Below are 55357 nucleotides of genomic sequence, written 5' to 3' on the forward strand. Positions count from 1 at the left end.
TCGCCGGCAAGGAAGGCAACCCGAACGCCTCGGCCTACTCCGCTTCGAAGGCCGGCGTCATCGGCCTCACCAAGTCGCTCGGCAAGGAACTTGCTACGAGCGGCGTGCTGGTGAACTGCGTCGCGCCGGCGGTGGTGAAGACGGAGTTGTTCAGCCAGATGACCGAGCAGCACATCAACTACATGCTCTCGAAGATTCCGATGAACCGCTTCGGCGAGGTCGCGGAAGTGGCCGAGATGGTCGCGTGGCTTGCCTCCTCCCATTGCACCTTCGCGACAGGCGCGGCTTTCGATCTCTCTGGTGGCAGAGCAACTTATTAAGGGCGACCTACTGATGTCTCTGCATGAACTCACGCTGACGGAACTCTCCGTCGGCCTCGCTGCAAAGCGTTTCTCCTCCCGCGAAGTGATCGACGCCCTGCTCGCCCGCATCGAAAAGGCCGACGGCAAGCTGCACGCCTTCTCCGAGGTCTATGCCAAGGAAGCGCGCGCCATCGCCGACGGCGCCGACGCCGCGCGCGCCTCGGGCTTCCCGCTGCCGCCGCTGCACGGCCTGCCGGTCGCCTACAAGGATCTCTGCGATATCGCCGGCCGCATCGGCACCGGCGGCTCGAAGATGTGGGAGAAGCGCGTCGCGACCGAGACGTCGAACACGGTGGAGCGCCTGACCGCCGCCGGCATGGTGCCGCTCGGCAAGCTGCACATGGTCGAGTTCGCCTTCGGCGGCTGGGGCACCAATCCGCTGATGGGCACGCCGTGGAATCCCTGGGACCTCAAGACCCATCGCACGCCGGGCGGCTCGTCGAGCGGCACCGGTGTCGCCGTGGCGGCGCGGCTGACGCCCGCGGGTATCGGCAGCGACACCGGCGGTTCGGTGCGCATCCCCTGCGCCTTCAATGGCCTCGTGGGGCTCAAGGTCACGTTCGGCCGCATCAGCCTGCACGGCACGATGCTCCTGTCGTGGACCCTCGATTCGATCGGCCCGATGACGCGCTCCGTCGAGGACTGCGCCCTGATGCTCAACGCATTGGCCGCGCCCGACCCGCGCGATCCGACGACACTCAACCAGCCGCTTGAGGATTTCACCGCCTCAACCCGCGGTGGCTCGATCAAGGGCATGCGCATCGCCCTGCCCGACGCCTCGGCGCTGCCGGAGTGCCACGCCGACGTGCTCGAAGCCTGGCAGGCGTCGGCCAAAAAGCTGGAAGAACTGGGCGCCATCGTCGAGCCGGTGAAGATTCCCGAATGGTATTTCAATCTCGGTGTCGGTGCAGGATCGATCTCGGCCTCGGAACTGTGGTCGCTGCATCGCGGCTGGATCGAGGATATGAACCAGCCGATCGGCGCCGGCGTGCGCGGCCGCGCGATGGCCGCCAAGGGCTTCGCCCCGGCCCTCTATGCCGAGGAGCTGCGCCGCATGGCGGAGCGCCGCGTGGCGTTCAACAAGTGGATGGCGCCCTACGACGCTTTACTGACGCCGACCCTGGCTTCGGGCGCGATCCCGGTCGCCGACGTCGACGAAACCTCGCCCGCCATCTCGCTGATGACGCGCCCCGGTAACTATCTCGGCCTCTGCGGCCTGTCGCTGCCAAACGGCTTCTCAAAGGGCCTGCCAGTCGGCATCCAGCTCCTCGGCAAGCCCTACGCCGAGGGCACTGTGCTCAAGATCGGCAAGGCGCTGCAGGACGCCACCGACTTCCACAAACGTACCCCGGACCTGTTGGCGCTGGGTCTGTAGCTGGGGGCGCGTCACTCCAGTGACGCGTCTTCTGTTGCAACACCGCATGACGCGTCACTGGAGTGACGCGCCCCCAGCTCAATCCCGCTGCGGCATGCCCTGAGGCACGACCGTCTTCACCAGCGACGCGTCGAGCGCCTCGTACTCGTGGTAGCGAATCGTGTCGTAGAGTTCCTGCCGGGTCTGCATGCGGTCGATCACGTTTTGCGTACCGCCGTCGCGCTGGATGGCGGCGAACACGCCCTCCTGCGCCTTGTTGGCGGCGCGTAGCGCCGAGACAGGCCAGATCACCATCCGGTAGCCCATCGCCTCGAACTCCGAGGCTGTGAAGAATGGCGTGCGGCCGAACTCGGTCATGTTGGCCAAAAGCTTCACGCCGGGCATCGCCTTGGCGAAGGCGCGGAACATGTCGGCGTTGGTGAGCGCCTCGGGGAAGATCGCATCGGCGCCGGCCTCGATGTAGAGCTTCGCGCGTGCCACGGCGCCGTCGATGCCCTCGCTCGCCGCCGCGTCGGTGCGCGCAATGATGAACAGATTGCGGCGCGCCTTGGCGGCGGCGGCGACCTTGGCCGCCATGTCGTGCAGCTCGGCGAGTTTCTTGTTGTTCAGGTGGCCGCATTTCTTCGGAAGGAGCTGGTCCTCGAGATGGACGGCGGCGGCGCCCGCCTCCTCGAAGGCTCGCACCATGTGCATGACGTTCAGCGCCTCGCCGTAGCCGGTGTCGCCATCGACCAGGACCGGGAGGCCCGAGGAGCGAGCGACCTGGCGGATGAAGAAGCAGACCTCGTCGACCGTGATGACGCCGAGATCGGGCAGGCCCATCGAGGACGACATGGCCGCGCCCGAGAGATAGAGCGCCTCGAAGCCTGCCTTGGCCGCCTGCAAGGCCGCGATGCCGTTGTGCGTGCCGGGCATGCGCAGGATCTGCGGCCGTTCAAGCAGGGTGCGGAAACGGAGGCCGGCCGGCTCCGTCGGAAGGTCGGCTGCAACGAGATACGGCATGGCTTCTCCCCTTCAGCTTTTTTGCGGCTTGCGTCCCTGCCAGCCGACCATGAGGCCCGCGCCGACGACCACGGCCGTCCCGAGCCAGGTGTAGAAATCAGGCACTTCGGCGAACATCAGGTAGCCCACGATGACCGACCCGATCATCTGCGTATAGTTGAACGGCGCCACGAAGTTGGCCGAGGCATAGGTCAGGGCCTTGGCGACGCAATAGTGGCCCAGCGCGCCCAACGCCCCAAGCGAGCAGAGCAGCGCCAGGTCGACCCAGCCTGTCGGCGTCTTCCAATGGAACGGCAGCCAGGCCGACATGATGATCGCGCCCAAGAGGACGCTGTAGAAGATCGACGTGGCCGGCGCGTCGATGCCCGCGAGACGCCGGATCAGGATCTGGTACATCGCGTAGCAGATCGCGCTGCACAGCAGCAGCAGCGATTGCCACTGGAAGACCGCGCTGCCTGGCCGGATCACGATCAGCACGCCGACGAAGCCCACGATCACGGCGGCCATCCGGAAGACGGTGATGCGCTCGCCCAGCAACGGCCATGCGAGCAGCACGACGGCGAGCGGCGCCACGAAGGTGACGGCGATCGCCTCGGCGACCGGAATGGATTTCACCGCCGAGAAGAAGAACAGCGTCGAGAGCATCATCATCACCGAGCTGACGAACTGCGTGCCGATGCGGCGCGTGCGCAGCAGCCCCAGCCCCATGCGCGGCATGAAGACGGCGGCCACCAGCACGAGATGCAGGATGATCCGGAACCAGACGATCTCCTGCGGGTCGTAGGTCGCGGCCAGCAGCTTCACCAGTCCGTTCATGACCGGGAACAGCGCGCAGGCCGTGCACATGAAAAGCACGCCCAGCAATGGCCTCGAGGTTCGGCTGGGTGGTCTGAGCTCGGCCACTTGTCTCAGCGCAGGAAGCGTTCGAGCGAGCCCAGCAGCAGGGTGCCGCCCGTGGCGATGACGATCAGCGAGGCGGCGATGGCCGTGAAGCGGCCGATCTCCTGCGAGCGCCCCTCGGCGATGATCAGCCGGTGCGCCACCATCGAGGCCATGCCGATGGCCGCCAGGGTGATCGCCATGCCGAGCGCGATAGCGATGACGCCGACGACGCCCGCCCACAGCACATCGAGCGCGATCGCCAGAAGAATGATGATCAGCGCGCCGGCGCAGGGCGCGATGCCGGCCGCCGTCAGCAGCAGCCAGCCGGCGATCGTGCGCTGCGGCGGCTCGTGATCGTGGTGATGATGGTGGTGATCGTGGCCATGGTCGTGATGATGACCGTGGTCGTGCCCATGATCGTGTTCGCCGTGGGGATGCTCATGCAGACGGCCGGTGATGCCGGCCCACAGGCGCCAGAAGCCGACCAGCAGGATCAACGTATAGGAGACGATCTCGACGTTGCGCACCTCGCGCATCGCACCCAGCAGGCCCACCGTCGAGGAGAGCTTCAGCGCGCCGGCCAGCAGCAGTGCGGCCAGCGTATGGGTGAAGGCGATCCAGCCGCCGGCAAGAATGCCCTCGATCCAGGCGCGCGGCCGGCTGCTGTCGAGGAAGTAGGCCACCACGACAGCCTTGCCGTGCCCCGGCCCCAGCGTGTGCACGACGCCATAGCCGAAGCAGACGGTGACCAGCGTCCACAGCGCCAGCGAGCCCGTGCCCGACTGCACGTCGCGCAGCGAAGTCGAGAGGACTTGGTTGATGCGGCGCTGGTACTCCGCCGAATAGCGGGCCAGTTCGGCGACGCCGTCGCTGAACACCAGCGCGCCGCCGAGCGCGACGAGCAGGAGAAGCCCGACCCACAGGAAGGGCGAACGCAGAGCGGAAGTCCTCACGGAAGCTGGCATGTCACCACATCGGCAAAAACGGGATAGCCACGTATGAACTCGGCCTTATGGGTTGGAGACTTGCCCAAGGTGCAGTGGGCCGGGACCGAGGCCTTGTCGACCTCGATGCGGATGAAGTCCTCCGGATCGTAGGTCGCGATCGATACGAGCCTGGAAGGTTCGGGCAGCGCGAAGCGCATGACGTAGACGAGGTTGCGCGGCCCCTGCTTGCGCGGGCCCTGGGCGGGATCGGCGCGCTTGTTGGTCGGCATCGGCATGCCGGCATTGTCGCCGGCGTTGCGGTCCCATTCCGGCGGGATGAAGCTCGCCGGATCGTCGATGCGGGCGGAGAATTGTGGCGCCTTGGGCGGCCGGAAATCCTTCCCGCCGGTGTTGATCCAGCTCAGGTACCCGTACTTGCCCAGCTCGGGCATCATCTCGTCGGACAGCAGCTTGGTCTCGCGGGCGGAGAACTTGCCGTTCTTGTCCTCGTCGATCAGCGGGATCTCGACCTCGCTGGAGAACGGGTCGAAGCGCCATTCGATCTCAACATGGGTGTAGTTGCCGTCCTTGGCGACCATGCGCACGACCTGCTGGACGATGATGTGCGGGTGGGCAAAGGCCGCCGCGGGGACAACCAGCGTCACGGCAGCCAGGATCGCGGCGAGCAGCCGCCTCATGCGAGGTTGTCCTGCGGTACGGCGCGCGGCTTGCCCTCGTCGTCGATCGCCACGAACACGAAGGTACCGTGGGTCACCCGGATGTCGGTTTCCTCGTGACGACGCTGCACCACGGTCTCGAGCCCGATGGTGATCGACGTCCGGCCGACCTTCACGACTTCCCCATAGATCGACACCATGTCTCCCACCTTGATCGGCTGGACGAAGGTCATGGCCGTGATCGCCACCGTGGCCACCCGCCCCTTCGCCACCCGGGCCGCGAGCGAGCCGCCCGCGATATCCATCTGGCTCAGCACCCAACCGCCGAAAATGTCGCCATTTCCGTTCATGTCGGCGGGCTGCGGAACGGTCCTTACGATCGGATCGCGGCGACTTTCGGACATCAATTCCTCACCGGATGTGGTTGCTTTCGCGTGTTTTTGCTACCATACCCATGCCCTACCGGCCACCAAGCGATCCCCTCGCGCGGCCGAGGAAAGACAAGAAGCAGGCATGGCACGAAACGGCGATCTCTTCGATCGGTCTGGCGGCGGCAAGCGTGCCGCGGGGCCGAAGGAAAATTCCTACACGGCCCAGGACATCGAGGTGCTGGAGGGGCTCGAACCCGTCCGCAAGCGCCCCGGCATGTATATCGGCGGCACCGATGAACGGGCCATGCATCATCTCGTGGCCGAGATCCTGGACAACTCCATGGACGAGGCCGTCGCCGGCCATGCCGACACGATCTGGCTGGAGATGCTGCCGGGGAATTACGTCGCGATCCGCGACAATGGCCGCGGCATGCCGGTCGATCCGCACCCGAAGTTCAAGAACAAGTCGGCGCTGGAGGTGATCCTCACCACGCTGCACGCAGGCGGCAAGTTCAACAGCAAGGTCTACGCCACGTCGGGCGGCCTGCACGGCGTCGGCGCCTCGGTCGTGAACGCCCTGTCGGACGATCTCGTCGTGGAGGTCGCGCGCGACCGCCAGGCCTGGACGCAAAGTTTCTCGCGCGGCCTGCCCGTCAACAAACTCAAATCGGCGGGTCCCGCCCCCAACCGGCGCGGCACGACCGTCACCTTCCATCCCGACCCGGAGATATTCGGCAAGCAGCAGTTCGTGCCTGAGCGCCTCTACAAGATGGTGCGCTCCAAGGGTTACCTGTTCCGCGGCGTCGAGATCCGCTGGAAGTGCGACAAGTCCCTGCTCCCGAAGAGCGGCGAGATCCCCGAGGAAGAGACGTTCCACTTCCCCGGCGGCCTCAAGGACTATGTCACCTCCGAGATCGGCCAGCGGCCGACCGTCGTGCCGCAGCCCTTCGCCGGCGAGGCCAAGAGCGACAGCAACGGTAAGGTCGAGTGGGCCGTGTGGTGGCCGAACGACGAGGAAGGCTTCGTCCGCTCCTACTGCAATACCGTGCCGACCGCCGAGGGCGGCACGCACGAATCGGGCTTCCGCAGCGCGCTGGTGCGCGGCCTCAAACGCTACGCCGAGCTGACCGGCAACCGCAAGGGCTCGGTCATCACCGCCGACGACGTGATCGACGGTTCCGCCGCCCTCGTCTCGGTCTTCATCGAGCAGCCGCAGTTCCAGGGCCAGACCAAGGAAAAGCTGGTCAGCGTCGAGGCGACGAAGATCGTCGAAACGATCGTCGGCGACAATTTCGAGCACTGGCTGATCGGCGACAAGGAAGCGGGCAACGTCTTGCTCGAGCATGTCGTGGCCAAGGCCGAGGAGCGTCTGCGCCGCCGCCAGGATCGCGAACAGCAGCGCAAGACGGCGACGCGCAAGCTGCGCCTGCCGGGCAAGCTCGCCGACTGCTCCAGCTCGGCCTCGATCGGCACTGAGATCTTCCTGGTCGAGGGCGATTCGGCCGGCGGTTCGGCCAAGGCCGCACGCAACCGCGAGACCCAGGCCATCCTGCCGCTGCGCGGCAAGATACTGAACGTGGCCAGCGCCACCTCCGAGAAGATGCGCGAGAACCAGGAAATCCAGGACCTGATCCAGGCCCTGGGCTGCGGCGCCGGCAACCACTACAACGACGACCGCCTGCGCTACGAGCGGGTCATCATCATGACCGACGCCGACGTCGACGGCGCGCACATCGCCTCGCTGCTGATGACGTTCTTCTACCGTGAGATGCCGAAGCTCATCCAGAACGGCCATCTGTTCCTGGCCCAGCCGCCGCTGTTCCGCCTGAGCAAGGGCGGCCGCACCGAATATGCCCAGGACGACGCGCAGCGGGATGAGTTGATCCGCACGGTGTTCAACGGCAAGGCCGACATCACGCGCTTCAAGGGCCTGGGCGAGATGCAGTCGGTGCATCTGCGCGAGACGACCATGGACCCGAGCAAGCGCGTTCTGCTGAAGGTCGACGTGCCGCTGATCAGCGAGTCCGAGCCGGACTCCCGGGTCGATGACATGCGCACCCGCACCCTCGTCGAGGACCTGATGGGCCGCAAGCCGGAGAAGCGCTACGCCTTCATCCAGGAGAACGCCAAGTTCGCGCGCGACCTCGACGTCTGACCCGGCTTACGGCAGGTTTACGCGCCACACGCAGAAAAGTGACATCCCCGGAGGTGTGCCGGGCGTATGATAGGCGGATAATCCGCGGAGGAGTTTGCCCAATGCGTTTCAGGTCCAAAATCGCCGCCGCGCTGCTGGCGATAGTCGCCATTCCCGCCGCCGCCTACGCGGCCACCATCGGCGGCACCTACTACGCGGTGCAGTACGACTATCGCGAATTCTTCGCCGCCACCGACGGCAAGAACTTCCAGGTGGTTCTCCAGGGGAATCCCTTCCCCGGAACGGCGGATCCCGCGATCGTGGCGCGCGACCTGCTGCCGATGATGCAGGCCGCCAAGCCGATGCCGCGGCTCACCTTCACCTACGAGAACCCGCCGGAACCGCCGCGGCCCAACTACCGTCTCATGCTGGTCTTCGATCCGGCGAACGATCTCAACAGCGACACGGTCTGCAAGGGCAACCCGGCGCGCTATAAGCCCAACAAGCCCGGCGTTTTCTATGTCTACGCCATCTACTGCCGCAACGACATGACCATGTCCGAGACGACCGCCTGGACGCCCGCGAACGGCCCCGACGACCCCCGGATCGCCCAGCTCTTCCGCGAGCTGTTTATGGTCATCTTCTCCGACTCGCCATCGCTGCGCCCCAACCAGGGCGGCGGCACAGGCCGCATCTAGCGGCCGCGCCCAAGCGCTCCACAGGGAACCTCTGCTAACCAGACGGCACAATGGCCGTCTGGTATTCCCTCCTCGATCTCGCCCTCTCCCGCCTTGACGCGGAAGCCGCGCATGGCCTTGCCATCCGCGCGCTGAAGACCGGCCTCATGCCGGGCGACCGGCGCCCTGACGCTCCCTCGCTGGCGACGAAGATCTGGGGTCGGTCACTGCCCAACCCGATCGGCCTGGCCGCCGGTTTCGACAAGAATGCCGAGGTGGCCGACGCCATGCTGGCCCAGGGCTTCGGCCTGGTGGAGATCGGCAGCGTCACGCCGCGGCCGCAGGAGGGCAATCCGCGCCCTCGTCTGTTCCGGCTGCCCGAGGATCGCGGCGTTATCAACCGGATGGGCTTTCCCGGCCACGGGCTGGAGGCCGCCCGCTCCCGCCTCGCCATCCGCCCGCGCCGCGGTTTCGTCGGCGTCAATATCGGCGCCAACAAGGACAGCACCGACCGCGCCGCCGACTATGTGACGGGGTGCGTCGCGCTGGCGCCCTATGCCGACTATCTCGTCTGCAACGTCTCCTCGCCCAACACGCCGGGCCTCCGCAACCTGCAGGGACGCACCGAACTCGCCGGCCTGCTGAAGCGCGTGCAGGACGCGATCGCGGCCAAGCCCGTGCCGCTGGTCGTCAAGATCGCCCCCGACGCGACCGACGACGATCTCGACGACATTGTCTTCGTTTGCCGCGACCTGAAGCTCGACGGCATCATCATCGGCAACACCACCCTGTCGCGACCTGCCTCACTGCGGTCGGACCGGAAGGGCGAGACCGGCGGTCTTTCAGGCGCGCCCCTCACGGCGCTGTCGACCCAGGTGCTGCGCAAGACCGCCCAGCGCGTCGAGCGCCAGTTTCCTCTCGTCGGCTGCGGCGGCGTCGCCTCAGGCGCCGACGCCTACGCCAAGATCCGCGCCGGTGCGACCCTGGTGCAACTCTATTCGGCGATGGTCTACGAGGGCCCGCCGCTGATCCGGCGCATCAAGGATGAGCTGGCGGCGCTGCTGGCGCGGGATGGCTTCAAGTCGGTGGCCGATGCCGTCGGCGTCGATCTGCGCGGTTGAGACGCCGCGCAAGGATCCCTCGCTGCGCTCGGGATGACACCTTTTCCTTGTTTGCGGCGCACTCCGCTGATCCAAGCAACAGTGTCATCCCGAGCGCAGCGAGGGATCCTTCTCTTTACACCGCTTGCATCGCGGAAATCTAAACCGCAGACGCGGAGCCATTGAGCCCATACACTCCCGCCTGAGGGAGAGAAGAACCGTGCCGCTCTGGATACCGATCACCGTCGCCGCTGCGCTGTGCCAGAACATCCGCACGACGATGCAGCAGAAGATTCGCGGCATCCTGAGCGTCGATGGCGCCAACTTCGTGCGCTACCTCTACGGCGCGCCGCTGGCGCTGGGCATGCTGGCCTTCCTGGTCTTCGTCACCGGCCGGCACGTGCCGTCGATCTCGCTGTACTTCCTGCTGCTGGTGACCATCGCGGGCGTGGCGCAGATCGTCGCCACCTCGCTCATGATCCACGCCTTCTCGCTGCGCAACTTCGCGGTCGGCACGGTCTACTCCAAGACCGAGACGGTGTTCGTCGCCCTGTTCGCGACCTTCATTGCCGGCGAGCCTTTAGGACTCGGCGCCTGGGCCGGCATTCTCGTCTGCCTGGGCGGCGTCGCCATCCTGAGCGTCCGCGGCAGGTTCTCCGACGTGCGCGGGGTGCTGGCCGATCTCACGCACAAGGGTGCGCGCTACGGCATCCTCTCGGGCGCGATCTTCGCCATCGCCGCCGGGACGATCCGCGAGGCCTCGAAGCTGCTCGAAGGCGACTTCATGGTGCGCGGCATCACCGTGCTCGCCTGCATGAACACCATCCAGGTCATCCTGATGGCGCTCTATTTGTCGCGGCGCGACCGGCCGCAGCTCTCCAAGGTCTGGTTCAACTGGCGCTCCTCGATCTGGGTCGGCATCTTCAGCGTGCTGGGCTCGGCCGGCTGGGCGCTCGCCATGACGCTCGAGAATGCCGCGCTCGTGCGCGCCGTCGGCCAGATCGAGCTGGTCTTCACCTTCATCTCCTCCCGCCTCGTCCTCAAGGAGCGGCCATCCCTCGGCGAGTGGATCGGCAGCCTTCTGGTGGTCGGTGGCGTCATCCTCATCCTCGCAACCCGGTGACCCCATGACGGACATGACAAGGCCGCTCGACGGCCTGCGCATCCTCGACTTCTCCACCACCATCGCCGGCCCGCATTGCAGCCGGCTGCTCGCCGACATGGGCGCCGACGTGATCAAGGTCGAATCGACCGAAGGCGATCTGATGCGGTCGCGCCCGGTGCAACGTGACGGGTTCAGCACGATGTTCGGCCAGCTCAACGCCGGCAAGAAGTCGATCGTGCTCGACCTCAAGAAGCCCGAAGCGGTCGCGGCGATCAAGAAGCTGGTCGCCACGGTCGACATCCTGGTCGAGAACTACCGGCCGGGCGTCATGAAGCGACTGGGCCTCGACTATGCCGAGCTGGAGAAGGTCAATCCGCGGCTGATCTACTGCGCCATCTCGGGCTACGGCCAGACCGGTCCCGGCGCCGGCCGTCCCGCCTACGCGCCGGTCATCCATGCCTCGACCGGCTACGACATGGCTCATCTCTTCTATCAGCAGGGACGCCAGCGGCCCGACAATTGCGGCATCTTCGTCGCCGACTATGCCAGCGGCGCCTACGCGATGGGCGCCATCCTCGCGGCCGTCCACCAGCGCCACGCCACCGGCAAGGGCCAGATGGTCGACGTGTCGATGTTCGAGACGCTGGTCGGCATGCTGCTGGGCGAGGTCAACCGCGCCCAGTTCGACTTCGAGATGCCGTCGCGCCCGATGTACGGGCCGATCGAGGCCAGCGACGGCTACGTGATGCTGGCAACCGCCAGCGAGAAGACCTTCCAGGACATGGCGACCGCCGCCGGCCGGCGCGACTGGCTGACCGACCCGCGCTTCGAGAAGTATCACGACCGCCGCATGAACTGGGGCCTGCTGGTTGACGAGCTCGAAGAGTGGTCCAAGAAGATGAGCGTCAAGGAAGTGGTCTCCGCGCTGGAGAAGCAGGGCGTGCCCTGCTCGCCCTATGTCACGGTCACCGAGGCGCTGCAGGACCCGCAGGTCGAGCATCGCGGCTCGCTCTGCACGATCGAGGATGGCGGCGGCACCTACAAGTCGCCGGCCCCGCCCTTCCGCTTCTCCGGCTCGCCCCTGCAAAGCGGCCCCAAGGTCGCCGCGCTGGGCGAAGACACCAAGCAAGTGCTGGCCCAGGCCGGCCTGACCCCATCCGAAATCGAGGCCCTGGTAAAATGATCGATCCGCGGACCCCCATCCTGGTCGGCGCCGGCCAGATCACCGACACGGTCGGCACGCCGTCGAGCGAGCGCTCGCGCGTCGCCTTCTGCGCGGAAGCGGCCAACGCCGCGCTCGAGGACACGAAGGCGGCGATCGGCGGGCATGCACTCGGCCACATGGTCGATGCCATCGCCGTCATGGAGTTCTTCAGCGACATCAGCCCGCGCTTCGCCTCGCCCTACGGCCGGTCGACCAACCCGCCGCAGAGTGTTGCCAACCGGCTGCATGCCGATCCCAAGCAGCTGCTCTACGCGCACTCGGGCGGCAACATGCCCCAGTACCTGGTGAACAAGTTCGCCGAGCAGATCGCCAGCGGCGAGACCGAGCTGGCGCTGATCTGCGGTTCCGAGCTGCTGCGCAGCACGCAGAACGCCCGCCGTGCCGGCATGAAGATCGACTGGAACGAGGATCCGGGCGGCGGCGAGCCGGTACGCATCGGCGATCCCCGTTTCGGCTTCAGCGAGGAGGAAGCGCGCCACGACCTGCGCGCCGCCATCCATTTCTATCCGCTGCTGGAAAACGCCATCCGCGGCGGCCTGAAGCGCGACGTCGACAGTCACATGAAGGCGATGGGCCGCTTGTTCGAGCGCCTCGCCGCCGTGGCCAAGGACAATCCGCTGGCGACGCGCCGCGAGGGCTACAGTGCCGAGGCCCTGTCGACGATCTCGCCCGACAATCGCTGGATCTGCTTCCCTTATCCTCGCCTGATGAACGCCAACGCGATCATCGACCAGGCGGCGGCCGTGCTCGTTACCTCGGTCGAGAAGGCCCGCGAATGGGGCATCCCGCAGGACCGCTGGGTGTTCCTGCACGGCTGCGCCGACGGCACGGACACCTGGGTCGTGTCGGAGCGCGAGAAGCTCGATTCGTCCCCCGCGATCCGCGGCTGTGCCCGTATCGCCCTCGACATGGCCGGCAAGAAGGTCTCCGACATCGACGCCTTCGACCTCTACAGCTGCTTCCCTTCGGCGGTGGAAGTCGCAATGACCGAGATCGGCATTCCCACGGACGATCCGCGCCCGATCAGCGTGACCGGCGGGCTGCCGTTCTTCGGTGGCCCGGGCAACAACTACGTCACCCACTCGATCGCCGAGATGATGAACGTGGTGCGCGCCAAGCCCGGCTCCTTCGGCATGGTGACGGCCAACGGAAACTACCTCACCAAGCACTCGGCCGGCCTCTATTCCACCGAACCGACCAAGGGTGCGTGGAAGCGCGAGGACCCGAAGAAGTTCCAGGCCGAACTCGATGCGCGCCCCAGGCGCAAGGTCGAGACCAAGCCCACGGGCACCGGCACGATCGAGACCTACTGCGTCACCTACGGCAAGGACGCGCCGGAGCGCGGCTACATCCTGGGCCGCCTCGACAGCACCGGCGACCGCTTCGTCGCCATGACCCCGGACGATCCTGCCCTGGTCGCCGACATGCTGACGCGCGAGCAGCTCGGGCGTAAGGTCTCGGTCTCCGAATCGGGCGGGCGCAACGTCTTCCGCCCTGCCTAGGGTGAGGAAACCATGCCCAACATTCTGAGCGCGGCACAGACCGCGGAGTTCATCGAGAAGGGCTTCACCTATGCGCGCGGCCTGTTCGCGCCTGACGAGGTGAAGCTGCTGACTCGCGCCATGGAGGAAGATCCCGCCGTGCGCGACAGCATCCTGGACCGTCGCGACGGTGAGGGCCGCTCAACGCGCATCGCGCTCTGGAACCGCGCCGGCGACAGCGTCTACGGCCTCGCCGCCCGCGTGCGGCGCATGGTCGACACATCGGCGTCGCTTCTGGGCGGGCCGGTCTATCACTACCAGTCGAAGCTCACGGCCAAGGAGCCCGAGGTCGGCGGCGCCTGGGAATGGCACCAGGATTACGGCTACTGGTACTATAATGGCTGCCTGCGCCCCGACATGTTGTCGGTCATGATCGGGCTCGACCGCACCAACCGCGAGAACGGTTGCCTGCAGATCGCCACCGGCTCGCACAGGCTCGGCCGCATCGATCACACGCCGCTGTCGCCGACCCAGAACGAGGTCGATCCCCAGCGCATGCCGCACATCCTGGAGAAGTGCCCGATCGAGTATTGCGAGTTGGAGGCCGGCGACGCGCTGATCTTCCACTGCAACGCCATCCATCGCTCCGACGCCAACCGCTCGCCCAACCGGCGCTGGACCCTGCTGATCTGCTACAACCGGGTCGACAACGACACCTTCACCAAGGTCGACGACCGCTACTACGTGCCGCTCGATCCGGTCGATGACGATGCGATCCGCCGTGCCGGCCTGCGGTTTGCGCGCGGTGATGGGCAGGAGCATTTCGCCAGCAAGCCCTACGTGCCGGACCTGCGAAAGGCGTCGTAGCCGTCATGACCGACTTCGGGCTGAACGAAATCCTCGCGAAACAGCGCGACGCGCAGCTCAAGGATGGCGCGCCATCGGTGGAGGTGCGCATCGACCGGCTCAATCGCTGCATCGGCCTCCTGGTCGACCGGCGACGCGACATCGAAGCGGCATTGACGGCCGACTTCGGCGCCCGATCTCCGACAGTGACGGCCTTTGCCGATGTCGCCAGCTCGATCGGCCCGCTGAAGCATGCGCGCGACCATGTCCGGAGCTGGATGAGGACCGAACGGCGGCGCACGACGCCGCGCATCCTGGGGTTCCTCGGCGCCAAGGCGGAAATCCGCCACCAGCCCAAGGGCGTGGTCGGTGTGATCAGCCCGTGGAACTTCCCGGTCAACCTCACCTTTGCGCCGCTGGCGGGCGTCCTCGCCGCCGGTAACCGGGCGATGGATCAAGCCGTCCGAGACGACGCCGGCGACGTCCGAGCTTCTCAAGGCTATGTTCGCCAGCGCCTTCGACGAGAGCGAGATCGCCGTGGTGACGGGTGGCCCCGAGATCGGCCAGGCCTTCTCTGCCCTGCCCTTCGACCATCTGGTCTTCACCGGCGCGACTTCGATCGGCCGCCACGTGATGCGTGCCGCGGCCGAGAACCTCGTGCCGGTGACGCTCGAACTGGGCGGCAAGAGTCCTGTCGTCGTCGGCCGGTCTGCCGACATGGCTGTTGCTGCGGCGCGGATCATGAACGGCAAGACGCTCAACGCCGGCCAAATCTGTCTCGCACCGGATTACGTGCTGGCGCCCGTCGACCGCCTCTCGGACTTCGTGAACGAGGCCAAGGCATCCGTCGCGAAGATGTTCCCGACGATCCGTGAGAGCCCCGACTACACCGCGATCGTCTCGGACCGGCACTATGCGCGGCTCATGGACTATCTCGACGACGCCCGAAGCAAGGGCGCCGAGATCGTCGAGATCAATCCGGGCGCCGAGGATCTGCGCCAGCAGCCGCACCGCCGCATCGCGCCGACCCTGATCCTCAATCCGACCGACGACATGAAGGTCATGCAGGAAGAGATCTTCGGGCCGCTGCTGCCAGTGAAGTCCTATGGCGACGTGGCCGAGGCCATCGCCTACATCAACGCCCACGACCGCCCGCTCGGCCTCTACTATTTCGGCAGCGACGCTGCGGAACGCGACCGGGTGCTGAATGGCACGACTTCGGGTGGCGTCACGGTCAACGACGTCGTGATGCATGTCGCGCAGGAGGAGCTGCCTTTCGGCGGCATCGGCCCGGCCGGCATGGGCGCCTATCACGGCCAAGACGGCTTCCGCGAGTTCAGCCATCGCAAGTCGATCTACCACCAGATCAAATGGGACTTGGCGCCGCTGCGCATGCTTCGGCCGCCTTATGGCGCCGGGCTGGCGAAGTACCTCTCGATGCAGATCAGGCGTTAGCCGCCGAGCCCTCAGGCGGCCTTGATATTCGAGCGTTGGATGCGATCGAGATTGGCGCCCTCGATGCGTACCAGCTTGGTCAAGCCGTCCCGCTTCGGCGAGTGGACGACGCCCACGTCGTAGAAGTGACTGTCGCCCGGCTTCAATGTGTAGGTATTGGAGGGCTCGACAAGAGTGGGCTCCCCGCCTTCACCCTTCCTGACGATCCGCCAGTCCGTCATCTCCGTGTCGCCGGTCGCCAGGCCGTAGATCGCCCAGCTGGTTCCGTGATCATGCGGCCCGCCGTGCGCGGCAGTCTCGTACACATGCCCGCAGATGCAGAAACCCAGCTCCGGATCCTCGTACAGGACCTTCCGCGGCTTGCACTGCTCGGCGGTCAGATGCCTGGCGACGAATTCGTCGTCGAGCAGCACCTTCGATACCAGCTTGCAGACTTCCTGCTTACCCGCGATCCCGGAATCGGCCTTGAGGGCCTTGCCGATGTCCGCGCTCAGCTGCTCGAGCGTGTAGGTCATGCGTCGCCTCCACCTGGATACCCATAATCGTACGACGGCGTGCCGGAAATCACCACTAAGCGCCCAGCCGCTCCAGCGCCGCGCTCAGGCGCGCACCGGTCTGCTCGGCCTGACTGCGACGCTCGCGCTGTTCTTCGACCACCTCTTCCGGCGCGCGGGCAACGAAAGCGGCGTTGGCGAGCTTGGCGTCGATCTTGCCGACCTCGTCGGCGAGCTTCTTGATTTCCTTCTGCAGGCGCGCGCTCTCGGCCTTGAGGTCGATCACGTCGCCGACCGGCAGGGCGTAAGTCGCCTCACCCACGACGATCTGCAGCGACGCCTTGGGCGCCGACGCCGCGGCCTCCACACCCTCGATGCGGGCCAGCCGCTCGATGGCCGGGCGGTGGGTCTCGAGCCGCGCCGTGGTCGTGTCGTTGCCGCCGATCACCAGCAGCCTGAGCTTGGCGCTGGCCGGCACGTTCAGCTCGGCGCGCGCCGAGCGGATGTCCTGGATCAGCTTCACCAGCCAGCCCATTTCGGCATCGGCCGCGGCATCGACGGCGGTCGGCGCGGGCCAGGGCTGGGCGATCAGCGGGCCGTGCTCGGCGCGGTGGCCGAGCTTGTCCCACAGTTCCTCGGTGATGAACGGCATCACCGGATGCATCAGCTTCACCGTCTCGCGCAGCACGAAGGCCGTGACGGCGCGCGTTTCATCCTTCTCCGGACCGTCTGCGCCCTGCACGATCGGCTTGGTCAGCTCGACATACCAGTCGCAGACCACGCCCCAGACGAATTCGTAGAGCGTGCTGGCGGCCTCGTTCAGGCGGTAGTCGGTCAGCGCCTTGTCGATCGCCTGGTTGGCGCGCGCCAGTTCGCCCAGCATCCACTTGTTGACCGTGAGCCTGGCCGACGCCGGATCGAAGCCCTTCGGCAGCGCTGCACCGTTCATCTCGGCAAAGCGCGTCGCGTTCCACAGCTTGGTCGCGAAGTTGCGCGCGCCCTCGACACGGGCCGGCGAAAGGCGCAGGCGTCCCGCCTGCGAGGCGGCCAGCGACGTCATGGTGAAGCGCAGTGCGTCGGCGCCGTACTTGTCGATCAGTTCCAGGGGATCGATCACGTTCCCCTTGGACTTCGACATCTTCTGCCCCTTCTCGTCGGTGACGAGGCCGTGCAGGTAGACGGTGCGGAACGGCACTTCCTTCATGAAGTGCATGCCCATCATCATCATGCGGGCGACCCAGAAGAACAGGATGTCCCAGCCGGTGACCAGAGTGCTGGTCGGATAGTACTTGGCCAGCTCAGCCGTCTGGTCGGGCCAGCCCAGGGTCGAGAACGGCCACAGGGCCGAGCTGAACCAGGTGTCGAGCACGTCGGGATCGCGCTCCAGGGCGACATCCTTGCCGTAATGCGCCCGCGCCTCTTCCCTGGCCTCGTCCTCGGACAGCGCCACGAACACCTTCTTGTCGGGTCCGTACCAGGCGGGAATCTGATGGCCCCACCAGAGCTGGCGCGACACGCACCAGGGCTCAATGTTCTCCATCCAGCGGAAGAAATCCTCGCGGCCCCTCTCGGGCACGAACTTCACCCTGCCGTCGCGCGCTGCCGCCAGAGGCGCCTCGGCGAGCTTCTTGGCGTCGGCGTACCATTGCTCGGTGAGATAGGGCTCGACCGGCACGCCGCCACGGTCGCCGTAGGGCACCGCATGGGTGTGCGGCTCGATCTTCTCGACCAGGCCCAGCTCTTCCATCTCGGCCACGATCTTCTTGCGGGCATCGAACCGGTCGAGGCCGCGATACTTCTCCGGCGCCTTGTCGTTCACCCGCGCGAACTTGTCGAAGATGTTGATGGCTTCGAGATTGTGCCGGCGGCCGACCTCGAAATCGTTGAAGTCGTGCGCCGGCGTGATCTTCACCGCACCCGAGCCCTTCTCCGGGTCGGAATATTCGTCGCCCACGATCGCGATCCTGCGGCCGATCAGCGGCAGCACGGCGTGCTTGCCGATCAGGTGCTTCCACTTGGGATCGTCGGGATGCACGGCGATGCCGGTATCGCCCAGCATGGTCTCGGGTCGCGTCGTCGCCACCACGATGAACTCGTCCGGGCTGCCGTCGATCGGATACTTGAAGTACCAGAGATGGCCCTTCACCTCGCGCGACTCGACCTCGAGGTCGGAGATCGCGGTCAGCATCTTGGGATCCCAGTTGACCAGCCGCAGGTCCTTGTAGATCAGGCCCTGCTTGTAGAGTTCGACGAACACCTTGAGCACGGCCTTGGAGAGGCCCTCGTCCATGGTGAAGCGCTCGCGGCTCCAGTCGAGCGAGGCACCGAGCCGACGCAGCTGGCTGGTGATCGTGCCGCCGGAATAGGCCTTCCACTCCCAGACCTTGGCGAGGAACTCCTCGCGGCTCAGCAGCTTCTTGTTGGCGTCGTTCCTGGCCGCTCCCTCGACCGCAAGGCCGATCCCCTCCTGCTCGAGGTTGCGGACCACCACCATCTGCGTCGCGATGCCGGCATGGTCGGTGCCCGGCTGCCACAGCACGTCGTCGCCCTTCATGCGGCGCCAGCGGATCAGCACGTCCTGCAGCGTGTTGTCGAGCGCGTGGCCCATATGGAGGCTGCCCGTGACGTTGGGCGGCGGGATGACGATGCAGTAAGGCTGCTTCGGCGACTCCGGATGGGCGCGGAAAGCCCCCGCGCTCTCCCATTCAGGGTAGCGCCGGGCCTCGATTTCCTTGGGGTCGTAGGTCTTGTCGAGCATTTCTTGGCCTTAAACGAAAAACGCCACGGTTGCGACACCGTGGCGATGATTGTGAGGTGTGCCTGGGGGTCAGCGGCGGGTCAGCCGGGAAATCTCGCGTTCGACATAGCGTTCGACCATCGGCGGCAGGTTGGTGTCGAGCCAGTCCTTCAGCATCGGCCGCAGCATCTCCTTCACCAGATCCTCGATGGTCTGGCCGCCGACCGACGGGCCGGGATTGTTTGCCGCCGGTGCCGGCACGCTGTCCTGCACGGCCTGGTTCAGGCGCGCAAAGGCCGAACTCGCGGCACCGGCCACGCCGGCACCCACCAGCGCATCGGCCTTCATGGCACTTACCGGAGCCGGCAGAGGTGCGACCGGAGCATCGGTCGAGGGTTGCGGCATCTCCGCCGGGTTCACGGGCTCGACCGCCCGAAGCGGCGTCGGCTGTTCGTTCGACATGGACTTTGGCTCTTCAACGATCTCGGTAAGCAGGAGGACATCGTCACGCGGCGAAGCGGCGGGCGACGATGGTGGTGCTGGCGGTATCACGGGCGGACGCTCTCCCGAATTTGCATTCCGCAGGCTTCCGACCTGCGCCCGGGCCTCGTCGTCCGAGATGATCTTGCGGATAGACGCGAGAATATCGTCCATCGAGGGGTCTTTGTTCGGCCCGCCCTTGCCGTCGCTCATTTACCGCTGCTTCCCATAGGGGCGCTCCCGGCGACGCCGGCCGGAGAGGTCGACGGCGGGATGATGCCCGTGCCGGATTCGCCGCTGCTGCCCCAGCCGATCCAGCGGGAGCCGACATCCCTGTAGTAGCGCTCCTCGTCGTAATACTCGACGGGCAGCGCCAGGGTGCGGGCGGTCAGTCGGCCGATGCCGGCCAGAACGCCGTAATAGGAGACCTGAACGTCGTGGCGCGCCTGGATGAGGTTGACCTGGGAATTGAGCAGTTCCTGCTCGGCGTTCAAGACGTCGAGGGTGGTGCGCGAACCGACCAGCGCTTCCTGCCGGACGCCGTTCAACGCGACTTCGTTGGCGCGGACCTGCGATTCGAACGACGTCACGCGCGAGCGCGAGGAGTCGAGCTGTCGCCAGGCGCGAATGACGTTCTCCGCCACGGCGCGACGGGCGCTGTCGAGTTCGTTGCGCCGCTGGCCGACCAGCTCGCGCGCCGAACGGATTCGCGACCATTCGCTGCCGTTCTGGAAGATCGGGATCGTGGCCTGAAGGCGGACCGCGTAGTTGTAATATTTGTCGTTCGGGACCTGCAGGTCGAACTGCTGTTGCAGCGCGCCCACGAGGTTGACCTGGGGCAGCAGGTCACCGACGGCGGAGTTGACGCCGTAGTTCGCCGCCGTGATGCGGTGCGCGGCGGTGACGGCGCGCGGACCGCCATCCATCGCCAATCCGATCGCCTCTTCTTCAGACGACGGCAGGCCGCCGATCAGCGGGATCTCGCCCAGCCGGCCCGGCTTCTTGCCGATGGTGCGCTGGAAGCCAGCCTCGGAGATGCGGACGTTGGTCTCGGCCTGGACGAGGTCCGCCCTGGCCAGTTCGAGGCGCGCCTCCGACTGCGACACGTCGGTGATGGTCAGCTCGCCGACCCGGAAGCGCTCGCGGGTGGCATCGAGCTGCTGCACCAGCACACGCACGTTGTTGCGGCGGGCGTCGGCGATGCCGATGTTCTGCACCAGATCCGCGTAGGACGTCACCGCCGACAGCAGCACGTTCTGCTCGGTTTCCGCGAGCTGGGCGCGCTGCGCCTGGATGTTCGACTGCGCCTGCTTGGTTTCGGCGATCGTCTTGCCGCCACGGAAGACCGGCTGGACCACCTGCAAGGTCGTGAACCTGCCGTTCAGCGAATAGAAGGTCGGCGCCGTGCGCACCGAGTAGGAATCCTGCTCGACCTTGTTGTACTCGAGGTTGAGCGTGACCCTTGGGCGCCAGTTTGCGACCGCCTGGGACAGTGTCTCGTCGGTCTGGCGCAGGATCGCCCGGCTCGCCAGCAGGTCGGGGTTGCTGTTGTACGTCGTCGACAGAGCCTCGATCATGCTCTGTGACCACGCGCTGGAAGCTCCCCCGAGCCCGACGGCCAGGATGCACGCGGCCGCGGTGCGGGCATGCCTCAAACTGGGCCGGATACGCATCGTTCTACCCTCATCTTTGGACGGCACCCTAGCATCAGGCGGAACACTATTGGTAGCCCTCAGCATGGGAAACACCTGCACGCGTCAGAAGGTAAAGCGCGCAGGGCGGGCGAATCCCGGCAGCGGCGGTGTACCGGCGTCGAAAAGTGGCCTTCCCGACACGATCCCCCCCTGCTTGACGAAGAGATGCGCGACGCCCAAGGCGCCGCTTGGATCGGCGATGACGGTGGCCAGACGACCGCCTTCGGCAAGCTGGTCGGCGATGGCCTTGGGCACTTCGTGCACCGCGCCTTCGATCAGAATGACGTCATAGGGACCCGAAGCCGCGGCGCCCTGCTCCGCCTGGCCCGCCACCTGTTGCACCCCCGTTACGCCGAGATCGCGAAACGCCTGCTGAGTAGCCTCGGACAGGCCGGCATCGGCTTCGACGGCAACCACCGACTTGGCCAGGCGCGCCAGGATCGCCGCGCCGTAGCCCCGGCCGGCGGCCACGACCATCGCCTTTTCCTCGGCCTGCGGCTGCAGGACCTGGATCAGGCGGGCCAGCACCATCGGTTCCATCATGAAGCGGCCGTTGCCCAGCGGCACATCGTCGTCGGCGTAGGCGACCGAGCGCAGGCCCTCGGGCAGGAAACGCTCCCGTGGCAACTCGCCGAGCGCCGCCAACAGGGCAGCATCGTTGACCCGGTTGGGCCGGAGCTGGCCTTCCACCATGTTGCGTCGCGCGAGCGCGAAATCCGTCATAGGCTGCCCCCTAGATGTAGCGGCTGTTTTATAGGCGGCGGCGGCGGATAGCGTCAAAGGTCTGTGCGTCGCGCCTTGACCGGTTTGATATGCAGTGGGTATAGCACCGCCCGCACATTGTGTGGCCCGGTAGCAAAGCGGCTATGCAGAGGACTGCAAATCCTTCCAGGCCGGTTCGACTCCGGCCCGGGCCTCCACAATTTGCACAAACGACGGGCCTTGCGTCGCAAGACCGGCTCTGTCAAAAGACCGCGCCTTCGAGGCCGACGTTACCGCCGTCGCAACCGAGTTTATTCCGGAGTAGCTCAGCGGTAGAGCAGGCGACTGTTAATCGCCTGGCCGTAGGTTCGATTCCTACCTCCGGAGCCAATTGGGGCCGTTCCTGCAAGGGAGCGGCCCTTTTTCGCTTGTGGAGTGCGAATCATGCCCTCGATCCCCCTGCCCGGTGAAAAGGCCGAACTGGTCGACCGCAGCGTCGCTTTCCAGGGCTACTTCCGAGTCGCTCGCTACCTGTTCCGTCACAGCCTCTACCAGGGCGGCCAGAGCGGTGAATTCAGTCGCGAAGTTTTCGAGCGCGGCCAGGCTGCGGCGGTGCTGCCCTACGATCCGGTCCGCGACGAGGTCGTGCTGATCCGCCAGTTCCGGGCCGGCACCTTTGCCGCCGGCCGCCATCCCTGGTGCTGGGAAATCGTCGCGGGGATGATCGAGGAAGGCGAAACGCCCGAGGAGGTCGCGCGGCGCGAGGCGATCGAGGAAGCCTCGGTGAAGATCCTGGACCTCGTTCCCCTGTACAGTCTCGTCCTGAGCCCCGGCGCCTGCTCGGAAACCTGCAACATCTTCCTGGGTCGCATCGACGCAACCGGTGTCGGCGGCATCCACGGCCTCGCCGCGGAACACGAGGATATCCTCGTGCAGGTCATGCCGTTCGCCGAGGCGCGCGCGCTCCTGGCCAGGGACGAGATCGACAATTCAGCTGCCGTGATCGCGCTGCAGTGGCTGGCGCTCCATCGCGACGATCTGCGCGAGCGCTGGCGCTGACTGTCTATTCGTAGAGATATCCGACCGGCTTGCCCTGGGTGCGCTGGGGACGCGTGTCCGTGCGTGTGATGATCTGGCCGGCCAGGCCGTCGATCTCGTCACGCTGCGTTGGCGTCCAGCGGCAGAGATTGTCCATGCCCTTCAACAGGCCGAGCCTGAGGAGCTGGGTATTCTCGCCGACACCCACGAGCGTCGTCGCCCCCTTGCCGGCCGTGACCGAATCGCCGGTCGCGAGTTCGAAAGTCTTGCCCGTCCCGTCCTTGAATTCGGCCGTGCCGCGAATGACGCGATAGACGACGACTTCTCCCTTATCGAGATCTGCCGCCTCGCCCGCCGACGTGCTCTTCGGCAGGAGGGAATGGTCGCGCGGATCGGTGGCGATGATGTGGCCCGTCACGAGATGGCCGCTCGGACCCTCGATCCCCAGGTCGCGCACGTAGACAGGCATCGCCGACTTGACGGTCCCGGCCGCCAACGGCCGGTAGAGCGCATCCAGCGCCAGCGGATCCTGGATCCAGAATCCGGCATCGCGCGGCCGGTCGTGGAACGGATGGCTCCAGGCCAATTGCGGCGTTTCGGCTTCGTTGATGTCCTCCGAATGCACGACCGTCGGGTTGGGAAAGGTCGTTGGATCGGTGATGAAGGCTTCGATGAACTTGCCGGAATAACCCAGGGAAAGCGGATCCGGCACCACCGTCTGCGATGTTTTCAGGTTCGCTTCGGTCGGCATTCCCGACCAGCTGTAGGAGCTCTGGCGATGGACGATCGCGCTTTGCAGGATCAGCGCACCGGGCCCGACGAAATGCATCAACCCGTCATAATCGAAGGTGAACAGGCCGGACGTTACCAGCACGAGTTGGAACCCTCCGGGCGGAAGGTGAAGATGAAAGTCGGTCGGGCCGGTATCGGGCCGGTAGATCGGCAGGTTGGTCGCCACTTCCTGCACCAGGAAGGCCTCGTTGTTCGCGTGGAAGCCGTTGTTCACGCGATTGTAGAGGGCCTGCGGACGATAGATCGCATCGTAGCTCGCGTCCTGGTCGCGATCAATGGCCACGAAATCCTGGTGATTCAGCCGGATGGGATCGCCGCTCGGGTGAACGAGGCTCGCCGAGTTCGAATGGACAGCAGCACGTGCATTCATGGGAACTTCCAATCTGGGCCATGCGGGGCGCACGAGCCCATCAAACTTCATGCGAATTCTGGGCCAATTCTGCCAAGTTCATCTTTCGGGCATTTTACAGTCGCCAAGCCGCCACCCGGTATCGCCCGGTTGCGGGGCCCCCCGCTCCCTGTCTACCGTCTCGCCGGGAGCGAACGCAGGGTCAAGAGAGCGAGTCCGTCATGAACGTCCGGTCGGGTTTCATCGATAGCATCGGCAATACGCCGTTGATCAAGCTGCGCGCCGCCTCCGAGGCGACGGGGTGCAGCATCTACGGCAAGGCGGAGTTCCTCAACCCGGGCGGCTCGGTGAAGGATCGTGCGGCACTCGCCATCATCCAGGACGCCGAGAAAAGCGGAAAACTCAGGCCCGGGGGCGTCATTGTCGAGGGCACGGCCGGCAACACCGGCATCGGCATCGCGCTGGTCGCCAATGCGCGCGGTTACCGCTCGGTCATCGTGATGCCCGAGACGCAGAGCCAGGAAAAGAAGGACATGTTGCGCCTGTGCGGCGCCGACCTGCGCCTCGTCCCGGCCGCGCCCTACTCCAATCCGAACAACTACGTCCGCTTCTCCGGCGCCCTCGCCGATGAGCTGGCGGCCAAGGAACCGAACGGCGCGATCTGGGCCAACCAGTTCGACAATACCGCCAACCGCGACGGCCATTACCGCACCACCGGATCGGAAATCTGGGACCAGACCGACGGCAAGGTCGATGGCTTCACCTGCTCGGTCGGTAGCGGCGGCACCCTGGGCGGCGTTGCACTCGCGCTGAAGGAGCGCAATCCGAACATCAGGATCGCGCTCAGCGATCCGATGGGCTCGGTCCTCTTCAACTGGTACGCCAAGGGCGAGCTCAAGGCCGAGGGCAATTCGGTCACCGAAGGCATCGGTCAAGGCCGCGTCACGGCCAATCTTGAAGGCGTGCCGATCGACATGGCCTACCAGATCACCGACGAGGAGGCCCTGCCCGTCCTGTTCGACCTGATCGAGCATGAGGGTCTTGTGCTGGGCGGCTCGACCGCCATCAACATCGTCGGTGCGATGCGACTGGCCCGCGAACTGGGACCGGGCAAGACCGTCGTCACCATCCTCTGCGACGGCGGCAGCCGCTACCAATCCAAGCTCTTCAATCCGGCGTTCCTGCGCGAGAAGAACCTGCCGCTGCCGCGCTGGATGAAGTGAGCCCGCGCAGATGAGTCGCGTCGTCGTCTGCGGCAGCATCAACATGGATGTCGTCGTGCAAAGCGCGCGGCGGCCCGCGCCCGGTGAGACGATCCTGGGTGCGGAAGTCTCGTTCCTGCCGGGCGGCAAGGGCCTCAACCAGGCGATCGCCTGCGCCCGCCTCGGCGTGCCCACCGCGATGGTCGGCGCGGTCGGCAACGATGCCTTCGCCAACAGCCTGCGGGGTTTCCTGGCCGACAACGATGTCGACAGTACGAGCGTGACGGAAGTCGACGGGCCGGCGACCGGCGTGGCGCTGATCCAGGTCACGGAAGGCGACAACTTCATCACTGTCGCCTCTGGCGCCAACATGCACTTCGACGCCTCCATGCTGGGCGACGAGCCGCAACACGATGAAGTGTGGGTCGCCCAGTTCGAGACGCCGCTCGCCGCGACACAGGAAATCCTCGCCCGCGCCCACGAGGCCGGGGCACGCACCGTCCTCAACCTGGCGCCGTTCACCGAGCATCCGGCGGAGCTGATGAAGTCGGTCGATGTCGCAGTGCTGAACGAGATCGAGTTGTCGCAGGCGACCGGCGCGCCGCTCGACGCTTCCAGCTCACAGGACAGCGTCGTCGCCGCCTGCAACATCCTGCGCGAGCGCGGCGCCCGCGCCGTGATCGCCACCCTGGGTGGGCGTGGCGCCATCGTCGTCAGCGCGACGGGTGTCGATGCCATCGCGGCCGTCCCGACGAAGGTCGTCGACACGACCGGTGCCGGGGATTGCTTCGTGGGCGCCCTCGCCTCGCAACTCGCGGCGGGCCGGACACCGACGGAGGCCGCGCGCTTCGCCAGTGCGGCGGCCTCCTGCTCGGTCGAGAAACTGGGCGCAGCGCCTGCGATGCCGACCGGTCCGGAAGTTGCGGCACGGCTGGCGAAAGCCTAAATCCCCGTCATGGTCGAAGAACTCTTCAGGCAGGACGCCTACATTCGCGAAGCCGACGCCATCGTGACGGCAGCCGAGGAGCGTGGCGTGCGGCTCGATCGCTCGATCTTCTATCCTACTGGCGGCGGGCAGCCCGGAGATACCGGCACCCTGCACTGGGACGGTGGCGAGGCCAGGATCGTCGACACGGTGAAGGCCGAGGGCAGCGACGTGCTCCACGTGCTGGCGCCCGATGCGCCACGGCCCGCGGTCGGCACGAAGGTCCACACGTCGCTCGACTGGGAGCGCCGCCATCTGCACATGCGCATGCACACTGCGCTGCATGTGATGTCGGCCGTCATCAAGGGCAATGTCACGGGCGGTCAGGTCGGCGCCGACAAGAGCCGCCTCGATTTCAATCTCGAGGGCGAGGTTCCCGCGAAGGAATGGGTGACCGAAGAGGTCAACAGACTGATCGCGCTCGACCGGCCGGTGACGCCGCAATGGATCACCGACGAGGAGCTGACCTCGCGCCCCGAACTCGTGAAGACGATGAGCGTGCGACCGCCGATGGGTGCGGGCCGCGTCCGCCTCCTGTCGATCGAAGGCGTCGACCTGCAGGCCTGCGGCGGCACCCACGTCGCGCAGACCGGCGAGATCGGCCGCATCGAGTGCATCAAGATCGAGAACAAGGGAAAGATGAACCGGCGCTTCATCATCGCGCTGGCCTGAATCGAAAGAGAAGGATCCCTCGCTGTGCTCGGGATGACACCGATGGTGGAATTTGCGCAGTGCGCTAATTGAAAAACCGGTGTCATCCTGAGCGAAGCGAAGGATCCTTGAGCCGACGCCGACACGAGACGAAGAGGAAGACCCGATGGAATACGCAAGGCCCGACGCCCTCGTCAGCACCGACTGGCTCGCCGCCCGCCTCGACGCGCCGGATGTGCGCGTCGTCGACGGCTCCTTCTACCTGCCGGCGCAGAAGCGCGATCCCAAGGCCGAGTTCGCGCAGCAGCACATTCCGGGCGCGGTGTTCTTCGACATCGACGAGATAGCCGACACGACCAGCCCGCTGCCGCACATGCTGCCGCCGCCGGACAAGTTCTCCTCGCGCGTCCGCAAGCTGGGGCTGGGCGACGGCAACAAGATCATCATCTACGACACCACGCCGATGACCGGCGCCTGCCGCGTCTGGTGGATGTTCCGCGCCATGGGTTACAAGGACGTCGCCATCCTGAACGGCGGCCTGCCGAAGTGGATGAGCGAGGGCCGGCCCGTCACCGACGATCCGACGCCGCCGCGCGAGCGTCACTTCACGTCGCGTCTCGACAACTCCCTGGTCCGTTCCATCGACGACGTCTACGGCCTGATCGACAGCAAGCGCGAGCAGATCGTCGATGCCCGCGCGGCAAACCGGTTCCGCGGCGAAGTGCCCGAGGCGCGCCCCGGCCTGCGCGTCGGCCACATGCCGGGTGCGTTCAACCTGCCCTACAACGAGCTGCTCGATCCGGCGACCGGCACGGTGCTGCCGGCCGACAAGCTCGCCGCCCGCATCGTCGCTTCCGGCATCGACCCGTCGAAAAAGGTCACTGCGAGCTGCGGCTCCGGAGTCACTGCCTGTGTCGTGGCGCTCGGCCTCTATCTCACCGGTGCGCCCGAGGCTGCGGTCTATGACGGCTCGTGGACCGAATGGGGCGGCCGCGCCGACACACCCATCGTCACCGGCCCCTGATCTCCACCCAACATCCGAGCCACAGTAGAGTCATGACCTCCAAGAAAACCTATACCCGCCCCGATACCGTTCTGGCCGTCGCCGGCCGCGATCCCGACAACAACTTCGGCATCGTCAATCCGCCCGTCTATCACGCGTCGACGATCCTCTCGCCGACCATGGACAAGTTCGAGAACCGGATCCCGTTCGAGGGATTCGGCTACGGCCGCAACGGCACGCCGACTCAGAAGGCTCTGGAAGACGCCGTCGCCGCCATCGAAGGCGCGCACCGCTCCATCGCCGTGCAGTCGGGACTGGCCGCCGTCACCGGCGCCATCGTGGGCTTCCTGAAGACCGGCGACCACATGCTGCTGACCGACAATGCCTACGGTCCGGCCCGCCGCTTCGCCAACACCACGCTGAAGGGCTTCGGCGTCGAGACCACCTACTTCGATCCGATGATCGGCGGCGAAGGCCTCGCCAAGCTGATGCGGCCCAACACCAAGGTCGTCTATCTCGAGGCGCCGGGCTCGCAGACCTTCGAGGTGCAGGACGTGGACGGCATGGCCGCCGTCGCCAAGAAGGGCGGCGCGACCGTGATCATCGACAATACCTGGGCGACGCCGCTCTACTTCAAGCCCTTCGACCACGGTTGCGACATCTCCGTGCATGCCGGCACCAAGTACATTGTCGGCCATTCCGACGCGATGATGGGCATCATCTCCTGCGCCACCCGCGCGATGTTCGAGACCGCGAAGACCGCCTGCCAGTCCTTCGGCTTCCACGCCGCGCCGGACGATTGCTATCTCGCGCTGCGCGGCCTGCGCACCATGGGCGTGCGCCTGCGCCATCACGAGAAGAGCGGCCTCGAGATCGCGAACTGGCTGAAGACCCGGCCCGAGGTCGACAAGGTGCTGCACCCCGCCCTGCCCGACTGCCCGGGTCATGAGAACTGGAAGAAGCAGTTCCAGGGCGCGTCCGGCCTGTTCTCGTTCACGCTGCGCGACGGCATCAAGCGTCCCGCGGTGGCCGCCATGCTCGACGGCATGGACATCTTCGGCATGGGCGCGAGCTGGGGCGGCTACGAGAGCCTGATGATCCCGGCCCATCCCGACCAGTACCGCACGGCCGTGCCGTGGCCGGAGGGCAAGCAGCTCCTGCGCGTCCATATCGGCCTCGAAGACGTCGAAGACCTGAAGACGGACCTGGCCGAAGGCTTCGAACGCCTCAACCGGGCGCACAACGCCTGACCTTGAGTTGGGCGGTATATTTCCAATACCAAAGGTTGTAGCGCGAAAGCACTCAATCGGCCTCGTTGCTATCTGACGCCCCGCCCATTAGGGTATTCGATGGGTGGGGAAAATCTGACGACAGCGAAGTCGCCCAGACCTCAAAGATAGGTTTTGGCAGGCCGTTCGGGAGGCCGTCATGACGTCTCTGGTTGGTAATCTGGGCGGTACCGCCGGATTCGGCGAGTTCTCGCTCCCTAGAAACGATGATGGCTCGACGGGGTTTATCGACCTTACGTCGATCTTCGGCGCGCAAGGCGTCAACTTCTTCGGCCACTACTACACGGGCCTGTACCTCAACAACAATGGCAGCGTGACCTTCAACGCGGCCTCCAGCAGCTTCACGCCGAGTGCGATCACGGGATCGACCAGCAATCCCATCATCGCCGCCTTCTGGGCCGACATCGACACGCGCGGCGGCGCGGTTGCACCGACGCCTGGCGGCACGTCGACCGGCACCAACCTGCTCTGGTACGATCTCGATCCCGTCACCCACACCTTCACCGCCACGTGGGACGATGTCGGTTACTACAGCGGCAAGACCAACAAGCTGAACGCTTTCCAGATCAGCATCCACCAGATCAACGCGCAGGGCGACTTCGATATCACCTTCCGCTACGAGAACGTCGACTGGACGACCGGCGACTCGTCCGGCGGCAGCAACGGTCTGGGCGGTACACCGGCCAGGGCCGGCTACAGCGCCGGAAACGGCGTCGATTACTACGAGCTCCCGCAATCCGGCAACCAGGCGAATCTGCTCGCGCTGGAGAGCGCCAGCAACGTCGGCGCGCCGGGCACCTTCGTATTCTCAGTGCGCAACGGCGTGCCGACGGTCGGCATCACCGTCGGCGATGCGTCGGTCGCCGAGGGCAATGGCGGCGAGCCCCAGTACCTCAGCATTCCGGTCTTCCTGACCGAGGCTTCCTCCTCGACCGTCACCGTCCATTACACGACTGCGAACGGCACCGCGCTCGCCGGGCAGGACTATGTCGCCCGAAGCGGCGTCCTCACCTTCGCGCCCGGGGTGATGCAGCAAAACATCCTCGTCGCCGTCGCCGGCGATACGATCGTCGAGGGCAACGAGACCTTCACCGTCACCCTGTCCGATCCGTCGGAGGGCGCATCGATCCTCGACGGCAGCGCGACCGGCACCATCGACAACGACGATTTCGCGCCGGCGGTGCTGTCGATCGCCGCCACCAGCGCCAACAAGGCGGAGGGGCAGTCGGGCAGTTCGGCGTTCACCTTCACCGTCACCCGCACCGGCGATCTGAGCGGCGGCGCCAGCGCCCAGTGGATCGTCGCGGGCGCGGCGGTCAATGGCGCCGACTTCACGGGGGGCGTGTTGCCAACCGGCACGGTGAGCTTTGCCGCCGGCGAGAGTTCGAAGATCATCAGCATTGGTGTCGCCGGCGACACCGCCGTCGAGTCGAACGAAGCCTTCACGGTGAAGCTGTTGCATCCCAGCGCCGGCACCACCCTCGGCACCGTCTCGGCAAAAGGCACCATCCGCAACGACGATTCGTCCCTGTCGATCGCCGCCACCAGCGCCGACAAGGCGGAAAGCCAGTCGGGCAGCTCGGCGTTCACCTTCACCGTCACCCGCACCGGCGATCTGAGCGGCGCCGCCAGCGCCCAGTGGACCGTCACGGGCTCGGCGGTCGATGGCGCCGACTTCACGGGTGGCGTGTCGCCGACCGGCACGGTGAGCTTCGCCGCCGGCGAGAGTTCGAAGGTCATCAGCATCGGTGTCGCCGGCGACACCGTGGTCGAGTCGAACGAGGCCTTCTCGGTGACGCTGTCGCATCCCAGCGCCGGCACCACCCTCGGCACCGCCTCGGCAAATGGCATCATTCGCAACGACGATGCGTCGCTGTCGATCGCCGCCACCAGCGCCAGCAAGGCGGAAGGCCAGTCGGGCAGCTCGGCGTTCACCTTCACCGTGACCCGCACCGGCGATCTGAGCGGTGCCGCCAGCGCCCAGTGGATCGTCGCGGGTTCGGCGGTCAATGGCGCCGACTTCACGGGGGGCGTGTTGCCGACCGGCACGGTGAACTTTGCCGCCGGCGAGAGTTCGAAGATCATCAGCATCGGTGTCGCCGGCGACACCGCCATCGAGTCGAACGAGGCCTTCTCGGTGAAGCTGTCGCATCCCAGCGCCGGCACCACCCTCGGCACCCCCTCGGCGAATGGCGTCATCCGCAACGACGATGTGTCGCTGTCGATTGCCGCCGCCAGTGCCGACAAGCCCGAAGGCGATGTGGGCGCCACGGCTTTCACCTTCACCGTCACCCGCGCCGGGGACCTGAGCGGCACCACCAGCGTCGATTGGGCAGCAACCGGGGCTGCGGTCTTCGACTCCGATTTCATTCCATTCGAAGAACTTCTGAGCTCCGCCGCTCTGATTTCCCAGAGCGCCTCCGAGATCGGCGCCTTCTTTCCCCAGATTCCTTCCGACGGCGATACCGACTTTCCGCCCTTCTCGCTCTTCGGCGGCGAGATGCCGTCCGGCACCGTGAGCTTCGCTGCCGGCGAGACCTCCAAGACCGTCACGGTCTGGGTGCTCGGTGAGATTCTGGCGGAGAGAGACGAGAGTTTTCTCGTCACTTTGTCCCATGCCAGCGACGGAGCCATCCTCGAGACGGCGTCGGCCCTCGGTACCATCCGCGACGACGACGGCGGCGGTACGGTCCGGTCCAGCGTAAGCTTCACGCTGCCCCCTGCGTTCACGAGACTTGTCCTGACGGACAGTGCCAACATCGACGGCACGGGTAACGCGCTCGACAATCAGCTGTTCGGCAATGCCGGCAACAACGTGCTGGACGGCCGCGCAGGGGCCGACCGGATGGCGGGGGGCGCCGGGAACGACACCTACCAGGTCGACAATGCGGGTGACGTGGTGGTCGAGGCGAATGGCGAGGGAACGGACAAGGTCCTGAGCTCGGTCAGCTTCAGCCTGGCGGACAATTTCGCCGAGAACCTGACCCTCACCGGCAAGGCCAACATCAACGGCACCGGTAATGCGCTCAAAAATCAGCTGACCGGCAATACCGGCAACAACGGGCTGATCGGCGGCGCGGGCAACGATGTCCTGAACGGCAAGGCCGGCAACGATGTGCTCACCGGCGGCACTGGCAACGATTGTTTCGTGTTCGACACCGCACCCAACGCGTTGAAGAACGTCGACACGATCACCGACTTCAATGTCGCGGACGACACGATCCGGCTCGACAATGCGATCTTCACCGCATTGACGGCAGGAACACTGGCGGCGAGCGCTTTCCATATAGGCACGGGCGCACAGGCAGCCGATGACCGGATCATCTATAACAATGCGACCGGCGACCTGTTCTACGACAGCAACGGCAATGCCGCAGGCGGCAGTATCCAGTTCGCCCATCTTTCGGCGGGCCTGGCCCTCACTTTCCAGGACTTCCTCATCGTCTGACCGGCTCGCTCGCCATCTTTTCGATCTCGCACCACGAACTCCGCAGCGGGATCGAGCCGCTGACGGGATCGGCGCGATCGGTGCCGATCGCGCCGTTCAGGTTCGCAGCCAAGGGATGACGGCGATCGTAGGGCGTGCCTTCGCCGCCATCGACCCACCAGCCGTGCTGGCCGAACACGGCGCCTGATGCGAGGCCCGGCACGATGGCGGCACGGGCGACCACATCGCCGCTGCGCGTCCTGATGCGAACCCAGTCGCCCTGAACGATCGAACGGGCGGCTGCATCGGCCGGCGAGATCTCCACGACCGGGTCGGGCATCAGCCGGCGCAACGAGCCGATGTTGCGATGCTGGCTGTGGCAATAGGCGACGCTCTTGGCACTGCCGAGGCGCAACGGATAACCCGCGTCGGCCGACAGGAGATCGTTGACATCGAGCTCTGGTAGTGGCCGGTAGCCGGAGAGCAGCAGCCGCTCCGAATAGATCTCGATCTTTCCGGTCGGGGTCGGGTAGCCGCGCGGACGGCCGTCCTGCGAGATCGACTGGGCATAGACCTGCGCTACACCATCGACCACGATGCCCGCCGGCGAACCGCGCAGCATCTCGACGGTCAGTCCCGTCCTGGCCAGGACGGCATCGTGGCCGCGGTCGGCATCGAGATCGAACATCCGGTCAGCGAATCCGAGCCCCGCAGCAAGCCCCATCACGATGTCGGTGTCGGAGCGCGACTCGCCGACGGGAGCGACGACCGGGGGGCGTAGCTGGACGTGCCGCAGCCCCTCGAGGCTGCCGTCGAAACCGGTGCGCAGCCCTTCCCGCTCCCACGAAGTCGCGACGGGCAGGATGATGTCCGCGTATCGGGCCGTCGCATTGATGAAGAAATCCGCATGGACGTGGAATTCCAGCGCCGACAGCGCCTTGCGGGCGATCTCCGTATCCGGTTGCGAGACAAGGAGGTTGGTGCCGAACGACATCAACATGCGCACCGGATAGGGCGCCTTCTTCAGCACCGCCTTGTAAACGTCGCGCGCCGTCACCCAGCCTTGAAGGCCGGGACCCAGCGGCCGCTCGGCAAGGCCGAGCGCCTTGCCGCGCTGTGTCGCGGACAAGAGATCCTGGCCGGAAATATCGACGAAGGGCGCGGCTCCGCCGGGCACGTTGCCGCCCTTGCGGCCATAGCTGCCGGTGAGCGCGTAGAGGATCGAGATCGCGCGATCGGTCTGCGTGGCCGTGACGCTCTGCCCGACACCGTTCCAGGCGTAGTAGGCAACCGACGCGGCGCCGGCGATGATGTCGGCAGCCTTTGCGAGGTCGGCAGGCTCGATCCCGCTCACGTCGGCAACGCGCTCCGGCGGAAATTCTGCGGCAGCCCGCGCGAACAACTCCAGCGCAGTGTGACACAGGACGGGTCCGGCCAGCGTTTCGACGGTGCCGTGCCAGCGCAGCGCGGGCGCGGCGCCCGCCTCTGCCCAACTTCCAGATTTCGAATTGAAGGCCACAAGGCCGCCGCCATCGCCCGCGTGGGAAAACAGGATGTCGGTCCGGCCATCGGTCCGAAGGTCGCTCTCTCGCAGAAAATGGCCCGTATCGGAGCGCACCAGTAGGCTCGCGTTCGTCCAGGTCCCGGCAAAAGCGCGATCGAAACGTCCGCTCGAGACGAGCAGGTTCGCCAACCCGAGCGCCACCGCCTGGTCCGTACCGGGGCACACCCGCAGCCACTGGGTCGCGCGCTTCGCCATCGCCGTCGGACGCGGATCGATCACGACCAGGCGCGCGCCGCGCTTCAGGCCCTTCAGTATCTCCACCTGGCGCGCCAGCCAGGTGGCCGCGGGATTGTTGCCCCACAGCACGACACAGCCGGTGTTGGCGAAATCCGGCGTCCCGATATCGTGGCCGTAGGTGAAGCGCGAGACGTAATCCTTGTGCCAGTTGCAGATTTCGGTGCCGTAAATCGTGTTCGGGCTGCCGTAGGCCCGGATGAAGCGCTCGACCCACGATATCGAATCCGACATGTGCGAACCGCTCGGCGTGGTGACGGAGAAGGCCACCTGCTCCGCGCCGTGTGTCTTCCGGATTTCGGACAGGCGGGCGGAGATTTCGGCCAGCGCCTCGTCCCAGCTTATCGGCGTCCAGCCGGGATCGGCGGCGCCCTTCGGTTGCGTGCGGCGAAGCGGGCGCGTCACCCGTTCGGGATGATAGACGAGTTCCGGCGCAGCCCTTCCTTTGGGACAAAGCGCCTGCCCTGTCGGATGCTCCGGCAACGGTTCGATCCCCAGCAACCGCCCGTCTTCCACGACAGCGACACAGCCGCAGCGCGACCGGCATTGCGTGCAAAAGGCCGCAATCTTCTGCGCTCCAACCATCTGCAATCTCCTACCCGACCTCACGATGGCCCCTTTCGCCTCGCCGCTGCAACCTCGATCAGGGCCGTTTGCCTGCCTGCTCCGACCAAGGTCGATCTTCACGCGGCCCGGTCATCCGCCGCACTGTTGCGGCAACAAGAAGTCGAACAGTGGAGGATGCAGATGGGCAGATTCTCATGGCCTTGGTGGCCGCGAACCAAGAATAAGTCATCGGACGAACCGCAACTCTCATCCGACCGGCGTCATCTGCTCGCAGCCTTTTCCGCGATGGCCGGCGGTGGTGCTCTGGTTGCAATGTCACAACCCGCCGTCGCGCAAACGCCAACCGACTTGCCGCCGCCGAAGCGCGCGCTGACCGGCCGCGATGCCGCCGGCAAGTCGGTGTTCAAGTCCTTCGACGTGACGCCCAAGATCGTGGAGATCGATTCCAATCCGGGCCTGACGTTCCACGAGATGTACATCACCGAGGGCGTGCCGCAGCTCACCGGTCAGGAACCGGACCCGATGCTCAAGGGGACGATCGCCTTCCCCGGGCCGGGCGGCACGATGTTCCGGCTGATCTCCTATCCGGGCCGGCGCCCCGAGGGCTACAAGCCACCACCCGGTGTCACCCTCGAGAGCGCACTGAAGGAATTGAACGACAAGGTCCCAGGCATGGGCGACGTCATGGAACGCGGCGCTCCGGGCATGCACACGTCGGATACGATCGACTACGGCATCGTGGTTCGCGGCGAGATGACACTGGAACTGGATGACGGCCAGAAGGTGCATCTGCGCCAGGGCGACTGCATCGTGCAGAACGGCACAAGGCATCGCTGGCGCAATCCGCTGACCGAGCCTTGCCTCATGGCCTTCGTCTCGATCGGCGGCAAGCGCGCCTGAGGCTTGTGCCTAGGCCTGCTGGCAGTCGCCGCAGATGCCGGTCACTTCGAGCGTCATGTCGCGCGCGGTGAAGCCGCGGCGGGTGGCGCTGGCGGTGATCGCGTCGGACAGGCCCTCGCCCTCGATCTCCTCGGCATTGCCGCACTCGCCGCAGATCAGGAAGAAGCCGCGATGGGCCTCGCCCGGGTGGCTGCAGCCGACGAAGGCGTTCATGCGCTCGATGCGGTGGATCAGGCCGTTCTCGATCAGGAAGTCGAGCGCGCGATAGACCGTGGGCGGCGCCGAGCCGAGATCCTCGTTGCGCAGGCTGTCGAGCAGCGCATAGGCACCGACCGGCTTGTGGCTCGACCAGACCAGTTCCAGCACCCGCCGGCGCAGCGGCGTGAAGCGCAGGTCCTTGGCCGCGCACAGTTTCTCGGCCGCGGCGATCGCGTCCTCGACACAGTGCTCATGATCGTGGGCATGCCCGGCGGGCGCCGCTTTGGCCGGTTTCTTCACGGGACTTCCGATTTGCCAACCGAGTAGGCGGCGATTATACGCGCCGTTCCTTCCGGAGGCCAAGGCTCGCCCCATGAGCACATTGATGTCCCCAACGACCTACAAACAGCCCGAAATCGACGCCGCTCTCGCCGTCATCAAGTTCGATGCGCAGGGCCTCGTGCCCGCGATCGCCCAGCAGCACGACACCGGCGAAATCCTGATGATGGCGTGGATGGATCGCGATGCCGTCGCCGAGACGATGCGCACGGGCCGTGCATGCTACTGGTCGCGCTCGCGCAAGGCGCCGTGGCGCAAGGGCGACACTTCGGGCCACATCCAGACCCTGGTCGACCTGCGCATCGATTGCGACGGCGACACCTTGCTGGCGCTGGTCGACCAGACCGGCGTCGCCTGCCACACCGGGCGGCACAATTGCTTCTTCCGCGCCATCCGCGACGGCGCGCTGGCGGAGATCGCTCCCATCGAGATCGACATGGAGAAGGAAAAGGTTTGAGCACGTTCGCATCGACGCGTCGCGGCTTCCTGCTCTCGGCGTCTCTCCTGCCGCTGGCCGCCTGCGCCACCGCGCCCGCGCCCAAGCATACGCTCTCGCCGCGCGGCGACCGGCTGGTCCGGATGATCCAGACCACCGGCCGAGACAACATGACGGCGCCCGAGGCCTTCGCGCTGATGGGCATCACCAACGAAGGCCGCGACATTCCGGTGCGCCAGCTCGCCGACGACGGGCCCGACGGCCGCTACGTCGTCAACCTGGTGAACATCCGCAAGATCCACGAGTTCGTCTTCCAGCGCCGCCAGGGCGATGTGCTCATCCTGCATTCGTCGGATACGGCCTTCAAGCGATTGCAGAGCGTGCGCTATGCGCGCAACGGCAAGCCTACGATCATCACTGACACTGCATTTGCCGAAAGCGATTTCCAGCAGCAGATCGCCTTTTGGTTCGCCCGGATACCCGGTCGATAGTATTGTGACAGCGAGATGACAATCGCTGTCGCCCCGCCCACCACCGCCCGCCGCACCCTCACCGTCTGCGGCGGCGCGCATGCCCTGCACGACGGTTTCACCGACCTTCTGAACGTCCTCTACCCGTTGCTGCAGTCGCAGTTCGGGCTGAGTTACGGCGCCATCGGTGCCCTCAAGACCTGCTATTCCGGCGCCATGGCGACCGGCCAGATCCCGTCCGGCCTGCTGGCCGAACGCTTCGGCGGCGTCCGCGTGCTGGCCCTCGGCACGCTGCTGATCGCCGGCGGCTACACGCTGGCCGGGCTCAGCGGCTCGCTCTACGGCGTGATCGCCGGACTGATCCTCGCGGGTCTCGGCGGCAGCACGCAGCATCCCATCGCCTCGAGCCTCGTGGCTGCCGCCTATCACGGCCAGCGCTCGCGCACCGCGCTCGGCACCTACAATTTCTCGGGCGACGTCGGGAAAGTCCTGCTGCCGGCCTTCTTCGCCCTGATCGCCGCCTCGCTCGGCTGGCAGCAGGCGCTGGTCGTGATGTCGGCCTTCGCGGTCGTCGGCGCCGGCATCATCCTCGCCTCACTGAAACCGATCGTGACGCACGGCAAGGCCGAGCCGTCGAAGGCGGTCGCCGGGCAGGACCGTCCCTGGGCCTACTGGCTGCTCTTCTCGATCCACATCGCCGACGACCTGGTGCGCACCGGCTTCCTGATCTTCCTGCCGTTCCTTCTGCGCAACAAGGGTGCGGACCTGCCGACCATCGGCCTCGGCCTGTCGCTGCTCTTCGCCGGCGGCGCCGCCGGCAAGCTGGTGATGGGCTGGGTCGGACAGAAGCTCGGCGTCGTGCCCTCGGTCCTGTTGACCGAGGTCGCGACGACACTCCTGATCCTCGCGGCCCTGCCGCTGCCGCTCGACTTCGCGCTGTTGCTCCTGCCGGCCGTCGGATTGATGCTGAACGGCACGTCTTCGGTGCTCTATGGCACCATCCCCGAATTCGTGAGCCCGGAGCGGCGCACCAAGGCCTTCGCGGTCTTCTACACCGGCGGCTCCGTCGCCGGCGCGACCGGTCCCTTGCTGTTCGGCCTGCTGGGCGATGTGGTCGGCCTCACGACGGCGCTCGTTGCCGTCTCCTGCGTCGCGCTCACGACCGTGCCGATGGTCTGGGCTTTGCGGCCGGCCTTCGCCGACGACTGAGGTTCACAGAATCTCGGAGACCCGCGACGAGATTTGCGGGAAGGTTTGGAACAGCCAGTTCACTTCGAGCGGCGCCAGCACCAAAAGCTTGACCACCGTTTCGGTGCGCGCCGCCCTGCGGGCGACGGCGTTGGGTCCTCCGAAGGCATCGCCCGGCCCCAGTCTCTTGCGGTTGCGGCCTCGTTCGAGGTCCACGTATCCCTCGGCGATCAGGAACAGGGACGTGACCGCCTCTCCTCGCCGCACGATGTACTCACCCGGGCCATAGGTGCGCGTGCCGACCGACGGCAGCAGATCGATGATCGCGCCGGCATCGATTCCGGCGAAGATCGGCATCCTCGCGAGCACGCTACCGGTCACCACGAAGTTCTGCCGCGCGATGATGCTGGCGAAGGCGGTGGCGACGATACCGGCCGGCAGCGCCAGCATGAGCAACCCGACCACCATGGTGACGGCACCGACGATACGGCCCCAGATCGTCACGGGAACGACATCGCCGTATCCGACCGTGGTGACCGTCGCGACCGCCCACCACATCGAATCGGGGATGGAGCCGAACTTGTCCGGCTGCGCTTTGTGCTCCAGCACGTAGAGGAATCCGGCCGAGGTCAGAATCACCGATGCCAGGATCAGGATGCAGGCCATCAGCGCATGGCGCTCGGCGCGAACGGCCTCGACCAGTGAATGGAAGCCGGGCGAATAGCGCGCGAACTTGAAGAAGCGCAGCAGCCGGACCAGCACGATCACGCGCAGGTCGACATCCGTCATCTGGCTGAGGATGAAAGGCGCAACCGCCATAAGGTCGATGAGCCCTTCGGCGCTTGCCATCCAGCGCAGCCGCGATCTCCAGGCGGTTTCGCCGGCACGGAAGGACTCCTCCGGCGCCGCCCAGACCCGCAGCAGGTATTCCGCTGCAAAGATGAACAGCGACACGCTTTCGATTGCATCGAATATCTCGCCGTAGGCGAGATCCATCTCGCCCACGGTGCTGACGACCGATGTCGCGACGTTCAGCAGGATCAGCACGAACAGGCCGCAGCGAACGGAGCGGACAGCGATATCCCGAGGCCCTTTGTTGCCGTCGAGGAGTTGAGAAATCCGCTGCCGCAGGGTCAAGACGTCCGGTTCCCGCTGGAAAAGTCCGCGGACTTTGATCGCGGCGACTTACCGGACGCTTACGGATGGTTTCTCAAGGGCCGCAGTTGCACACGACCCGCATCAGGCACCTTGCCATACCGGCCCCATCGGCTTGAGGCGGATGCCCTTGCGCAGGTGCTTGTAGGGCATGTCCAGCGGATCGGTGATGTGCGCGCCGGTCGACTGCACGACCAGGATCGTCTCGGCGATCGGCTGGAAGTCGGCGCGGAAATGCACCGTCGACTTCAGGCCGAGGATCCGCACCTTGGACGGCTCGACGCCGACGGCGCGGAACATCTCCTGGTCGGCCGCCTGCACGCGCTTGCAGGCCAGCACCGCGGAGACTCCCGAGGCCTCGTCGGTCACCAGCGCCATCGGCCCGATCTGGAACTTGGCACCGCCGTAGAACGGGCCGGTGCCGGTGAAGATGCCGTCGCTCAGCTTGACGACCCGCCAGTCGGCTTCGACCGGCTTCTCGCCGCCATAGCCCACGACCGCGCCGATGCCACGGCGCATGATGTTGCCCTCGCCCGCCTCGACGGCGGCCTTTGCGGCGCCCTCGTCGACGATCATGCCGATGACCGCGCCCCTGGCCTTGTGGCGCATCAGCGCCGCCAGCAGGCCGATCGTGTCGGAGGTGCCGCCGGCGCCGGGATTGTCCTGCACGTCGGCCAGCACGATCGGCTTCTTCGCATTCTTCGCCAGTTCGATGGCGCGAAGCGCTGCCTGGTCCGGATCGAGCAGCTCGCCGTCGAACGCCTTCTCCTGCGCCTTGACCGTCGCGGCGAGCTTGTCGGCCGCCGCCTCCACCGCTTCCTTGTCGTGGCCGTAGACGACGAGCGCCGGGCCGCACTGGGCAATGTCGGCCGGCGGGAAGCCCGGCGTGTGGGTGACGCTCACGATGCCCTGATTGTGGCTCTTCTCGCCGGCCTCGAGCTCGCCGACGAGATCGAAGATGCCCTTGGCCGGCTCGATGAAGGTGCACTGCCAGACCAGCGGGATCAGGAAGTCGAGCTGGCGGTAGGCGCGATAGACCGGGCGCTTCTCGCGCAGCAGCTTGTCGAGAAGCTCGATCGCGCGCTTGCCGGTGACCGCCATATCGATGTGCGGATAGGTGCGATAACCGACCAACGCCGTGGCGAGCTTCGCCATGTCGGGCGTCAGGTTGGCGTGATAGTCGAGGCTGGCCATGATCGGCAGCTCGTCGCCCACGATGCCGCGAATGCGGCGCAGCAGCTCGCCCTCGCCGTCCTCGGTGTTCTCGGCGACCATGGCGCCGTGCAGGTCGAGATAGATCGCATCGAACGGTCCGAGCTTGCGCAGATCCTGGTCGAACAGCGCCCACATCTTCTCGTAGGCATCCTCGGTCACGTAGGAGGCCGGTGCCGCGGCCGCCCAGGCCAGCGGCACGATCTCGTGCCCCAGCTCGGCGAGCTTCTTGACCGCCCCGGCGATCGGGATGTTGAAGCCCTCGACACCGGGGATCATCTCCGGCCCGCGCAGCAGCGGCGGCCAGGCATCGGCGCGTACGAATTCCTCCCAGGTCGCCTGCTGGGGTGCGAACGTGTTCGTCTCGTGCTGAAAACCACCGACCGCGATACGCGCCATCCCGTCTCTCCCGAATTTCCTCGTTTGGGCCGGCGGACCATATCATCCCGCCGAGGCCATTCCACACGCCCCTGTGACGGAGCGATTTAGAGACACTCGCGTTGCCACCGTCATGAGCAGTCTCTCGTGGCCGGCCTTTCTGAAGCAGTTTCCCCACGGGCATCTCGTATCGGCCGTTGCCGTCGATGTCGGCGCCGACGAGATCGGCAGCCGCCGCCTGCGCGGCCTGCGCGATCTGCTTCATCGCGTGATCGGCGGCATGGCGTCGAACGGCTCGTTCGCCCTCACGGTTTCGCGGACGGCCGGCTTTCCCGAGGTCATGTGTGGCTTCGAAGCGCGCGCCGATGCCGAGGCCTTCGCAGCGTTGGCAAAGGCCCGACCGGCGAATCGCTACCCGGGTTTCGCGACCCAGCGTGTCTTCGAGCTCGACAACGCCCTCGAAGCCTCCCTGAGGGCCGGCCTGCTGAGCGACGGCGATATCGACGAGCGCTGATCTTGCAGCTCAGTCGGATCGGGCATCGAACTGGACGGGCCGCAATGTTCCGTATTATCTGCCGCCGTCCATGCCTTTGTTCAGTTCGAGTTTCGCTCGCCGAACCATCGCTTTTCTGACCGCGGGTGTATTGGCGCTGCTGGCCATCGTCGGCGTCTCAGCCTGGTTGTCGGTTCGCACCGCGCAGCATGCCGAGTCCGCGGTGGTCGAACGCCAGATCCGGTCTCTGGCGACGAACCTGCTGGCCGCCGCGATCGACGCGGAAACCGGCCAGCGCGGCTACCTCCTGACGGGCGAGGCTCGCTACCTCGGGCCGTTCGAGCGCGCGCAGCCCAACCTGCAGAGGGATATTTCGACGATGCGGGCGTTGCTCGCGTCTGATCCCAGGCAACTGGCGGCCCTCAACGAGCTGGCGGCGGTCATCGACGCCAAGATGGCCGAACTGACCGAGACCATCGAAATGGCCAGGAACGGCCGGCGCGATGCGGCGATGCAGGTTGTGCTGTCCGATCGTGGCCGCCTGCTCATGGAAAGGGCGCGCCTGCAGCTCGCGGCCCTCACGTCGACGGCCGAAACACGCGTTACCGAGCGGCTGCAGGAGGTCAATGACGGCGCCGAACTGCTGACCTGGGTTACGGCGGCCGGCAGCCTGTTGATCGTTCTGTTCGCCGCCGGAGCCGCGTGGACGGTCGTTCAGTATACGCGCGACTTGGTCGCCGCCCGCACGGAGGTCCAGGCATTGAACGCCGGCCTCGAGGAGCGTGTCGCCGAGCGCACCGAGGCCCTCACCCGCGCCAACGACGAAATCCAGCGCTTCGCCTATATCGTGAGCCACGACCTGCGCTCGCCGCTGGTGAACATCATGGGCTTCACCAGCGAACTGGAAGCCTCGATGAAGACCGTCGGCCCTTTCGTGGCGGGCGACGCCAGCTTGGCGGACAAGGCCCGGCTGGCGGCCGTCGAGGATATTCCCGAGGCCATCCGCTTCATCCGTGCATCGACCGCCAAGATGGACGGTCTGATCAATGCGATCCTCAAACTGTCCCGCGAAGGGCGGCGCGACCTGCGAGCCGAGCCCATCAACCTCATCACTCTGTTCATCGCCGCGGCCGCCAGCGTCAGGCATCAAACGGAAGAAGTCGGCGCCACCATCGAGTTGCCGACATCGGCCCCTACCCTGATCAGCGATCGGCTGGCGCTGGAACAGATCGTCGGCAATGTGGTGGACAATGCCGTCAAATACCTGGCGCGCGACCGGCCCGGCCGCATTCTGATCACTACGGGAGAAACGTCGCGGCGGGTGCACATCGATATCACCGACAATGGCCGTGGAATCGCCGAGCAGGACAAGGAGCGGATCTTCGAACTGTTCCGGCGGGCCGGAACGCAGGACCGGCCTGGCGAAGGCATCGGCCTTGCGCATGTCCGCGCGCTGGTGCGGCGCCTGGGCGGCGACATCACGGTGCAGTCCGAACTTGGTCACGGCACGACCTTTCGGATAGATTTGCCGCGGCGCCTGCGGCTCAATGAAAACTCAACGGTAAAGTGAGAGGCTGCGAATGAACGCAAAGCCCGTTTCCATCGTCATGGTCGAGGACGATGAAGGCCATGCCAGGCTTATCGAGCGCAACATCCGCCGCGCCGGTGTCAACAACGAGATCATCGCCTTCAAGGACGGCACCTCGGCCCTCGCCTACCTGCTGGGCGCCGATGGCAGCGGAGCCGAGAGCGCGGCACGCTCGCTGCTGATCCTGCTCGACCTCAACCTGCCCGACATGACCGGTGTCGACATCCTGGCCAAGGTGAAGTCGAACGCGCACCTCAAGCGCTCCCCGGTCATCGTACTCACGACGACGGACGACCAGCGCGAGATCAAGCGCTGCTACGACCTCGGCGCCAACGTCTACATCACCAAGCCGGTGAACTACGAAAGCTTCGCCAACGCCATCCAGCAACTCGGCCTCTTCCTCTCCGTGATGCAGGTTCCGGCAACCGATTGAGATGGAGCAGGTCAAGGTCCTCTACATCGACGACGACGCAGGCATCGGCCGGCTGGTCGAGCGTGCGCTGGCGCCGCACGGCATCAGCGTTCGTCACGTCGGTTCCGGAGAGGAAGGCCTTGCCCTGCTCGACGCCGAGAAGTTCGACGCGGTCGCGCTGGACCATAACCTGACCAACGAGACCGGGCTCGACGTGCTGGCCCGGATCCAGCGCGTCACCGTCGACCTGCCGGTCGTGTACGTCACGGGCTCCGAGGATGCGCGCGTGGCCGTGGCCGCCTTGAAGGCGGGCGCCGCCGACTATGTCTGGAAGGACATTCAGGGCCATTTCCGGGAGCTGCTCGGTGCCGCCATCCGCTCGGCCCTGCAGCAGCAGCGGATGAAGACCGAGGCCGAGGAGGCGCAGCGAACCATCCGCGAGGAGCGCGATCGCGCCGAGTTGCTGCTGCACGAGGTCAATCACCGCGTCGCCAACTCGCTGGCCCTGGTCGCCTCGCTCGCCCGCCTGCAGGCCAACGCCGTCCAGGACGAGTCCGCCCGCAGTGCCTTGCAGGAGATGCAGGTGCGCATCATGGCGGTCGCGGGCATCCACCGCCGCCTCTACACCTCCTCGGACGTTCGCATCGTCGAACTGGGCTCCTACCTGATGAGCCTGATCGACGAGCTGAGCGCCGCCATCGACGCCGCCGACAAGAAGAACGTCGTGGCCCTGCATGCCGATGCCGACATTCGCGTTCCGACCGACAAGGCGGTCTCGATCGGCGTGATCGTCACCGAGCTACTGACCAACGCCTACAAATACGCCTACCCCGCCGGGATGCGCGGCGAAATCCGCGTGATCCTGCAGAAGGTCGGCGACGACACGGTGTCGCTTGCCGTCGAGGACGACGGCGTCGGCTGGAAGGGCACCGGATCGACACAGGGTACGGGCCTGGGAACCCGCGTGATCACCGCGATGGCCGCCAATCTCCAATCCAAGGTCGAGTACGACACCGGCGTCGAAGGCACGCGCGCCAGCTTCCGCTTCCGGCTCTGAGGCCTGCCCTTTTCCAGGGCAACGATTTTTGGCCGGCGGGGGAACATCCGGGGCAGCTAATCGGTTGAGGCTTCACCCCGAGGAGAAATCCATGCTGGTGACCCGACCTCAGCCCGTGCCCCGCCCGATGGGCTTTGTCGCGCCCGGTTCAAGCGCGCCGCTCGCTGCGGCTCCACAGCTCGATAGCGTGAATCATGAAATCCGGTCCGAGGGCGCCGCCCGTCTCGCGCCTAGGCCGGAAAACGCTACGCCTTACCCGTCGCGTCCTCGATCGCCTTGAGCAGCACCGGCCAGTATTCCTCGCCGTGGCCCAATTCGACGGCGCGCTCCATCACCTCGCGCGCGACGTCAGCACCCAGCGCCGGGACTCCCGCCTGCTCGGCCATGTCGATGGCGTAGCTCAGGTCCTTCAGCGCGTACTTCGTCGAGAAGGCACGCTCGGGGAATACGGCCGGCAGCATTGCCTTCATGCCGTGATTGCGCAGCGCGAAGGAATCGGCCGAGCCCTTGGTCAGCGTCTCGAACAGGACCTTGCCGTCGACGCCGTTTGCACGGGCGATCGACAGGCCTTCGGCCAGCGCGACCACGGTCTGGAACAGGATCATGTTGTTCAGGATCTTGACCGTCTGGCCGGCACCGACGTCGCCGCAATGCGTGACCTCGCTCGCCATGTGACGCAGCAGCGGCGCGATGCGCTCGAAGGTCGGCGCGGTGGCGCCGACCATGATCGAGAGCGTGCCGTCGATCGCGGCCTGCCGCGTGCGCGCCACCGGTGCGTCGGCAAAAGCCGAGGCCTTGCCCTGGAATTCCTCGAACAGCCGGCGCGCGAGCAGCGGCGGCGCGGTGCTGAGGTCGACCACGGTCCAGCCGAGCTTGGCCTTCGAGGTCAGGCCGTTCGGTCCCATGCACACCTCTTCGACTTCCTTGCCGCCCGGCAGAGAGAGGAAGATCGTGCGGCAGGTCTCGCCGATCTCGTCGACCGAAGCGGCCTTCACGCCGTCGGCCGCCAGGCGCTTCAGCGGCGCCTCGTCGCGATCGGCGGCGAGCACCGTCAGGCCGCTCTTGCGTGCGAGATTGCGGCACATCGGTTCGCCCATCGTGCCGACGCCGATAAATCCGATCATGTCCGTCATGTCAGTCCACTATGAAGAGTTTGGCGCCGTTGGCGGTGCTGGAGCGATGGCCGAGCGTATTGTCGGCCACCTGGTAGCTCTGGCCCGGCTTCAGTTCGACTGTGCTGCCGTCGGCCAACTCGGTCGACAGTTCGCCCTCGAGCACCAGCAGGATGTGGCCCTTCTGGCACCAGTGGTCGGCGAGATAACCCGGCGTGTACTCGACCATCCGCACGCGGATGTTGTTGAAGGTCTTGGTGCGCCAGAACGCCTTGCCGGTCTCGCCCGGGTGTTCCGTGCGCTCGACGCTTGCCCAGTCGGTCGTGCCGAAGGGTATTTCGAACATGAGCATGCTTGCGCTCTACCAATCACTGTCAGGGAGCATTGACCACCGACTAGGGATAGACGAAAACTTCTGAATGATCACTGCAAAATCGACGCTGCGCCGCCAGAACAAGGCCAAGCGCATCGAACGTGTCGGCAAGCTGGCCCGCGGCAAGTTCGTGAGCCCCGACAAGGTGCCCGAAGTGCTGCGGCGCATCATCGAGCACGGCGACGTGCTCTGCCTCGAAGGCGACAATCAGAAACAGGCGGACTTTCTCGCCAACCAGCTCGCGACGCTCGACAAGAAGGACCTGCGCGACATCCATCTCGTGATGTCCTGCATCACGCTCCCCGCCCATATCGAGCTCTTCAAGAAGGGCATGATCCGGCAGGTGGATTTCTGCTACGCTGGCCCACAGGGCACCGCCGTCGCCGACCTCGTCAAGGCGAAGAAATTCCCGGTCGGCGCCATCCATACTTACAACGAGCTCTTCGCCCGGTTCTATGTCGACCTGACGCCCCGTGTGGCGCTGGTCGCGGCGGCCCAGGCCGACCGCAAGGGTAACCTGTATCTCGCCGCCAACACCGAGGACACGCCCGCCGTCGTCGAGCCGACCGCCTTCTCCGACGGCATCGTGTTCGCCCAGGTGAACGAGATCGTCGACAAGATCCCGCACATCGACGTCCCGGCCGACCAGGTCGACCTGATCGTGCAGGCGCCCTACCCCATGCACCTGCAGGCGCTGTTCACACGTGACCCGGCCGCGATCACCGACGTGCAGGTCCTGATGGCGATGGTGGCGCTGCGCGGCATCTACGAAAAGTACGAGGTCCAGTCGCTGAATCACGGGGTCGGCTTCAACACGGCGGCCATCGAGCTGCTGCTGCCGACCTACGGCGAGCGCCTCGGCCTCAAGGGCAAGATCTGCAAGCACTGGGTTGTGAACCCGCTGCCGACCATGATCCCGGCCATCGAGTCGGGCTGGATCGAGAGCGTCTTCGCTTTCGGCGGCGAAGTCGGCATGGAACGCTACACGGCGGCCCGCTCCGACGTGTTCTTCACCGGACGCGACGGCGGCTTCCATTCCAACCGCCCGATGGGCCAGCTCGCCGGCCTCTACGGCATCGACATGTTCATCGGCGCGTCGTTGCAGATCGACATCAACGGCAACTCCTCGACCGTCTCGAAGAACCGCATCACGGGCTATGGCGGCGCGCCCAACATGGGCTGCCAGCCGACCGGCCGCCGTCATCCCACCAAGGCCTGGCTGAAGGCCGGCGCCGAAGCCAATCCCGGCCCCGGCACCTCGCCCGGCCGCAAGCTGGTCGTGCAGATGGTCGAGACGTTCCAGGCCGGCCGCGTGCCGACCTTCGTCGAGGAACTCGACGCGCACGAGCCGAGTATCCGCAAGGCCCTGCACGGCGTGTCGCCGGTGATGATCTATGGTGACGACGTCACGCACATCGTGACCGAGGAAGGCATCGCCAACGTGGGCGCCTGCCGTTCCGTCGCCGAGCGCCAGGCCGCGATCCGCGCGGTCGCGGGCTATACGCCGGTTGGCCTCAAGCGCAAGAAGCGCGAGACCGAGGACCTGCGCGCCCGCGGCATCGTGCAACTGCCCGAGGATGTCGGCGTTCGCCCATCCGAGGCGAGTCGCAGCCTGCTGGCCACGCAGGACATCAAGGGCCTCGTGCGCTGGTCCCAGGGCCTCTACGACCCGCCCTCGCAATTCGTCGACTGGTAGGACCCGTCAGAATGGAAAAGTTCACCAAGGCTTTCCCGTCCAAGCCGCTGCCGTCGAAGACCGCCAAGCCGTGGGCGCTAGCAGGCGTCGTCGGTTCGGGCAATCTCGAAGTGCTGGTCGAGCGCGGCGGCAAGCCCGCCACCGCCATGGAGTGCCACGTCGAGACCTCGATCCCCGGCTACAAGGCCTCGTGGCTCGCGGCCCTCTCCGACTTCGCCCATCACTATCCGGCCGGCGGCACCAAGGTCACGATCAACGACCAGGGCGCACCGCCCGTGCTCGTCACGCTCCGCCTGCGCCAAGCCTACGACCATCTCACCAAGGGCGACAAATGACCGGCGCCATCCTTTTCCATGAGCAGACCGCGCGCGAGCGCATCGCATCGCTCGTCGACGCGGGCTCGTTCGCCGAGCTGCTGCCGCCGCCGGAGCGGATCACCAGCCCCTACCTCGCCCAGCTCGGCATCCCCGTGTCGTTCGACGACGGCATCGTGATCGGCCGCGCCAGGATCGGCGGGAAGAAAATCTATCTCGCGGCTCAGGTCGGCCAGTTCGTCGGCGGCGCGGTCGGCGAGATTCACGGCGCCAAGCTCACCGGCCTGTTCAAGGCCGCGGCGCGTGACGGCGTGCCCTGCGTCTTCATCATCGAAAGCGGCGGCGTGCGCCTGCACGAAGGCTCGGCCGGCGAGATCGCCATCACCGAGACCATGCGCGCAATCTTCGAATGCCGCGCCCGGAAGATCCCGACCATCGCCGTCATCGCCACCGACATCGGTGCGTATGGCGGCATCGGCATCCTGTCGACCTGCTGCGACTTCCGCGTCATGACCGAGCACGGCCGCCTCGGCATCTCCGGCCCGATCGTCATCGAGAAGTGGATGGGCAAGAAGGCCTACGACTCGGCGAACCGGGCCCTGGTGTGGAAGACGAGCGGCGGCAAGACGAAGTACCTGCTGGGCGACGCCGACGCGCTGGTGCACGACACCCCCGAGGCGGTACGCGACGCCATCGCCAAGCTTCTCGGCAAGTCGAGCCCGGTCAGCCTCGCTGCCGTCAAGGCGCGCCAGAAGGAACTGGAGAAGCGGCTGAAGCGCTTCGGCGCGACCGAGAATCCCGAAGCTATGTGGAAGAGCATGGGCGTGCGCGACATCGAAGCCGCGTCGCTGGCCTCCGGCCCGGAATTCGTCGCTCTCGCCAAGCTTGGGAAGTAAGCCGCCATGAAGAAGCCTGCTCCCAAGAAGCCGTCCGCCCGCGCCGTCCTGGCGCGCCTGTTCGGCGCCTCCGCCAAGGGCATCGTCATCGAGAAGTCCGTGCTGACCGGCTACGCGACGGTCGGCGGCGCGAAAGTCTGCGTCATCGGCACCTGCGACGGCGTCTATATCGACAACGCGACCGCGATCCGCCTCGCCGCGCACGTGATCGAGTGCATCGAACGGCACCCGAAGACGCCGATCGTCATGCTGGTCGACAGCGCCGGCCAGGAACCCAACCGCGTCGCCGAAATGCTGGGCCTCGCCAGCTACTTCGGTCATCTCCTCTCGTGCCTCGAAGTGGCGCGGCGCAAGGGCCACAAGCTCATCACCGTCGCGACCGGCCAGGCCATCGGCGGCGCCTTCATCTGCTACGGCATGTTCGCCGACAGCATCTACGCGCTCGACTCGGCCAGTGTCGGCCTGATGCCGATCGCGGCGATGTCGGCCGTCACCAAGATCCCCGAGGCGGTGCTGCAGAAGTTGTCGAAGACCATGCCGTCGCTCGAATTCGGCGCCAAACCCTTCGCGCTACTGGGCGGTGTCCAGGAAGTGTGGTCCGAAAAGGACGATGTGCCGGCCAAGCTCGCGCAGGCCATCGCGACCTCGACGACCGAGGACAATCGTGCCGAGCTCGGCAAGCAGCGCGGCGGCCGCAAGCTCGCCCTCGACATCCGCAAGAAGGTCCTCGCCGAATCGGCGCGATGACCGGCCTCCGGCGCCATACGCTGGTCTGGCCGTCGCAGGCACCCGAGGCGGAGACCGCGGAAGATTACGCACGCGCGGTCGCCTGGCACGCGGCTGGTCGCCCCTTCGTCGTGACGCGCCGGCGCAACGAAGCCGCCGACATCGGCCTCGGATTCTGCACCACCGATCCTGCCCATCCAGAGCTGCGGCCGCGTCGCGTGGCTGCCCGGACCCATCCGGATCGCATCATCGAGCGCCTGCGCCCTCCCACACTCGAGGAGATCGCCCACTGTACGGCCGCCGCGACGCAGGCCGCATCCTTTGCGCACTTGATCTCCGCGGCAGGCGGCGCCGGCATCGATATCCGCGTCTACGGAAGCTGGATGTGGCAGGCCCTGACCGGCGAGCGCCATGTGCATGAGGCGTCCGACCTCGACGTGGTGATCGACGTCACCGGTCTCGATGCAGCGGACCGCGTCGCCGACTTCCTCCAGCGCGAGGAACAGGCATTGGACTTTCGCGTCGACGGCGAGCTCTCGTTCCCCGGCCTCGGCGAGGTCCAGTGGCGGGAACTTCTCCAGGACAAGGACGAGGTCCTCCTGAAGTCCGTCGACACGCTGAAGCTCGTGCCGCGCAGCCAGCTCGGACGATGAGCTTCGACGACCGGGCGCTGGCCCGCGCCGCCGTGACGGCGATGCGCGACGAGTTGCAGGCCTATCCCAAGCCTGGCCTCGTCAGCCCTCGCGACTCCGGCGCCCACGCCGACATGGACTTCGCCCTGATGTGCCGGTCGGCCGATTCGCTGCTGCAGCCCTTCACAGCCCTGGCCGCGGCAGGCCGCGCCGGCCGCTCGTTCGAGCAGGCCCTGGTGCCGATCGGCATCGAGGCCGAGCGCGGCATGCTGGCCGCCACCGGCGGCGTCAACACGCATCGCGGCGCGCTCTTCTCGGTGGGCCTGATCGTCGCCTCCATCGCCCGGGCACAGACGCAGTCGGCCGACCTCTCGCCGTCCACCATTCGCGAGGCTCTCAGGAGCACATGGGGCGAGGCCCTCGATGCGCATGCCGCACGCGACGACGAAACCAGCCATGGCGCCCAGGTGCGCCGCAGGACGGGGCGCGACGGCGCCCGCCGCGAAGCTGCCCTCGCCTTTCCCAGTGTTTTCGAGATCGGCCTCCCCAGCTATGCAAAGGCGCGGCAGGCCGGCCTCGACGCCAACGCTGCCGGCATCCAGACCCTGTTCGCCGTGATGGCGTCGATCGACGACACCACCGTGCTCTATCGCGGCGGCCTGGAGGGCGGCTCGTTCGTGCGCCAATCGGCGGCCGCCTTCCTGGCCGACGGCGGCTGCCACCAGCCCGGCTGGTTCGAAAAGGCGGAAGCGCTGCACCGAGCCTTCATCGCGCGCAACCTCTCGGCCGGCGGCTGCGCCGACCTGCTGGCCTGCACGCTGCTCGTTTCGCGCTGCTGCGGTCAGGCTCAGCCCCAGTTCGCCAGCGCGCGCTCCAGGCTCTCGGGTCCGCGATAGAGCATGCCGCGCCAGCCGGCCATGCGGGCGCCGTCGACATTGCTGGTCTTGTCGTCGACGAACAGGATCGACTGCGCGACCGTGACGCCCATGCGGGCCTGGGCATTCGTGTAGAACACGCGCTCGGGTTTGCAGACGCCCAGCGCCGCCGAATAGATCATCTCGTCGAAATGCACGCCGAGGCCGAGATGGTCGCGCAGGTAGGCGATGCGGTGATGTTCCTGGTTGGTCGCCGCAAAGACGCGACCGCCAGTGCGCTGACGCCAGGCATCGGCTTGCGCGAGGACGCCGCGATCGATGTCGGCATCCTTCTCGAACCAGTAGGAGACGAACTCCTCGAGCCGATCGGCCAGGCCCTTGGTCTCGAAATACTCGTGCAGGGCCACATAGAGATCGAGCCGGCCGCGCAGCACTTCCATGAATTCAGGCTTCAGGAAGAACTCCGGCGCCAGCTCGCTGTCGTGGTCGAGACCCCAGTCTTCCTTGAGGGTCGCGTACCAGGGATGCGGCGAGCCCGGCTGGGCGAGCGAGACGACGCCGTCGATATCGAGGACGAGGACGGGGCTGGAACTCATGGCCCGTCATGCTACAGCACCCGCCCCGCCAAAAGGAAAGTCCGTTGCAGCTCCTCGTCCCCGACCTCGCCCATCTCGACGGCTATGCCGACGCGCTCCGCCGCGGCTGGTCACCCGACAATGTGCGGGTCGACGAAGCGCCCCGCGAGGAGCTGGCGCGCATCGAGGCAGATCCGGCGGCCTTCGTGGCCTCGCTCGACGACCCCGAGGCCAAGGCCGGCCCCATCACCCTGGCCGACGGCACGACGGTCCCACGCCTGCCCGGCTACCGGCGCTGGATGTGGGATGGCGAGTTCTGCGGCTCGATCGGCTTTCGCTGGCAGCCCGGTACGGCGGCGTTGCCCACCTACGTGCTGGGCCATATCGGCTATGCCGTCGCGCCGTGGAAGCGCCGGCGCGGCTACGCGACCCGGGCGCTCGCGATGATGCTGAAGGAGATCGCCCGGCACGGGCTGTCGCATGTCGACCTGACGACCGATCCCGACAATCTCCCGTCACAGAAGGTCATCACGGCCAATGGCGGCGTCCTGGTCGAGCGGTTCACCAAGGTCTCGGGACACGGCGGCACCGAGTCCCTGCTGTTCCGCATTCCTCTCTGAAGACTCAGGCCTCTCTGAACACTCAGGACCGGGCCGAGCGCACGACCGTCTCGGCCATCGCCGCGAGCGCGGCCAGACCGCGGGTCTTCAGCGCCCGGGAAGAATCGCGACCGCCGATCTCGCCTTCCAGCACCAGGGTGATGAAGCCGTGCATGGAGGCCCAGGCGAAGTCGGCGGCGCGCTGGCGGACCTCGCCGGAAGCATGCGCCAGCACTTCGTCGACAACGGAAGCCTGCAGGCGGCGGACACCCTCTGCGCCCTCGTCGCCTTCCTTGGCCTCGATGCGATTGGCCTCGCGACTGAACATGAGCTGGAACAGCGTCGGATTGGCCGCCGCGAAGGCCATGTAGCCCACCCCCAGGCCGACCAGACGGGCCGTCGGCTCCTCCTCGACGCGCTGGACTTCGGCCGTCATGGCGGCCGTCAGCTCGGCGAAACCGCGGCGCACAAGTTCGGCCAGCAGATCGTCCATCGACGCAAAATGGTGGGCCGGCGCGGCGTGAGACACTTCGGCTCGGCGTGCGCATTCACGAAGGGTGAAGCCGCGGATACCCTTCTCCTCGAGGAGCTTGCGGCCCGACGCCACCAGCGCCTCGCGCAGGTCGCCGTGGTGATAGCCTCGCGCCTTGGAACGGGTCATCTGGCCCTCAACAAGATCTGACATTAAGAGATCTTGACGATGGAAAGAGGCCAAATTCCGGCTGACGCCCTGATTTCGACGTGGCTTGATTGCCCGATATTCGATGGAGCTTTCATGACTTTCGAGACTTGGGCTGCCTTTGCCGCGGCGTCGAGCGTTCTTCTGGTGATCCCCGGCCCGACCGTCCTGCTGGTCGTCTCCTACGCGCTGGGCCAGGGCTGGCGGACCGCGCTTCCCATGGCGGTCGGTGTTGCACTGGGCGACTTCACCGCCATGACCCTCTCGATGCTGGGGCTCGGCGCACTGCTCGCCACCTCGGCGACGCTGTTCACGATCCTGAAATGGGTCGGCGCGGCCTATCTGGTCTATCTCGGCATCAAGCTCTGGCGCGCCGGCGGCACGCTCGATGCCAAGCCACGCACCGATGCGGTGTCGGCCGCGAAGATGCTGGGCCACGCCTGGCTGGTAACGGCGCTCAATCCGAAGAGCATCACGTTCTTCGTCGCCTTCCTGCCCGCCTTCCTCGATCCCAAGGCGGACTTCCTGACCCAGATGCTGGTCTTCGAGACGACGTTCCTGGTCCTGGCATTCGCCAACGCCTTCGGCTACGCGCTGGTCGCCTCGCGCGCCCGCCGCCTCGCGTCCAACCCGCGCGCCATCGGCATGGTCAACAAGGTGGGCGGCGGCCTGCTGATCGGCGCCGGCGTCGCCACCGTGAGCTTCGCCGGATCGCGAAGCTAGCGTCTCAGCGCGCCGGCTCGCTCACGAAGGCGATCTTGGAGAGGCCGCCCTTGGAAGCGTCGGCCAGGGTCTCCATGACGTAGCGGTAGGGCACGGTCGCGTCGGCGCGGAGATAGACCTCGGGCTGCGGCCGCTTGCGGCCGGCCTCGGCGAACTTCTCCACCGCCTCCTCGCGGGTCAGCCGCTCGCCGGCCCAGTGAAGGGCGCCCTGCGCATCGATCGCGAACTCGATCTTCTCCGGTTTCTGCAGATCGGCGTTGGCCGTCGCCTTGGGCAGGTCGAGCTTCACCACGTTGGTGAGCAGCGGCGCGGTCACGATGAAGATGACCAGCAGCACTAGCACCACGTCGATCAGCGGCACCATGTTGATCTCGGCCATCGGCGAGGACGAGGTCTTGCGTTCGAAACTTCCGAATGCCATGGCGGCCTCCCTTAGACTACGGCCGTGAGCGGCACGCCGGCCTTGCCGCCGCGACCGGCCTGCAGCGCGCGGCCCATCGACAGGAAGGTCAGCAGTTCGAAGGCGAAGGCGTCGAGCTTGGCCGTCAGCACGCGATTGGAACGGGTCAGCCAGTTGTAGCCCATGACTGCCGGCAGAGCGACGGCGAGGCCGATGCCGGTCATGATCAGCGCCTCGCCGACCGGCCCCGCCACCTTGTCGAGCATGCCCGAGCCCGACATGCCGATGGCGACCAGCGCGTGATAGACGCCCCACACCGTGCCGAACAGACCGACGAACGGCGCCGTCGCGCCGATGGTGGCCAGCATGGTGAGGCCGTTCTCCAGCGACGTCGTCTCCTCATCGAGCACCTTTTTGATGGTGCGCGTCAGGAACTCGGTCTCGCTGCCCGCCTCCTCGAGCTTGGCCGCGCCGAACTTGGCGTGATGCGCCTGGGCATGCAGCGAATGGGCCGTGAGATGACCGAACGGCTCGCGCACGCCGTGGACGTTGAGCTCGTTCTGCACCTGCTCCAGCGAGGTGGCGCTCCAGAAGAAGTTCAGGAACTGGCGGCTGCGCCCCTGACGGATGACCTGCGCGATCCCCTTGTAGATGATCAGGTACCAGGAGATTGCCGACATCACTGCCAGCACGCCCAGCAGGATCTTCGCGACAATGTCCGCCTGCGCGATAAAATGGCCGAAGCCCAGGGCCGATGCGTCGCCCATGCGATACTCTCCTACTGCAACACGAATTTGATCGGAACGTGGACCCAGACGGCCTGCGCCAGGCCGCCCTCGACATAGGGCCGGAACTGCGCTGCGCGGACGGCGCTCAACGCCGCCTGGTCAAGTTCGGGATGCCCTGACGAAGCCGCCAATGAAACCTGTGCCGGCCGGCCGGCCACGTCGACCAGGACGCGGATCGTCGCCGTCCCCTGCTCGTTCGCGCGGCGCGAGCGAGCCGGATAGACCGGGTTGGGCTGCACCAGCCATCCGAGCTGCGAGGCCTGAACGGTCCGCGGGGCCGCAGGTGCCGCCGGAGCAGCCTGCTGAGGCTGGCTGTC

The 55357-nt window shown here is 66.4% G+C and carries 54 protein-coding genes, 2 tRNA genes and 1 pseudogene (2 of these 57 only partly in view); 35 read left to right on the top strand and 22 right to left on the bottom strand.

The annotated features are described in order from the left end of the window. Together AC1ROX_RS08360 and AC1ROX_RS08365 are read left to right on the top strand one after the other, a co-directional pair. Positions 1-320, top strand: partial view of an SDR family NAD(P)-dependent oxidoreductase gene (locus AC1ROX_RS08360; protein ID WP_493124290.1) — the end only. It extends 424 nt beyond the left edge of the window; the window shows 320 of its 744 coding nt (coding positions 425-744); the start codon falls outside the window, past its left edge; its stop codon occupies positions 318-320. A gap of 13 nt (positions 321-333) precedes the next feature. After that, positions 334-1737: an amidase gene (locus AC1ROX_RS08365; protein ID WP_493124292.1), complete on the top strand. Its 1404-nt coding sequence runs from the start codon at positions 334-336 to the stop codon at positions 1735-1737. Between the two features lie 78 nt (positions 1738-1815). Here AC1ROX_RS08365 and prpB read toward each other — a convergent pair whose 3' ends face one another. From prpB to AC1ROX_RS08390, 5 genes are read right to left on the bottom strand one after another with little or no spacing between them, the layout of a single operon-like run. Beyond that, entirely contained in the window at positions 1816-2739 is a 924-nt protein-coding gene (prpB, locus tag AC1ROX_RS08370; protein WP_493124294.1) for a methylisocitrate lyase, read from the bottom strand. 12 nt (positions 2740-2751) lie between these two features. Further along, entirely contained in the window at positions 2752-3642 is an 891-nt protein-coding gene (locus AC1ROX_RS08375; RefSeq protein WP_493124297.1) for a DMT family transporter, read from the bottom strand. Positions 3643-3647: 5 nt separating this feature from the next. Then, the gene (locus tag AC1ROX_RS08380) at positions 3648-4574 is read right to left on the bottom strand and encodes a HoxN/HupN/NixA family nickel/cobalt transporter (protein ID WP_493124299.1); all 927 of its coding nucleotides are present in this window, start codon (positions 4572-4574) and stop codon (positions 3648-3650) included. Then, a complete protein-coding gene (locus AC1ROX_RS08385) occupies positions 4571-5245 on the bottom strand; it encodes a DUF1007 family protein (protein WP_493124301.1) in 675 nt (224 codons plus the stop codon). Before AC1ROX_RS08385 ends, AC1ROX_RS08380 begins: the two co-directional genes overlap by 4 nt. After that, positions 5242-5628, bottom strand: a complete 387-nt coding sequence (locus tag AC1ROX_RS08390) for an acyl-CoA thioesterase (RefSeq protein WP_493124303.1) — start codon at positions 5626-5628, stop codon at positions 5242-5244. Before AC1ROX_RS08390 ends, AC1ROX_RS08385 begins: the two co-directional genes overlap by 4 nt. Positions 5629-5737: 109 nt before the next feature. On the opposite strand from AC1ROX_RS08390, the gene parE reads away from it, so the two are divergent. The 8 genes and pseudogenes from parE (at position 5738) to AC1ROX_RS08430 (ending at position 15618) form a co-directional block, all read left to right on the top strand. After that, on the top strand, positions 5738-7750 hold the full coding sequence (parE, locus tag AC1ROX_RS08395) for a DNA topoisomerase IV subunit B (protein WP_493124305.1): 2013 nt from the start codon (positions 5738-5740) through the stop codon (positions 7748-7750). 101 nt (positions 7751-7851) lie between these two features. After that, entirely contained in the window at positions 7852-8427 is a 576-nt protein-coding gene (locus AC1ROX_RS08400) for a hypothetical protein (RefSeq protein WP_493124307.1), read from the top strand. 50 nt (positions 8428-8477) lie between these two features. After that, complete coding sequence (locus AC1ROX_RS08405) at positions 8478-9527, top strand: quinone-dependent dihydroorotate dehydrogenase (RefSeq protein ID WP_493124309.1); 1050 nt, start codon at positions 8478-8480, stop codon at positions 9525-9527. 199 nt (positions 9528-9726) lie between these two features. Continuing rightward, positions 9727-10629, top strand: a complete 903-nt coding sequence (locus AC1ROX_RS08410) for a DMT family transporter (protein ID WP_493124311.1) — start codon at positions 9727-9729, stop codon at positions 10627-10629. A 4-nt stretch (positions 10630-10633) separates the two neighbouring features. Next, a complete protein-coding gene (locus tag AC1ROX_RS08415; RefSeq protein WP_493124313.1) occupies positions 10634-11794 on the top strand; it encodes a CaiB/BaiF CoA transferase family protein in 1161 nt (386 codons plus the stop codon). Next, positions 11791-13338 (top strand): acetyl-CoA acetyltransferase, encoded by a 1548-nt coding sequence (locus AC1ROX_RS08420; RefSeq protein ID WP_493124315.1) that lies wholly within the window; start codon positions 11791-11793, stop codon positions 13336-13338. Before AC1ROX_RS08415 ends, AC1ROX_RS08420 begins: the two co-directional genes overlap by 4 nt. Positions 13339-13350: 12 nt before the next feature. Next, entirely contained in the window at positions 13351-14184 is an 834-nt protein-coding gene (locus AC1ROX_RS08425; RefSeq protein WP_493124317.1) for a phytanoyl-CoA dioxygenase family protein, read from the top strand. A 5-nt stretch (positions 14185-14189) separates the two neighbouring features. Then, positions 14190-15618, top strand: a pseudogene (locus AC1ROX_RS08430) (coniferyl aldehyde dehydrogenase). Positions 15619-15629: 11 nt separating this feature from the next. Here the strand turns inward: AC1ROX_RS08430 and AC1ROX_RS08435 are convergent. The 5 genes from AC1ROX_RS08435 to AC1ROX_RS08455 form a co-directional block, all read right to left on the bottom strand. Next, on the bottom strand, positions 15630-16133 hold the full coding sequence (locus AC1ROX_RS08435; RefSeq protein WP_493124319.1) for a hypothetical protein: 504 nt from the start codon (positions 16131-16133) through the stop codon (positions 15630-15632). Positions 16134-16188: 55 nt separating this feature from the next. Next, a complete protein-coding gene (locus AC1ROX_RS08440; RefSeq protein WP_493124321.1) occupies positions 16189-18870 on the bottom strand; it encodes a valine--tRNA ligase in 2682 nt (893 codons plus the stop codon). 69 nt (positions 18871-18939) lie between these two features. Next, entirely contained in the window at positions 18940-19542 is a 603-nt protein-coding gene (locus AC1ROX_RS08445) for a DUF2497 domain-containing protein (protein WP_493124323.1), read from the bottom strand. Then, a complete protein-coding gene (locus tag AC1ROX_RS08450) occupies positions 19539-20906 on the bottom strand; it encodes a TolC family outer membrane protein (RefSeq protein ID WP_493124325.1) in 1368 nt (455 codons plus the stop codon). Before AC1ROX_RS08450 ends, AC1ROX_RS08445 begins: the two co-directional genes overlap by 4 nt. Before the next feature lie 180 nt (positions 20907-21086). Further along, complete coding sequence (locus AC1ROX_RS08455; protein ID WP_493124327.1) at positions 21087-21746, bottom strand: protein-L-isoaspartate O-methyltransferase family protein; 660 nt, start codon at positions 21744-21746, stop codon at positions 21087-21089. 123 nt (positions 21747-21869) lie between these two features. On the opposite strand from AC1ROX_RS08455, the gene AC1ROX_RS08460 reads away from it, so the two are divergent. The 3 genes from AC1ROX_RS08460 (at position 21870) to AC1ROX_RS08470 (ending at position 22784) form a co-directional block, all read left to right on the top strand. Beyond that, positions 21870-21943, top strand: a tRNA-Cys gene (locus AC1ROX_RS08460). A 97-nt stretch (positions 21944-22040) separates the two neighbouring features. Further along, a tRNA-Asn gene (locus tag AC1ROX_RS08465) sits at positions 22041-22115 on the top strand. Positions 22116-22169: 54 nt separating this feature from the next. After that, positions 22170-22784 carry an NUDIX domain-containing protein gene (locus tag AC1ROX_RS08470; RefSeq protein WP_493124329.1) on the top strand — a complete coding sequence of 205 codons (615 nt, stop codon included), beginning with the start codon at positions 22170-22172 and terminating at the stop codon, positions 22782-22784. A 4-nt stretch (positions 22785-22788) separates the two neighbouring features. On the opposite strand, the gene AC1ROX_RS08475 is transcribed toward AC1ROX_RS08470, so the two are convergent. Beyond that, positions 22789-23925 carry a hypothetical protein gene (locus AC1ROX_RS08475; RefSeq protein ID WP_493124331.1) on the bottom strand — a complete coding sequence of 379 codons (1137 nt, stop codon included), beginning with the start codon at positions 23923-23925 and terminating at the stop codon, positions 22789-22791. 200 nt (positions 23926-24125) lie between these two features. On the opposite strand from AC1ROX_RS08475, the gene AC1ROX_RS08480 reads away from it, so the two are divergent. The 6 genes from AC1ROX_RS08480 (at position 24126) to AC1ROX_RS08505 (ending at position 32482) form a co-directional block, all read left to right on the top strand. Then, entirely contained in the window at positions 24126-25127 is a 1002-nt protein-coding gene (locus AC1ROX_RS08480; RefSeq protein ID WP_493124333.1) for a cysteine synthase A, read from the top strand. Positions 25128-25137: 10 nt separating this feature from the next. Beyond that, the gene (locus tag AC1ROX_RS08485; RefSeq protein ID WP_493124335.1) at positions 25138-26052 is read left to right on the top strand and encodes a ribokinase; all 915 of its coding nucleotides are present in this window, start codon (positions 25138-25140) and stop codon (positions 26050-26052) included. A 9-nt stretch (positions 26053-26061) separates the two neighbouring features. Further along, positions 26062-26763: an alanyl-tRNA editing protein gene (locus tag AC1ROX_RS08490; protein WP_493124337.1), complete on the top strand. Its 702-nt coding sequence runs from the start codon at positions 26062-26064 to the stop codon at positions 26761-26763. 145 nt (positions 26764-26908) lie between these two features. Continuing rightward, complete coding sequence (sseA, locus tag AC1ROX_RS08495) at positions 26909-27766, top strand: 3-mercaptopyruvate sulfurtransferase (RefSeq protein ID WP_493124339.1); 858 nt, start codon at positions 26909-26911, stop codon at positions 27764-27766. Between the two features lie 32 nt (positions 27767-27798). After that, positions 27799-28995: a cystathionine beta-lyase gene (gene metC / locus AC1ROX_RS08500; RefSeq protein WP_493124341.1), complete on the top strand. Its 1197-nt coding sequence runs from the start codon at positions 27799-27801 to the stop codon at positions 28993-28995. Positions 28996-29173: 178 nt separating this feature from the next. Continuing rightward, positions 29174-32482: a Calx-beta domain-containing protein gene (locus AC1ROX_RS08505; protein WP_493124343.1), complete on the top strand. Its 3309-nt coding sequence runs from the start codon at positions 29174-29176 to the stop codon at positions 32480-32482. Here AC1ROX_RS08505 and AC1ROX_RS08510 read toward each other — a convergent pair. Then, complete coding sequence (locus AC1ROX_RS08510) at positions 32472-34844, bottom strand: molybdopterin-containing oxidoreductase family protein (protein ID WP_493124345.1); 2373 nt, start codon at positions 34842-34844, stop codon at positions 32472-32474. The two genes, AC1ROX_RS08505 and AC1ROX_RS08510, sit on opposite strands and share 11 nt — an antisense overlap. A gap of 294 nt (positions 34845-35138) precedes the next feature. Between AC1ROX_RS08510 and AC1ROX_RS08515 the strand changes: the two genes are divergently transcribed. Beyond that, positions 35139-35726, top strand: a complete 588-nt coding sequence (locus AC1ROX_RS08515; protein WP_493124349.1) for a cupin domain-containing protein — start codon at positions 35139-35141, stop codon at positions 35724-35726. 9 nt (positions 35727-35735) lie between these two features. On the opposite strand, the gene AC1ROX_RS08520 is transcribed toward AC1ROX_RS08515, so the two are convergent. Beyond that, a complete protein-coding gene (locus tag AC1ROX_RS08520) occupies positions 35736-36224 on the bottom strand; it encodes a Fur family transcriptional regulator (protein WP_493124351.1) in 489 nt (162 codons plus the stop codon). 85 nt (positions 36225-36309) lie between these two features. On the opposite strand from AC1ROX_RS08520, the gene hisI reads away from it, so the two are divergent. Genes hisI through AC1ROX_RS08535 form a run of 3 tightly spaced genes read left to right on the top strand, consistent with a single transcriptional unit; the run spans position 36310 to position 38378 of the window. Next, on the top strand, positions 36310-36720 hold the full coding sequence (gene hisI / locus AC1ROX_RS08525; protein ID WP_493124353.1) for a phosphoribosyl-AMP cyclohydrolase: 411 nt from the start codon (positions 36310-36312) through the stop codon (positions 36718-36720). Beyond that, the gene (locus AC1ROX_RS08530) at positions 36717-37190 is read left to right on the top strand and encodes a hypothetical protein (RefSeq protein ID WP_493124355.1); all 474 of its coding nucleotides are present in this window, start codon (positions 36717-36719) and stop codon (positions 37188-37190) included. Before hisI ends, AC1ROX_RS08530 begins: the two co-directional genes overlap by 4 nt. A gap of 15 nt (positions 37191-37205) precedes the next feature. Next, positions 37206-38378, top strand: a complete 1173-nt coding sequence (locus AC1ROX_RS08535; RefSeq protein WP_493124357.1) for an MFS transporter — start codon at positions 37206-37208, stop codon at positions 38376-38378. Between the two features lie 3 nt (positions 38379-38381). On the opposite strand, the gene AC1ROX_RS08540 is transcribed toward AC1ROX_RS08535, so the two are convergent. Together AC1ROX_RS08540 and AC1ROX_RS08545 are read right to left on the bottom strand one after the other, a co-directional pair. Further along, on the bottom strand, positions 38382-39494 hold the full coding sequence (locus AC1ROX_RS08540; protein WP_493124359.1) for an ion transporter: 1113 nt from the start codon (positions 39492-39494) through the stop codon (positions 38382-38384). 102 nt (positions 39495-39596) lie between these two features. Beyond that, the gene (locus AC1ROX_RS08545) at positions 39597-41123 is read right to left on the bottom strand and encodes a M81 family metallopeptidase (protein ID WP_493124361.1); all 1527 of its coding nucleotides are present in this window, start codon (positions 41121-41123) and stop codon (positions 39597-39599) included. A 112-nt stretch (positions 41124-41235) separates the two neighbouring features. On the opposite strand from AC1ROX_RS08545, the gene AC1ROX_RS08550 reads away from it, so the two are divergent. The 4 genes from AC1ROX_RS08550 to AC1ROX_RS08565 all read left to right on the top strand — a co-directional run bounded on the left by AC1ROX_RS08550 (position 41236) and on the right by AC1ROX_RS08565 (position 44652). Continuing rightward, complete coding sequence (locus tag AC1ROX_RS08550; protein ID WP_493124363.1) at positions 41236-41616, top strand: hypothetical protein; 381 nt, start codon at positions 41236-41238, stop codon at positions 41614-41616. A 130-nt stretch (positions 41617-41746) separates the two neighbouring features. Continuing rightward, entirely contained in the window at positions 41747-43165 is a 1419-nt protein-coding gene (locus AC1ROX_RS08555; protein ID WP_493124365.1) for a sensor histidine kinase, read from the top strand. 10 nt (positions 43166-43175) lie between these two features. Continuing rightward, positions 43176-43616: a response regulator gene (locus tag AC1ROX_RS08560; protein WP_493124367.1), complete on the top strand. Its 441-nt coding sequence runs from the start codon at positions 43176-43178 to the stop codon at positions 43614-43616. Position 43617: 1 nt separating this feature from the next. Beyond that, complete coding sequence (locus AC1ROX_RS08565; protein ID WP_493124369.1) at positions 43618-44652, top strand: response regulator; 1035 nt, start codon at positions 43618-43620, stop codon at positions 44650-44652. Between the two features lie 245 nt (positions 44653-44897). Here AC1ROX_RS08565 and AC1ROX_RS08570 read toward each other — a convergent pair whose 3' ends face one another. Next, the gene (locus tag AC1ROX_RS08570) at positions 44898-45785 is read right to left on the bottom strand and encodes an NAD(P)-dependent oxidoreductase (protein ID WP_493124373.1); all 888 of its coding nucleotides are present in this window, start codon (positions 45783-45785) and stop codon (positions 44898-44900) included. A 1-nt stretch (position 45786) separates the two neighbouring features. Beyond that, positions 45787-46116 carry a DHCW motif cupin fold protein gene (locus AC1ROX_RS08575; RefSeq protein WP_493124376.1) on the bottom strand — a complete coding sequence of 110 codons (330 nt, stop codon included), beginning with the start codon at positions 46114-46116 and terminating at the stop codon, positions 45787-45789. 67 nt (positions 46117-46183) lie between these two features. On the opposite strand from AC1ROX_RS08575, the gene mdcA reads away from it, so the two are divergent. Genes mdcA through mdcB form a run of 6 tightly spaced genes read left to right on the top strand, consistent with a single transcriptional unit; the run spans position 46184 to position 51297 of the window. Beyond that, on the top strand, positions 46184-47833 hold the full coding sequence (gene mdcA / locus AC1ROX_RS08580) for a malonate decarboxylase subunit alpha (protein ID WP_493124378.1): 1650 nt from the start codon (positions 46184-46186) through the stop codon (positions 47831-47833). A gap of 11 nt (positions 47834-47844) precedes the next feature. Then, on the top strand, positions 47845-48168 hold the full coding sequence (gene mdcC, locus AC1ROX_RS08585) for a malonate decarboxylase acyl carrier protein (protein ID WP_493124380.1): 324 nt from the start codon (positions 47845-47847) through the stop codon (positions 48166-48168). Then, positions 48165-49043, top strand: a complete 879-nt coding sequence (locus tag AC1ROX_RS08590; RefSeq protein ID WP_493124382.1) for a biotin-independent malonate decarboxylase subunit beta — start codon at positions 48165-48167, stop codon at positions 49041-49043. Before mdcC ends, AC1ROX_RS08590 begins: the two co-directional genes overlap by 4 nt. 6 nt (positions 49044-49049) lie before the next feature. Further along, complete coding sequence (locus AC1ROX_RS08595) at positions 49050-49790, top strand: biotin-independent malonate decarboxylase subunit gamma (RefSeq protein ID WP_493124384.1); 741 nt, start codon at positions 49050-49052, stop codon at positions 49788-49790. Continuing rightward, positions 49787-50422 (top strand): malonate decarboxylase holo-[acyl-carrier-protein] synthase, encoded by a 636-nt coding sequence (gene mdcG, locus AC1ROX_RS08600; RefSeq protein WP_493124386.1) that lies wholly within the window; start codon positions 49787-49789, stop codon positions 50420-50422. Before AC1ROX_RS08595 ends, mdcG begins: the two co-directional genes overlap by 4 nt. Next, positions 50419-51297 carry a triphosphoribosyl-dephospho-CoA synthase MdcB gene (gene mdcB / locus AC1ROX_RS08605; RefSeq protein WP_493124388.1) on the top strand — a complete coding sequence of 293 codons (879 nt, stop codon included), beginning with the start codon at positions 50419-50421 and terminating at the stop codon, positions 51295-51297. The genes mdcG and mdcB overlap by 4 nt, the downstream gene beginning before the upstream one ends. Here mdcB and AC1ROX_RS08610 read toward each other — a convergent pair. Continuing rightward, a complete protein-coding gene (locus tag AC1ROX_RS08610) occupies positions 51249-51872 on the bottom strand; it encodes an HAD-IA family hydrolase (protein WP_493124390.1) in 624 nt (207 codons plus the stop codon). The two genes, mdcB and AC1ROX_RS08610, sit on opposite strands and share 49 nt — an antisense overlap. An 8-nt stretch (positions 51873-51880) precedes the next feature. On the opposite strand from AC1ROX_RS08610, the gene AC1ROX_RS08615 reads away from it, so the two are divergent. Further along, positions 51881-52471: a GNAT family N-acetyltransferase gene (locus AC1ROX_RS08615; protein ID WP_493124392.1), complete on the top strand. Its 591-nt coding sequence runs from the start codon at positions 51881-51883 to the stop codon at positions 52469-52471. A 22-nt stretch (positions 52472-52493) separates the two neighbouring features. Here AC1ROX_RS08615 and AC1ROX_RS08620 read toward each other — a convergent pair whose 3' ends face one another. Continuing rightward, positions 52494-53111, bottom strand: a complete 618-nt coding sequence (locus AC1ROX_RS08620) for a TetR/AcrR family transcriptional regulator (protein WP_493124395.1) — start codon at positions 53109-53111, stop codon at positions 52494-52496. 114 nt (positions 53112-53225) lie between these two features. Between AC1ROX_RS08620 and AC1ROX_RS08625 the strand changes: the two genes are divergently transcribed. Next, positions 53226-53852: a LysE family translocator gene (locus AC1ROX_RS08625; RefSeq protein WP_493124397.1), complete on the top strand. Its 627-nt coding sequence runs from the start codon at positions 53226-53228 to the stop codon at positions 53850-53852. A 4-nt stretch (positions 53853-53856) separates the two neighbouring features. Here the strand turns inward: AC1ROX_RS08625 and AC1ROX_RS08630 are convergent, their stop codons facing one another. The 3 genes in view from AC1ROX_RS08630 to AC1ROX_RS08640 are tightly spaced (at most 11 nt apart) and all read right to left on the bottom strand, a layout consistent with a single transcriptional unit that may run on beyond the window. Then, positions 53857-54273: an ExbD/TolR family protein gene (locus AC1ROX_RS08630; protein ID WP_493124399.1), complete on the bottom strand. Its 417-nt coding sequence runs from the start codon at positions 54271-54273 to the stop codon at positions 53857-53859. Positions 54274-54284: 11 nt separating this feature from the next. Continuing rightward, complete coding sequence (locus AC1ROX_RS08635; RefSeq protein ID WP_493124401.1) at positions 54285-55019, bottom strand: MotA/TolQ/ExbB proton channel family protein; 735 nt, start codon at positions 55017-55019, stop codon at positions 54285-54287. Positions 55020-55030: 11 nt separating this feature from the next. Further along, positions 55031-55357: the 3' end of an energy transducer TonB gene (locus AC1ROX_RS08640; protein ID WP_493124403.1), read on the bottom strand. 483 nt of this gene lie beyond the right edge of the window; the window shows 327 of its 810 coding nt (coding positions 484-810); the start codon falls outside the window, past its right edge; it ends in the stop codon at positions 55031-55033.

Source organism: Reyranella sp. GW821-FHT14A01, from assembly GCF_058803965.1.

Excerpts from the sequence above, each read along its gene's own strand:
- AC1ROX_RS08510 (WP_493124345.1), bottom strand. The coding sequence starts at position 34,844 with ATGGTTGGAGCGCAGAAGATTGCGGCCTTTTGCACGCAATGCCGGTCG.
- AC1ROX_RS08385 (WP_493124301.1), bottom strand. The coding sequence starts at position 5,245 with ATGAGGCGGCTGCTCGCCGCGATCCTGGCTGCCGTGACGCTGGTTGTC.
- AC1ROX_RS08505 (WP_493124343.1), top strand. The coding sequence starts at position 29,174 with ATGACGTCTCTGGTTGGTAATCTGGGCGGTACCGCCGGATTCGGCGAG.
- AC1ROX_RS08545 (WP_493124361.1), bottom strand. The coding sequence starts at position 41,123 with ATGGCGCGTATCGCGGTCGGTGGTTTTCAGCACGAGACGAACACGTTC.
- mdcG (WP_493124386.1), top strand. The coding sequence starts at position 49,787 with ATGACCGGCCTCCGGCGCCATACGCTGGTCTGGCCGTCGCAGGCACCC.
- AC1ROX_RS08450 (WP_493124325.1), bottom strand. The coding sequence starts at position 20,906 with ATGATCGAGGCTCTGTCGACGACGTACAACAGCAACCCCGACCTGCTG.
- AC1ROX_RS08565 (WP_493124369.1), top strand. The coding sequence starts at position 43,618 with ATGGAGCAGGTCAAGGTCCTCTACATCGACGACGACGCAGGCATCGGC.
- mdcB (WP_493124388.1), top strand. The coding sequence starts at position 50,419 with ATGAGCTTCGACGACCGGGCGCTGGCCCGCGCCGCCGTGACGGCGATG.
- prpB (WP_493124294.1), bottom strand. The coding sequence starts at position 2,739 with ATGCCGTATCTCGTTGCAGCCGACCTTCCGACGGAGCCGGCCGGCCTC.
- sseA (WP_493124339.1), top strand. The coding sequence starts at position 26,909 with ATGGAATACGCAAGGCCCGACGCCCTCGTCAGCACCGACTGGCTCGCC.
- AC1ROX_RS08390 (WP_493124303.1), bottom strand. The coding sequence starts at position 5,628 with ATGTCCGAAAGTCGCCGCGATCCGATCGTAAGGACCGTTCCGCAGCCC.
- AC1ROX_RS08595 (WP_493124384.1), top strand. The coding sequence starts at position 49,050 with ATGAAGAAGCCTGCTCCCAAGAAGCCGTCCGCCCGCGCCGTCCTGGCG.
- AC1ROX_RS08455 (WP_493124327.1), bottom strand. The coding sequence starts at position 21,746 with ATGACGGATTTCGCGCTCGCGCGACGCAACATGGTGGAAGGCCAGCTC.
- AC1ROX_RS08610 (WP_493124390.1), bottom strand. The coding sequence starts at position 51,872 with ATGAGTTCCAGCCCCGTCCTCGTCCTCGATATCGACGGCGTCGTCTCG.
- AC1ROX_RS08620 (WP_493124395.1), bottom strand. The coding sequence starts at position 53,111 with ATGACCCGTTCCAAGGCGCGAGGCTATCACCACGGCGACCTGCGCGAG.
- AC1ROX_RS08475 (WP_493124331.1), bottom strand. The coding sequence starts at position 23,925 with ATGAATGCACGTGCTGCTGTCCATTCGAACTCGGCGAGCCTCGTTCAC.
- AC1ROX_RS08570 (WP_493124373.1), bottom strand. The coding sequence starts at position 45,785 with ATGACGGACATGATCGGATTTATCGGCGTCGGCACGATGGGCGAACCG.
- AC1ROX_RS08435 (WP_493124319.1), bottom strand. The coding sequence starts at position 16,133 with ATGACCTACACGCTCGAGCAGCTGAGCGCGGACATCGGCAAGGCCCTC.
- AC1ROX_RS08590 (WP_493124382.1), top strand. The coding sequence starts at position 48,165 with ATGACCGGCGCCATCCTTTTCCATGAGCAGACCGCGCGCGAGCGCATC.
- parE (WP_493124305.1), top strand. The coding sequence starts at position 5,738 with ATGGCACGAAACGGCGATCTCTTCGATCGGTCTGGCGGCGGCAAGCGT.
- AC1ROX_RS08490 (WP_493124337.1), top strand. The coding sequence starts at position 26,062 with ATGGTCGAAGAACTCTTCAGGCAGGACGCCTACATTCGCGAAGCCGAC.
- AC1ROX_RS08625 (WP_493124397.1), top strand. The coding sequence starts at position 53,226 with ATGACTTTCGAGACTTGGGCTGCCTTTGCCGCGGCGTCGAGCGTTCTT.
- mdcC (WP_493124380.1), top strand. The coding sequence starts at position 47,845 with ATGGAAAAGTTCACCAAGGCTTTCCCGTCCAAGCCGCTGCCGTCGAAG.
- AC1ROX_RS08400 (WP_493124307.1), top strand. The coding sequence starts at position 7,852 with ATGCGTTTCAGGTCCAAAATCGCCGCCGCGCTGCTGGCGATAGTCGCC.
- AC1ROX_RS08560 (WP_493124367.1), top strand. The coding sequence starts at position 43,176 with ATGAACGCAAAGCCCGTTTCCATCGTCATGGTCGAGGACGATGAAGGC.
- AC1ROX_RS08420 (WP_493124315.1), top strand. The coding sequence starts at position 11,791 with ATGATCGATCCGCGGACCCCCATCCTGGTCGGCGCCGGCCAGATCACC.
- AC1ROX_RS08405 (WP_493124309.1), top strand. The coding sequence starts at position 8,478 with ATGGCCGTCTGGTATTCCCTCCTCGATCTCGCCCTCTCCCGCCTTGAC.
- AC1ROX_RS08485 (WP_493124335.1), top strand. The coding sequence starts at position 25,138 with ATGAGTCGCGTCGTCGTCTGCGGCAGCATCAACATGGATGTCGTCGTG.
- AC1ROX_RS08470 (WP_493124329.1), top strand. The coding sequence starts at position 22,170 with ATGCCCTCGATCCCCCTGCCCGGTGAAAAGGCCGAACTGGTCGACCGC.
- AC1ROX_RS08535 (WP_493124357.1), top strand. The coding sequence starts at position 37,206 with ATGACAATCGCTGTCGCCCCGCCCACCACCGCCCGCCGCACCCTCACC.
- AC1ROX_RS08440 (WP_493124321.1), bottom strand. The coding sequence starts at position 18,870 with ATGCTCGACAAGACCTACGACCCCAAGGAAATCGAGGCCCGGCGCTAC.
- AC1ROX_RS08550 (WP_493124363.1), top strand. The coding sequence starts at position 41,236 with ATGAGCAGTCTCTCGTGGCCGGCCTTTCTGAAGCAGTTTCCCCACGGG.
- AC1ROX_RS08515 (WP_493124349.1), top strand. The coding sequence starts at position 35,139 with ATGTCACAACCCGCCGTCGCGCAAACGCCAACCGACTTGCCGCCGCCG.
- AC1ROX_RS08630 (WP_493124399.1), bottom strand. The coding sequence starts at position 54,273 with ATGGCATTCGGAAGTTTCGAACGCAAGACCTCGTCCTCGCCGATGGCC.
- mdcA (WP_493124378.1), top strand. The coding sequence starts at position 46,184 with ATGATCACTGCAAAATCGACGCTGCGCCGCCAGAACAAGGCCAAGCGC.
- AC1ROX_RS08445 (WP_493124323.1), bottom strand. The coding sequence starts at position 19,542 with ATGAGCGACGGCAAGGGCGGGCCGAACAAAGACCCCTCGATGGACGAT.
- AC1ROX_RS08575 (WP_493124376.1), bottom strand. The coding sequence starts at position 46,116 with ATGCTCATGTTCGAAATACCCTTCGGCACGACCGACTGGGCAAGCGTC.
- metC (WP_493124341.1), top strand. The coding sequence starts at position 27,799 with ATGACCTCCAAGAAAACCTATACCCGCCCCGATACCGTTCTGGCCGTC.
- AC1ROX_RS08635 (WP_493124401.1), bottom strand. The coding sequence starts at position 55,019 with ATGGGCGACGCATCGGCCCTGGGCTTCGGCCATTTTATCGCGCAGGCG.
- AC1ROX_RS08480 (WP_493124333.1), top strand. The coding sequence starts at position 24,126 with ATGAACGTCCGGTCGGGTTTCATCGATAGCATCGGCAATACGCCGTTG.
- hisI (WP_493124353.1), top strand. The coding sequence starts at position 36,310 with ATGTCCCCAACGACCTACAAACAGCCCGAAATCGACGCCGCTCTCGCC.
- AC1ROX_RS08365 (WP_493124292.1), top strand. The coding sequence starts at position 334 with ATGTCTCTGCATGAACTCACGCTGACGGAACTCTCCGTCGGCCTCGCT.
- AC1ROX_RS08615 (WP_493124392.1), top strand. The coding sequence starts at position 51,881 with ATGCTACAGCACCCGCCCCGCCAAAAGGAAAGTCCGTTGCAGCTCCTC.
- AC1ROX_RS08425 (WP_493124317.1), top strand. The coding sequence starts at position 13,351 with ATGCCCAACATTCTGAGCGCGGCACAGACCGCGGAGTTCATCGAGAAG.
- AC1ROX_RS08415 (WP_493124313.1), top strand. The coding sequence starts at position 10,634 with ATGACGGACATGACAAGGCCGCTCGACGGCCTGCGCATCCTCGACTTC.